At 68.9% G+C, this 53,362-nt stretch carries 47 protein-coding genes and 2 pseudogenes (1 of these 49 running past the window's edge); 23 read left to right on the top strand and 26 right to left on the bottom strand.

The window, feature by feature from the left end:
* The 3 genes and pseudogenes from BM013_RS16610 to BM013_RS16600 form a co-directional block, all read right to left on the bottom strand.
* A partial coding sequence (locus BM013_RS16610; RefSeq protein ID WP_143098281.1) for an ESPR-type extended signal peptide-containing protein occupies positions 1–359 on the bottom strand: 359 nt, incomplete at its 3' end.
* A 252-nt stretch (positions 360–611) separates the two neighbouring features.
* Positions 612–758, bottom strand: a pseudogene (locus tag BM013_RS40510) (ShlB/FhaC/HecB family hemolysin secretion/activation protein); the annotation flags it as partial.
* Positions 759–765: 7 nt separating this feature from the next.
* Entirely contained in the window at positions 766–1,038 is a 273-nt protein-coding gene (locus BM013_RS16600; RefSeq protein ID WP_093128705.1) for a hypothetical protein, read from the bottom strand.
* Between the two features lie 147 nt (positions 1,039–1,185).
* Here BM013_RS16600 and BM013_RS16595 point away from each other — a divergent pair, with 147 nt between their 5' ends.
* Positions 1,186–1,431 carry a hypothetical protein gene (locus BM013_RS16595; protein WP_093128704.1) on the top strand — a complete coding sequence of 82 codons (246 nt, stop codon included), beginning with the start codon at positions 1,186–1,188 and terminating at the stop codon, positions 1,429–1,431.
* Positions 1,432–1,448: 17 nt separating this feature from the next.
* Here the strand turns inward: BM013_RS16595 and BM013_RS16590 are convergent, their stop codons facing one another.
* Positions 1,449–1,700 carry a hypothetical protein gene (locus BM013_RS16590; protein ID WP_093128703.1) on the bottom strand — a complete coding sequence of 84 codons (252 nt, stop codon included), beginning with the start codon at positions 1,698–1,700 and terminating at the stop codon, positions 1,449–1,451.
* 194 nt (positions 1,701–1,894) lie between these two features.
* On the opposite strand from BM013_RS16590, the gene BM013_RS16585 reads away from it, so the two are divergent.
* Positions 1,895–2,101 (top strand): hypothetical protein, encoded by a 207-nt coding sequence (locus BM013_RS16585; RefSeq protein WP_093128702.1) that lies wholly within the window; start codon positions 1,895–1,897, stop codon positions 2,099–2,101.
* A 16-nt stretch (positions 2,102–2,117) separates the two neighbouring features.
* Here BM013_RS16585 and BM013_RS16580 read toward each other — a convergent pair whose 3' ends face one another.
* The 11 genes from BM013_RS16580 to BM013_RS16530 form a co-directional block, all read right to left on the bottom strand.
* On the bottom strand, positions 2,118–2,909 hold the full coding sequence (locus tag BM013_RS16580; RefSeq protein ID WP_093128701.1) for an alpha/beta hydrolase family protein: 792 nt from the start codon (positions 2,907–2,909) through the stop codon (positions 2,118–2,120).
* Positions 2,893–4,107, bottom strand: coding sequence for a DUF3182 family protein (locus BM013_RS16575; RefSeq protein WP_093128700.1), 1,215 nt, complete (start codon positions 4,105–4,107; stop codon positions 2,893–2,895). Before BM013_RS16575 ends, BM013_RS16580 begins: the two co-directional genes overlap by 17 nt.
* A 162-nt stretch (positions 4,108–4,269) precedes the next feature.
* Positions 4,270–4,593 (bottom strand): hypothetical protein, encoded by a 324-nt coding sequence (locus BM013_RS16570; RefSeq protein WP_093128699.1) that lies wholly within the window; start codon positions 4,591–4,593, stop codon positions 4,270–4,272.
* Positions 4,594–4,713: 120 nt separating this feature from the next.
* A complete protein-coding gene (locus BM013_RS16565; protein ID WP_256221530.1) occupies positions 4,714–9,924 on the bottom strand; it encodes a malto-oligosyltrehalose synthase in 5,211 nt (1,736 codons plus the stop codon).
* On the bottom strand, positions 9,917–11,833 hold the full coding sequence (treZ, locus tag BM013_RS16560; RefSeq protein ID WP_256221529.1) for a malto-oligosyltrehalose trehalohydrolase: 1,917 nt from the start codon (positions 11,831–11,833) through the stop codon (positions 9,917–9,919). The genes BM013_RS16565 and treZ overlap by 8 nt, the downstream gene beginning before the upstream one ends.
* Before the next feature lie 5 nt (positions 11,834–11,838).
* The gene (gene glgX, locus BM013_RS16555; protein ID WP_093128698.1) at positions 11,839–14,001 is read right to left on the bottom strand and encodes a glycogen debranching protein GlgX; all 2,163 of its coding nucleotides are present in this window, start codon (positions 13,999–14,001) and stop codon (positions 11,839–11,841) included.
* A 60-nt stretch (positions 14,002–14,061) separates the two neighbouring features.
* Positions 14,062–14,826, bottom strand: a complete 765-nt coding sequence (locus BM013_RS16550; protein WP_093128697.1) for a mechanosensitive ion channel family protein — start codon at positions 14,824–14,826, stop codon at positions 14,062–14,064.
* 50 nt (positions 14,827–14,876) lie between these two features.
* Positions 14,877–18,218: a maltose alpha-D-glucosyltransferase gene (gene treS / locus BM013_RS16545; protein WP_093128696.1), complete on the bottom strand. Its 3,342-nt coding sequence runs from the start codon at positions 18,216–18,218 to the stop codon at positions 14,877–14,879.
* 12 nt (positions 18,219–18,230) lie between these two features.
* Entirely contained in the window at positions 18,231–20,297 is a 2,067-nt protein-coding gene (locus BM013_RS16540; RefSeq protein WP_093128742.1) for an alpha-1,4-glucan--maltose-1-phosphate maltosyltransferase, read from the bottom strand.
* Positions 20,297–22,186 (bottom strand): 1,4-alpha-glucan branching protein GlgB, encoded by a 1,890-nt coding sequence (gene glgB, locus BM013_RS16535; protein ID WP_093128695.1) that lies wholly within the window; start codon positions 22,184–22,186, stop codon positions 20,297–20,299. Before glgB ends, BM013_RS16540 begins: the two co-directional genes overlap by 1 nt.
* A gap of 186 nt (positions 22,187–22,372) precedes the next feature.
* Positions 22,373–22,639 (bottom strand): hypothetical protein, encoded by a 267-nt coding sequence (locus BM013_RS16530; protein WP_093128694.1) that lies wholly within the window; start codon positions 22,637–22,639, stop codon positions 22,373–22,375.
* A gap of 198 nt (positions 22,640–22,837) precedes the next feature.
* Here BM013_RS16530 and BM013_RS16525 point away from each other — a divergent pair, with 198 nt between their 5' ends.
* On the top strand, positions 22,838–24,562 hold the full coding sequence (locus BM013_RS16525; protein ID WP_256221528.1) for a lysophospholipase: 1,725 nt from the start codon (positions 22,838–22,840) through the stop codon (positions 24,560–24,562).
* Positions 24,563–24,593: 31 nt separating this feature from the next.
* Here the strand turns inward: BM013_RS16525 and BM013_RS16520 are convergent, their stop codons facing one another.
* On the bottom strand, positions 24,594–24,788 hold the full coding sequence (locus tag BM013_RS16520; RefSeq protein WP_256219816.1) for a hypothetical protein: 195 nt from the start codon (positions 24,786–24,788) through the stop codon (positions 24,594–24,596).
* Between the two features lie 468 nt (positions 24,789–25,256).
* Here BM013_RS16520 and BM013_RS16515 point away from each other — a divergent pair, with 468 nt between their 5' ends.
* From BM013_RS16515 to kdsA, 3 genes are all read left to right on the top strand, one after another.
* Positions 25,257–25,757 (top strand): pyridoxamine 5'-phosphate oxidase family protein, encoded by a 501-nt coding sequence (locus BM013_RS16515; protein WP_093128692.1) that lies wholly within the window; start codon positions 25,257–25,259, stop codon positions 25,755–25,757.
* Between the two features lie 17 nt (positions 25,758–25,774).
* Positions 25,775–28,072: a hypothetical protein gene (locus BM013_RS16510; protein WP_256221527.1), complete on the top strand. Its 2,298-nt coding sequence runs from the start codon at positions 25,775–25,777 to the stop codon at positions 28,070–28,072.
* A 147-nt stretch (positions 28,073–28,219) separates the two neighbouring features.
* The gene (gene kdsA, locus BM013_RS16505) at positions 28,220–29,065 is read left to right on the top strand and encodes a 3-deoxy-8-phosphooctulonate synthase (protein WP_093128691.1); all 846 of its coding nucleotides are present in this window, start codon (positions 28,220–28,222) and stop codon (positions 29,063–29,065) included.
* 25 nt (positions 29,066–29,090) lie between these two features.
* On the opposite strand, the gene BM013_RS16500 is transcribed toward kdsA, so the two are convergent.
* Positions 29,091–29,402, bottom strand: a complete 312-nt coding sequence (locus BM013_RS16500; protein WP_093128690.1) for a hypothetical protein — start codon at positions 29,400–29,402, stop codon at positions 29,091–29,093.
* A gap of 295 nt (positions 29,403–29,697) precedes the next feature.
* Between BM013_RS16500 and BM013_RS16495 the strand changes: the two genes are divergently transcribed.
* The 3 genes from BM013_RS16495 (at position 29,698) to BM013_RS16485 (ending at position 31,784) form a co-directional block, all read left to right on the top strand.
* The gene (locus BM013_RS16495; RefSeq protein ID WP_093128689.1) at positions 29,698–30,048 is read left to right on the top strand and encodes a hypothetical protein; all 351 of its coding nucleotides are present in this window, start codon (positions 29,698–29,700) and stop codon (positions 30,046–30,048) included.
* A gap of 54 nt (positions 30,049–30,102) precedes the next feature.
* On the top strand, positions 30,103–31,059 hold the full coding sequence (locus BM013_RS16490; protein WP_093128688.1) for a S1C family serine protease: 957 nt from the start codon (positions 30,103–30,105) through the stop codon (positions 31,057–31,059).
* 107 nt (positions 31,060–31,166) lie between these two features.
* Positions 31,167–31,784 (top strand): DUF4337 domain-containing protein, encoded by a 618-nt coding sequence (locus BM013_RS16485; protein ID WP_093128687.1) that lies wholly within the window; start codon positions 31,167–31,169, stop codon positions 31,782–31,784.
* 27 nt (positions 31,785–31,811) lie between these two features.
* Here the strand turns inward: BM013_RS16485 and BM013_RS16480 are convergent, their stop codons facing one another.
* Positions 31,812–32,399 carry a lipocalin family protein gene (locus BM013_RS16480; RefSeq protein WP_093128686.1) on the bottom strand — a complete coding sequence of 196 codons (588 nt, stop codon included), beginning with the start codon at positions 32,397–32,399 and terminating at the stop codon, positions 31,812–31,814.
* A 167-nt stretch (positions 32,400–32,566) separates the two neighbouring features.
* On the opposite strand from BM013_RS16480, the gene BM013_RS16475 reads away from it, so the two are divergent.
* From BM013_RS16475 to BM013_RS40505, 3 genes are all read left to right on the top strand, one after another.
* A complete protein-coding gene (locus BM013_RS16475; protein ID WP_143098280.1) occupies positions 32,567–33,178 on the top strand; it encodes a cupin domain-containing protein in 612 nt (203 codons plus the stop codon).
* 712 nt (positions 33,179–33,890) lie between these two features.
* Positions 33,891–34,565 carry an HAD family hydrolase gene (locus BM013_RS16465; protein ID WP_093128684.1) on the top strand — a complete coding sequence of 225 codons (675 nt, stop codon included), beginning with the start codon at positions 33,891–33,893 and terminating at the stop codon, positions 34,563–34,565.
* Between the two features lie 256 nt (positions 34,566–34,821).
* A complete protein-coding gene (locus BM013_RS40505) occupies positions 34,822–35,469 on the top strand; it encodes a hypothetical protein (protein ID WP_143098279.1) in 648 nt (215 codons plus the stop codon).
* Between the two features lie 27 nt (positions 35,470–35,496).
* On the opposite strand, the gene BM013_RS16460 is transcribed toward BM013_RS40505, so the two are convergent.
* The 3 genes from BM013_RS16460 to BM013_RS16450 form a co-directional block, all read right to left on the bottom strand.
* Complete coding sequence (locus tag BM013_RS16460) at positions 35,497–36,732, bottom strand: arabinose transporter (RefSeq protein WP_093128683.1); 1,236 nt, start codon at positions 36,730–36,732, stop codon at positions 35,497–35,499.
* Between the two features lie 166 nt (positions 36,733–36,898).
* Positions 36,899–37,771, bottom strand: a complete 873-nt coding sequence (locus BM013_RS16455) for an SDR family oxidoreductase (protein ID WP_093128682.1) — start codon at positions 37,769–37,771, stop codon at positions 36,899–36,901.
* A gap of 59 nt (positions 37,772–37,830) precedes the next feature.
* On the bottom strand, positions 37,831–38,496 hold the full coding sequence (locus tag BM013_RS16450; protein WP_093128681.1) for an O-methyltransferase: 666 nt from the start codon (positions 38,494–38,496) through the stop codon (positions 37,831–37,833).
* A 130-nt stretch (positions 38,497–38,626) separates the two neighbouring features.
* Here BM013_RS16450 and BM013_RS16445 point away from each other — a divergent pair, with 130 nt between their 5' ends.
* Both BM013_RS16445 and BM013_RS16440 read left to right on the top strand, forming a co-directional pair.
* Positions 38,627–39,310 (top strand): TetR/AcrR family transcriptional regulator, encoded by a 684-nt coding sequence (locus tag BM013_RS16445; RefSeq protein WP_093128680.1) that lies wholly within the window; start codon positions 38,627–38,629, stop codon positions 39,308–39,310.
* Positions 39,311–39,321: 11 nt separating this feature from the next.
* Entirely contained in the window at positions 39,322–39,663 is a 342-nt protein-coding gene (locus BM013_RS16440) for a hypothetical protein (RefSeq protein WP_093128679.1), read from the top strand.
* A gap of 40 nt (positions 39,664–39,703) precedes the next feature.
* On the opposite strand, the gene BM013_RS16435 is transcribed toward BM013_RS16440, so the two are convergent.
* Positions 39,704–39,973: a hypothetical protein gene (locus BM013_RS16435; RefSeq protein WP_093128678.1), complete on the bottom strand. Its 270-nt coding sequence runs from the start codon at positions 39,971–39,973 to the stop codon at positions 39,704–39,706.
* A 444-nt stretch (positions 39,974–40,417) separates the two neighbouring features.
* Between BM013_RS16435 and BM013_RS16430 the strand changes: the two genes are divergently transcribed.
* Positions 40,418–41,047 (top strand): thioredoxin family protein, encoded by a 630-nt coding sequence (locus tag BM013_RS16430; protein WP_371280217.1) that lies wholly within the window; start codon positions 40,418–40,420, stop codon positions 41,045–41,047.
* A gap of 1 nt (position 41,048) precedes the next feature.
* On the top strand, positions 41,049–41,192 hold the full coding sequence (locus BM013_RS41235) for a hypothetical protein (protein WP_177206401.1): 144 nt from the start codon (positions 41,049–41,051) through the stop codon (positions 41,190–41,192).
* Between the two features lie 36 nt (positions 41,193–41,228).
* On the opposite strand, the gene BM013_RS16425 is transcribed toward BM013_RS41235, so the two are convergent.
* Entirely contained in the window at positions 41,229–41,969 is a 741-nt protein-coding gene (locus tag BM013_RS16425) for a response regulator (protein WP_093128676.1), read from the bottom strand.
* Between the two features lie 211 nt (positions 41,970–42,180).
* Here BM013_RS16425 and BM013_RS16420 point away from each other — a divergent pair, with 211 nt between their 5' ends.
* The 4 genes from BM013_RS16420 (at position 42,181) to BM013_RS16405 (ending at position 47,005) form a co-directional block, all read left to right on the top strand.
* A complete protein-coding gene (locus BM013_RS16420) occupies positions 42,181–42,516 on the top strand; it encodes a hypothetical protein (RefSeq protein ID WP_093212116.1) in 336 nt (111 codons plus the stop codon).
* Between the two features lie 207 nt (positions 42,517–42,723).
* Complete coding sequence (locus BM013_RS16415; protein ID WP_256221526.1) at positions 42,724–44,091, top strand: ATP-binding protein; 1,368 nt, start codon at positions 42,724–42,726, stop codon at positions 44,089–44,091.
* Positions 44,092–44,213: 122 nt separating this feature from the next.
* Positions 44,214–46,064 carry a cytochrome c biogenesis protein DipZ gene (locus BM013_RS16410; protein ID WP_093128673.1) on the top strand — a complete coding sequence of 617 codons (1,851 nt, stop codon included), beginning with the start codon at positions 44,214–44,216 and terminating at the stop codon, positions 46,062–46,064.
* A 68-nt stretch (positions 46,065–46,132) separates the two neighbouring features.
* Positions 46,133–47,005 carry a LysR family transcriptional regulator gene (locus BM013_RS16405; RefSeq protein WP_093128672.1) on the top strand — a complete coding sequence of 291 codons (873 nt, stop codon included), beginning with the start codon at positions 46,133–46,135 and terminating at the stop codon, positions 47,003–47,005.
* Positions 47,006–47,084: 79 nt separating this feature from the next.
* Here BM013_RS16405 and BM013_RS16400 read toward each other — a convergent pair whose 3' ends face one another.
* Positions 47,085–48,032: a DUF2971 domain-containing protein gene (locus tag BM013_RS16400; RefSeq protein WP_093128671.1), complete on the bottom strand. Its 948-nt coding sequence runs from the start codon at positions 48,030–48,032 to the stop codon at positions 47,085–47,087.
* Between the two features lie 277 nt (positions 48,033–48,309).
* On the opposite strand from BM013_RS16400, the gene BM013_RS16395 reads away from it, so the two are divergent.
* The 3 genes and pseudogenes from BM013_RS16395 (at position 48,310) to BM013_RS16385 (ending at position 51,107) form a co-directional block, all read left to right on the top strand.
* Positions 48,310–49,089 (top strand): aldolase, encoded by a 780-nt coding sequence (locus BM013_RS16395; RefSeq protein ID WP_093128670.1) that lies wholly within the window; start codon positions 48,310–48,312, stop codon positions 49,087–49,089.
* Positions 49,090–49,113: 24 nt separating this feature from the next.
* A pseudogene (locus BM013_RS16390) lies at positions 49,114–50,466 on the top strand (MFS transporter).
* Positions 50,463–51,107 carry a 2-hydroxychromene-2-carboxylate isomerase gene (locus BM013_RS16385; RefSeq protein ID WP_093128669.1) on the top strand — a complete coding sequence of 215 codons (645 nt, stop codon included), beginning with the start codon at positions 50,463–50,465 and terminating at the stop codon, positions 51,105–51,107. The pseudogene BM013_RS16390 and the gene BM013_RS16385 overlap by 4 nt, the downstream one beginning before the upstream one ends.
* A gap of 24 nt (positions 51,108–51,131) precedes the next feature.
* On the opposite strand, the gene BM013_RS16380 is transcribed toward BM013_RS16385, so the two are convergent.
* On the bottom strand, positions 51,132–52,577 hold the full coding sequence (locus BM013_RS16380; protein ID WP_093128668.1) for an HD domain-containing phosphohydrolase: 1,446 nt from the start codon (positions 52,575–52,577) through the stop codon (positions 51,132–51,134).
* 67 nt (positions 52,578–52,644) lie between these two features.
* Positions 52,645–53,362, bottom strand: the 3' portion of a protein-coding gene (locus BM013_RS16375) for an alpha/beta fold hydrolase (protein WP_093128667.1). The gene runs 80 nt beyond the window's last position; 718 of the gene's 798 nt are visible here — the last part of the coding sequence; its start codon lies beyond the right edge, outside the window; its stop codon occupies positions 52,645–52,647.

Here is a 53,362-nt window from a genome sequence, read left to right as displayed (position 1 = left end):
CCACCCAACTGCGTCTGCACGTTGGCGCGGCTGTTGTTCAAGATGGCGCCGTTCGCGCCTACGTTGAACTGGTTGTAGACGTTGCGCGAGACGCCAGCCGCCGATGGCGTCTGGATGTTGACCATCGGCACGCCGTTGGGCGCCATCAGCACGGTCGGGCGAAGGTTGCCCGGCACGTTGGGCGCGCCGACGATCTGCGCATGCGCCGATGCCGCCATCAGCATCCCGGCGAAGGCCACCGCACCCGCTGCGGCAGTGGCCCTGCTCGCGCCCTTGCCAGCGCTCGTCGCGGTCTCCTGGACCACCATGCGCATGCCTCTGGCCGCGTTGAAGACGACGCGGTGCAAATGCCGATTCATATTTTTCCAGCTCCCTCTTAGTTGTCACCTCGCGACTGCATTTGTGACAAAACGAAAGCCGCGGGAGCGGGATTATGAAAGAGCAGCATCAGCTTTCAAGGAACTTCTGCACGCTTTTTGATCGCGAAATAGCCAGCAATCAATAAAACTAACGCCTATGGATTAATTTCACTAGATTAAATCCAGTCATCAACATTTGTTAAGAATTCTGAAATTCGCTGAATCGGCTTAACCTGCCCACGCCCAAGGCGCGCCCTTAACGGCCACCTTGGTCTTGCGGTGCTGGTCGCGATAGGTCAGGCGCGAGAACTCGACCTCGGCGTTGTTGGTCTTGCCGGCGTAGACGTAGTCCTGTTTCAGGCCGTCCACGCTTTGGTGGTACTGGCTGTTGGAGGCGGTGGCGCGGTCAGGCCTGCGCCTGCCCGTCGCCGGTGCGGTCGTGCACCCAGCGCATGGCCTGCTGCTCGGCATGGCGCAAGGCTTCCGCTTCGGTGCCGTAGGAGGCGTTGTCGGTATCGGCGGGCAGTTCGGTGTCGGCCTGGTCCGCAGACTGTCCGCGGCAGATCACCACGGGTCTGTAGGTCTGGTCGTCGAGCCGCTCGGCACGGCACAAGAAGAGCCTGCCGCGGTAGCTGAAGGTGACGAGGCGTTCCTCGAAGGCGGGGGTACTGGCTTCCATGATGGCGTGGCTCCTTGATTGCTTGATGCCGGCTTTGTTGGCTCCAATCTGCGACCCGCTCTCGCCCGCCCTTGTGAGACCCGGCCCACGCCGAGCGTCGGCAAGAAAGCACCCGCCGGCGCGCGCGCACCGCTTAGGTTTGCATGCATGGAAGACATGCTCTCGCTCATTCAATGGCCGGCGTTTGCCGCATCGCTCGCAGCCGCCTGGTTCGTCGCGTCGACGACCAAGGGCCGGCGCAACGCCGGCTTCTGGATCTTCCTTCTGAGCAATGCGCTGTGGGTGGCGTGGGGCCTGCACACGAGCGCGTGGGCGCTCATTGCGCTGCAGGTCTGCCTGGCCGCGCTGAACGTCCGCGGCCTGTTCAAGACCGAGGACAAGCAACAAACCTAGACCGCTGGACCGTGGGCTCAGCCCGGGTGCGGCTGGTCCTGTTGCGCGACAGGCGCGACAGGCCGGCCCTGCTGGTCGAGCGCGTAGCGCAACGCCGCCTGCAGCGCCGGCCAGCCCGCGAAGGCCAGCGCCTGGTTGAATGAATCCCAGCGTGCGCCCAGCGCCTTCATGCGCTGCGACAGCACCGGGTCGCACCCCACCAGCGCAGGCCGCGCATGGCCGTGCCGGGGCACGGCCTCCACCAATGTGCAACCCAGCCGCGAAGCCATTTCCGCGGTTCCCTCATTGCCTTGCCGTGGTCGACGGATCATCTCTGCTGCTCCTTTCGTGCGCCATGACCAACGAGGGTACCCAGCCGCATCGCCGTTGCCGGTCAGTTCGCGACACGGCGCGCTGTAGGAAAAACGGGAGTCATCGCACATGGCCTACAGACAAGACGCGCCTGCAGGGCCAAGGTGGCGCCATGACCCATCCCATCGAACTCACCATCGAGGAGCCGCTGCCGGGTGCTTTTGTCTGGCAGCTGCTCGAAACCGACGACAAGGGCACGCACCCGCGCGTGCTGAGCAAGGCGTACGACGCCGCGGAGAGCTACGAGCTGGCGCTGTCCGCCGGCCAGCGCGCGCTGAAAAGCGCGATTCGCGACAAGGCGAATACCGCGCCGGGCTGACCGGTACCGCTCCGCGCTAGGCGGGGTTCACCGACACAGGCCTTGTAAGAGCGCCAGGTGACCGGGCGCCCTCCGAGCGCGCGCCCTGCGTCATCTCGGTCATCCACGACACCAGCAACTGGCCGTAGGCCTGCCGCCACATCTGCTTGGACAGCGCGTGGTCGGCATCCGAGATCACGCGGTACGTGACCGACCGCACGCGCTTGAACGCGGCCAGGTAGTTGGCCATCACCGGGTGCGGCACGATCTGGTCGTGTTCCGATTCGACGATGAGCACGTCGCCGCGAAAGGCGGCGCACGCCGCCAACGCGCGGTTGTCCTCCGGCCCCACCAGCGAGCGCCGGTACGCCAGCAGGTCGGAGCGGCTCAGTTGCCCCTTGGGCTTGTTCCATTCGCGGTCGCGGTACAGCGCCGGCGCGCGCAGCGCGAGCCAGCGCACGTGCCGCATCGCGCTCACCAGCGTGGCCAGGTAGCCGCCGTAGCTGCTGCCCACGATGGCAATCGATTCCGGGTCGACCGACGGGTGCCCGACCAGCGTGTCGTAGGCCGCGAGCACGTCGCGCAGGTTGTCCTCGCGTGTCACCTCCAGCCGTTGCGCCGCATGCCGCGCATGGCCGCGCAGGTCGAAAGTCAGGCACACGCAGCCCAGCGCCGCGATCTCGTGCGCCCGCGCAATGTATTGCTCCTGGCTGCCGTCCCAGCCGTGCACCAGCAGCACGCCGGGCACGACGTTGGAGGCGGCCACCAGCGTGCCGTCGATGTGCTGTCCGTCCACGGGAATGTCGATGGTGTTATGTCGGGTGGGCATGCGCGGTCAGCAAGGCGTATTTGGTCAGCGGGCCGACGCGGCTGTCGGTGCCCTGGTAGTGAACGATGGCGCCGGGCGGCGCGAGCACGCCCTCGCCGTATTCCTCGTGCGTGGAGGCTTGCACGCACCAGCAGGCGGGTTCGGCACCGAAGTGCTCCAGCGCCACCAGCTCGGCCCCGCTGGCACCGCCAAGCCGCCACGACTGCTCGAGCACGCCCGAGCGCCACGCGCAGCGCGCGCCCACGCCCTGCGCCACGTCGTAGTTGACGCGCGAGGCGAAGAAGCCGGGATAGCAGTCGATCACGGCCTGGTGATAGCGCATCGCCTGGTCGATGGCAAGCCGCAGGTCGGGTGGCAGCCCGGTGCTGGCCAGCAGCATGTCGAAGCCGCCGCGCACCAGCGTGAGGTCGGAGCCGCCGTACACCTCGGCGCCGGCGTTGTCGCGCGTGAGGCGCTGGCGGCCGTGGTAGCTCAACGTTGAATGGCCGACGGTGACCTGCCCCACGCTGAAGGTGACCGGCCGGTCGAGGTTCTCCTCGAGCACGACGCCGTGCTCGCCGATCTCGGCTTCGTCCATCTCGGCCAGGCATTCGTCGAGCGCATCGGCGCTCACGGCCACGCGCTGGCCGCGGCCGCCGGTGGCGCGCACCGGTTTCACGCGCACGGGCCCGGCCTCGAGCAGCCTGCGCCCGGCCCAGCGCGCGTCTTCGTGCGAGAACGACGAAAAACCACGGAGCACCGACTGCGACACACGCCCCGCGAACGACGGCGACCAACCCTCCGGCCGCGCGGCCTCGCGCCCCGCAATGCCGTGCGTGATCGCCTTGGTTGCCACGAAGGCGTGCGGCACCACGCCGCCGAACAGGTCGTGCAGCGACGCGATGCCCAGCGACCGCGCAATGCCGGCGCTGGCGAGCGTGTCGCTCGGCACCACGTACAGCGGGCGCAGGTAGATGCCCGACGGCTCATGCTCGCCCGCGAAGTCGAGGCCCTTCAGGGCCGCGAGCCGCTCGGCGAAGTTGCGCCGCGTGGCGCGCTCGTGGTCGCTGCAGTAGGCCTGCGGGTCGGCGCTCCAGGTCACGGTGCTGCCGCGCGGACTGGTGACTTCGCGCGCGGTGGCTGCAAGCGGTAGTGCACCGGACGCGTCCGGCACGGCGCAGTGTCTGGCCTGCGCATCGATGCTGACAAGGGACTCCATGGGCATCTCCTGCATGCGTGGGTGGCACATGCGCCACGCCCGTACCAACCGGCAAGGGCGTGGCAGCGAACTCGCTGAATGCGTGGCTTTGTCTCGGCGCCTGTCTTGTGGCTTGTTCAGGTGCTTGCCTGGTGGCTTGTCGTGGTGGCTTGTTTCAGCGGGTCACTTCGGCGTGCCGCCGGGCACCGGCTTCGGCTTGCCGGGCCGGCGCGCATCGCGCGTCTCGGCGCGGCGCTCGCCGGCCGCCGCGGCGCGGTCGGCACCCACGGCACCGCCTTCGGGCGTCTTCGACTCGTCTCCGGCGGGGGCGCGCACCATGCCCGGCGCACGGCGGTCCTTGCGGGCTTCACCCGCCATCTCCGACTTGCCGGTCGCCACGCCCGGTGTGTTGGGCGGCACGGCCACGCCGGGCGGATTCGACTGGGCATGAGCGGCACCGGCGGCCATGAGGCTGGCGAACATCAGCGCGGGAACAAGTTTCTTCATCGAAAGCTCCTGGAAGGCAAAAGGGGAAGGGACGGGGAGAAAGCGGAAAAACCAAGGTGCAGGGTCACCGTCACCGCCCACGCACCGCGTAGGAAATCGGCCCGTCCGCGTAGGAGCAAATCACGCCGCAACACCCGCACCCACACCCACACCCACACCCACACTCATGCTCACTCGCCTGAGCGCTGCCCACGGCACATGCCGCAGCGCCTCGTGCAGCGGCAGCAACCCGCCGCGCAGCGTGACGCGCTCGCCGGTCAGCAGGTTCTCGAGCACGGTGCCCTCCTCCCACGCCGCCGGCAGCCGCACCGCGGTGCCGCGCCACGTATCGCCGCCCGGCAGTTCCGGCACGCTGCGCTGCCCCGGCGCAAGGCCGAGAAACAAGCGCCCCGCCACCACCAGCAGCGCCTCGTCGCCAAGCCGCCGTTCGAAGGCGACCACGTGCCGTGCCAACGCGCCTTCGGCCGCCAGCCCCTCGTAGCTGCCCTCGCCGAACAGCTCGGGCTGTGCGCGCCGCAGCGACAGCAGCCGCCAGATGAACCACAGCTTGGCGCGCCCGTCGTGCGGCGCGGCGGCCAGCGCCTGCACCCGCACCGCCAGCGCATCGCCGGCCGAGCCCTCGGCCATTGCGCGCAGCTCGTCGAGCCGGCGCTGCCGCACCGCGTAGTCCACCGGGCGCCGGTTGTCGGGGTCGACCAGGCTCAGCTCGATCAGCTCGCTGCCCTGGTACAGGTCGGGCACGCCGGGCGACGCGTACTTCAGCAGCGTGAGCGTGAGCCCGTTCCATGCGCCGAACCACGAGAGCCTGTCGGCCAGCTTCTGCACGTCCGACAGGCAGCCGCCGTCTTCCAGGTTGGCCAGCATGCTGCGCACGAAGCCCTCGAGCGCGGCCTCGTACTCGGCGTCGGGCTGGGTCCAGCGCGTGCGCGCCTTGGCCTCGCGCGCGGCCTTCTGCATGTACTGCCAGATGCGCTCGGTGAAGGCCGGCGCGCTGGCCGCGTCGAGCCCGCCCGGCGGCAGCGTGCCCAGCAGCGTCTGGTACAGCAGGTACTCGTCGGCGCGCGAGGGCGCGTCGTCGGCCTCCAGCTTGCGGCGCGTGTCGCGGCACAGGCCGTGCCAGCGGGTCAGTGCCAGCACCCATTCGTTGGGCATCTCGGAGAGCACGTCGATGCGGTTGCGCACGTCTTCCGAGCGCTTGTTGTCGTGCGTCGAGGTCGCCAGCATGGTGTGCGGCCAGCGCAGCGCGCGGTCGGCGCTCAGCGCATGGAACTCGTCCACCTCGATGCCGAAGCGGTCGGGCTCGCCACCCACCTCGTTGAGCGAGCTCAGCGGAAAGTAGCGGTAGAACGCCGTGTCCTCCACGCCCTTGGCCGTGACCGGCGCGCTGAACTGCTGGAAGCGCACCGCGAAGCGCCGCACGCGCTCGGCCAGCGCGGGCGGTGCGCCGTCCACCGCCTGGCCGCGCAGCGCGCGCCGCACGAAGCCGAACACCGAGCGGTCGGCGTCGCTGCTCTGGCGCTCGGCGGCGGCGGTGGCCTCGCGGATGAAGCGCTCGTCCTGCGCCGAGGGCGTGTCGACGATGTAGGTGCGGTACACCGGCATGCAGGCGGCCACGTCGGCCAGCGCGCGGCGCAGCGCATTGAGGGTGTAGTCGCGCGTGCCGCGGTCGGCCCGCGCAATGCGCAGCAGCTCGCTCGACAGCACGTTGAGCTCCGACGACAGCGCGTTGCGCATCACCTCGCGCCGCCCGGCCTGCGAGAGCGCATGAAAGCCCTGCGTCTCGCCGGTGAAGCGGCGCCACGCATGGCCGATGGTCTCGGCGGCCGTGGTGTCGACCAGCACGCCGTTGGCCACGTTGGCAAAGCGGTAGCCGGTGGTGCCGTGCACGTGCCAGCCCTCGGGCACCTCTTCGTCGTTGGCCGCGATCTTCTCGGCCACCACGTACAGCGGGCGCACCGGGCGGCCCTGCGCGTCGTGCGCGGGCAGCACCAGGCCCGCGCGCCGCGCGTAGCCCTGCTGCAGCTTCTCGAAGTAGCGCGCGGGGTCGTACAGGCCGTCGGGGTGGTCGATGCGCAAGCCGTCCACCGTGCCGGCCGCCGCCAGGTCGAGCGCGAAGGACTGCGTGGCCTCGAACACGTCGTCGCGCTCCATGCGCACGGCGGCAAGGTCGTTGATGTCGAAGAAGCGGCGGTAGTTGATCTCGTCCGCCGCCACGCGCCAGTAGGCCAGCCGGTAGGCCTGCGCCTCGATCAGCGCATGCAGCGCATCGCGCGCGGCGGGCGTGGCCAGGTTCAGCTCGGCCACCGCCGCCGCCAGCGCCTTGGCCACCGACGGATGCCGCTGCGCGAGCCGCGCCAGGCGGGCCTTCAGCAGCTCCTTGTCGCGCGCCCGCTCGGCGCGCTGCTCGGGCTCGGCCGTGTCGCGCCCGGGCAGGTGGCCGAAGGCGGTGGCAATGCTCGCGAGGCTGGCGGCATCGTCGGCCGAGGCGTCGAGCTGCGCCAGCGCGCGCGCCAGCACCGCCGGATAGCGCTCGGGCGCCAGCGGAAAGCGGTGGTCGAAGTACATCAGCGCAAAGCTGCCCTGCTCGGGCTCGAAGTGCACCGCCAGCTCGCCGCGGCCGAGCACCTCGCCGTAGTGGCCGCCGAGCACCGGCAGCAGCACCTTGCCGGTGAGCTCGACGTTCAGCGGCTGCCAGTCGATGTCGAAGTGCTGCGCGTAGAGCGAGGCCGGGCCGTTCTCCAGCACGTCCATCCACCACGCGTTGTCGGCACCGAACACGCCCATGTGGTTGGGCACCATGTCCAGCAGCTGGCCCATGCCGTGCGCCTGCAGCGCCTGCACGAAGCGCGCGAAACCTTCCTCACCGCCCAGCTCGGGGTTCACCTCGTCGTGCGCCACCACGTCGTAGCCGTGCATGCTGCCCGCGCGGGCCCGCTGGATCGGCGAGCAGTACACGTGGCTCACGCCCAGGCGGGCCAGGTACGGCAGCACGCGAATGGCGTCGTCGAAACCGAAGTCCTTGTGGAACTGCAGCCGGTAGGTGGCGCGCGGCACGCGGGCCTGCAGCGCCTGCGGCGTGCTCGGGTCGCGGCGCAGGCGCGGCGACGGCCGTGCCGCGCGCAGCTGCGCTGCCAGGCTCACCATGCGCTCGCTCTCGGCCAGCGCGCGCAGCGTCAGCGGCAGCTTGCGCCGCCAGTTGGGCTGCTCGCTCACCGTGCCGGGCATGTTGGCCTGCTCGACCACGCCCGCGGCGTCTTCGAGCTGCACCATCATCAGCGCCGACGGCGCGGCGGCCAGGTAGGCGTGCACCGCTTCCACGATGCGCGCGGACGGCAGCGCCTGCCCCGCGGCCTCGGCGATTTCCTCGCGGCTCAGCAGGCCGCCGCGCTCCGCCGCCAGCATCAGCTCGATGCGTTCCTGCGCGCGGTCGAGCAGTTGCTTGTCGAACACGCGCTCGTCGGGGAACAGGCCCAGCTCGAGCCGCACCCGCAGGTCGTGGCCGGCCCACCAGCCCGCGAAGGTGGCCAGGTCGTGCGTGCTCACGGCCACCAGCGCGGCCGGCGGGTACGCCTGCGGTGGCTTGAAGCCCGGGCCTTCGTGCGGCGACAGGCGCTCGAAGTACAGCAGCCGGTAGGAGAGCACGTCGGCGCGGGCCAGCGCCTCGCGCACCGCGTCTTCGACCGTGCCCAGGTCTTCGCCCACCACCATGCAGCGGTGGCGATGGCTCTCGATGGCGACGATGGCCAGCATCTCGTCCAGCGGGTAGTACACGTAGGCGCCGTCGTGCGCGCCGCGCCCCGGCGGAATCCAGAACAGGCGCATGAGCCCCATGACGTGGTCGATGCGCAGCGCGCCCGCGCCCTGCATGCCCGAGCGCAGCGTCTGGATGAAGAAGCGGTAGCCGTCGGCGCGCAGGCTGTCGGGCCGCAGCGGCGGCAGGCCCCAGTTCTGGCCGGCGGGGTTGAACTCGTCCGGCGGCGCGCCGATGCTCGCGCCCGCCGCGAGCACGCGCTGCGCGGTCCAGGCGTCGGAGCCGGCGCGGTCGACCGACACCGCCAGGTCCACGTACAGGCCCACGCCCATGCCCACCGCCTCGCAGCGCGCCGAGGCCTGCGCCAGCTGGCGCGCGGCCTGCCACTGCAGGAACTGGTGGAACTGCACGCGCTGCGCATGCTGCACGGCAAAGGCCGTCACCTCGGCGGAGTCGGGGTCGCGGCAGGCCTCGGGCCACACGGGCCAGCCCCACATGGCGGGGTCGGTGGCCAGGAAGTGGGCGTGCAGCGTCTCGAACAACGCGTGCTGCCGCAGCCCCTCGCCGCGCTCGGCCACGAAGGCGAGAAAGGCCAGGCCCGTCGCGTCGGCCGCAGCCAGCTCGGGCAGGTGGCACTCGCGGAAGTGCTCGAACAGCAGCTCGAGCACCTCGAACTTCACCGCCGCCACGCCGGGCAGGTCGACCAGCGGCTCGGCGCGCAGGGCCGCCAGCCGCGACTGGAACGCGGGCGAGCGCACCAGGTGGCGCGCCGGCTCGCAGTCGGCAAAGCCGTCGACCGCCTCGACGTCGATGTACAGCACGTTGAGCTGCTGGCGCGACGACGGGCTGTACGGGCTGGCATGCGCCGGGTTGGCCGCGAACAGCGCGTGCAGCGGGTTCAGGCCGACGATGTCGGCGCCCTGCGCGGCCATGCGCACCACCAGGTCGTCGAGATCGCCGAAGTCGCCGATGCCCCAGTTTCGCGGCGAGCGCAGGCTGTACAGCTGCACCGCCGGGCCCCACACGCGGCCGCCGTCGCGCACGGCGGCCGGCCGGTAGCAATGGCCGGGCGTGGCCAGCACCAGCGTCTCGCCGGGCAGGCCGTCGATGTGCAGCCGGTGGTAGCCGGGCGCCAGCGCCTGGGTCATGGGCAGGACGCGCTCGCACAGCTGCACGCCGTCGCGCTCGGCGCGCGCGCTTTCGTGCAGCGCGCCGGCATCGGCCTCGCCCTGCAGCGTGCGGCCGCTCTCGTCGGTCAGTTGCCAGCGCAGCGTGCGGGTCGACAGCGGCAGGCGCAGCGGCACATGCCACTCGCTGCTGCCCGCGGCCACCGCGCGCACGGGCGGCAGCGCCTCGGCCCAGCGTGTGTGGTGCACGGCCTGCAGCGCGCGGTGCGCGTCGGCCACGCTATTGATGGGCACGCCGAACTCGGCCAGCAGCGCCAGCAGGCTGCGTGGCGTGGCTTCGCGCCGAATGCCGAACGCGTCGTGGTACGCCGTGGCAATGCCGAAGTGCTCGCACAGCGATGCGAGCACGCCGGCGGCGTCGCGACGGAAAACTTCTTCGTCCGCTTCATGCACCGTGCGCGTCCTCCAGCGTGACGAGCACCGCGCCGCTGTCCAGCCGCAGCGCGCCGCCCTGCCCCTGCGGGCCTTGCGAGCCCTGCGTGCCTTGCGTGCCTTGCGGGTCTTGCATGTGCACACCCTGGCTGTACACCTGCACGCCCGGCGATGCGGCGACCGGCTCCGCCGCCTGCGCACCGAAATGCGCCAGCATGTGCAGCCGGCCCGCGCCCAGGTCCCAGTGCACGCGCAGCGTGTCGTTCTCGCACAGGAAGACGCCCGCGCCGGCCGAGCCCGCCAGGCGCGGCACGATCAGCCGGTGCCGCAACGCCAGCAGCTGTTGCACTTCGCTGAACTGCTCGAAGTGCTTTCTCGCGCCGCGTTCGCGCCAGTTGAGCTTGGAGGCGAGAAAGGTCGCCTCGGCATTCGGATCGGGAATGCGCGCGCGCGCCGCCTCGTCGGCAAAGGCCGCGAAGCCGCCGAACTCCGAGCGCCGGCCGTTCGACACCGCCTCGGCCAGCTCGGGCCCGAAGTCGCAGAAGTACAGGAACGGCGTGGACGCGGCGAACTCGTCGCCCATGAACAGCATCGGCACGTGCGGCGACAGCAGCAGGCAGGCCATGGCCGCGCGCACGCGCACCGGGTCGCCCAGCGCATGGATGCGCTCGCCGAAGGCGCGGTTGCCCACCTGGTCGTGCGTCTGCAAAAACGACACGAAGGCCTGCGGCGGCAGCCGCGTGCTGGGCTCGCCGCGCCGCTCGCCGTTGCGAAAGGCCGACGGCTGCCCCTGGTAGATGAAGCCTTCGGCCAGCGCGCAGGCGAAGCGGCACACCGGGTTGTCGGCGTAGTCGGCGTAGTAGCCGTCGCGCTCGCCGGTGGCCAGCACGTGCACCGCATGGTGCAGGTCGTCGTTCCATTGCGCGGTGCCCGCCACCGGCAACCCGTGACCGTCGCGCGCCAGCATCGAGGCCTGGTTGGTGTCGTTCTCCAGCACCAGGTGCACATGCCGCTCGCGGCCCGGGCCGGCCAGCACGGCCTCACGGATCTCCTGCACGATGTGCGGATGCGAGCCGTCGCGAATGGCGTGAATCGCGTCCATGCGCAGCCCGTCGAAGCGGAACTCCTCGATCCAGTAGAGCGCGTTGTGCACGAAGAAGTCGCGCACCGTGCGCGAGAGTGGCCCGTCGAAGTTGATGGCCGAGCCCCACGGCGTGCGGTGCGCGGGGTTGAAGAACTCGGGACAGTAACCGTGCAGGTAGTTGCCCTCGGGCCCGAAGTGGTTGTAGACCACGTCGAGCAGCACCATCAGCCCGAGCCCGTGCGCGGCATCGACCAGCGCCTTCAGCTCGTCGGGCGTGCCGTAGGACGCATCGGGCGCGAACTGCAGCACGCCGTCGTAGCCCCAGTTGCGCCGGCCCGGAAAGTCCGCGAGCGGCATGAGTTCCACGGCCGTCACGCCCAGTTCGGCCAGTTCGCCCAGCCGCTCGCGCGCGGCGTTGAAGGTGCCTTCGGCGGTGAACGCGCCCACGTGCAGCTCGTACACCACGGCTTCTTCCCACGGCCGGCCGCGCCATGCGGTGTCGCGCCAGGCGAAGCGGCGCGGGTCGATCACCACGCTCGGGCCATGCACGTCCTCGGGGTTGAAGCGCGAGGCCGGGTCGGGCACGGCCGTGCCGTCGGGCAGGTGAAAGCGGTAGCCGTCGCCAGCCACGGCGCCGGTGAGGTCGAGCCGGTGCCAGCCGTCGGCGTCGCGCGACATGGCATGCGTGGCGTTCTGTGCGCCCGGCGCTCGGTGCTCGAGCCGCACCTCGGCTTGCGACGGCGCCCAGAGCGCGAAGGCCACGCCGGTGTCGTGCGCGGTGGCGCCGAAGGGCATGCCGTGCGCGTGGTGTTGCGCGGTGGAGTTCATGTTGTTCATGTGGGTCATCGGGATCACGGCCTGACGTCGGGCCGGCTCAGCACCACGAGCGAGCGGCATTGCAGCGGGTACGCCGGCTCGGCCCAGGCCGGCGCGAGCGCGGCGGCGTCATCGGTGGTGGGCGGCGGCGTGGTGCTCGCGGTGTCCACCAGCAGGCGCCACGCGCCGTGCCGCATCACGGGCAGCGTGAAGTCGATCTGGTCGTGGTGCGCGTTCAGCAACAGCAGGAAGTCGTCGTCGTGCTGCGTCTCTCCGCGCGGCCCGCGGTCGGCAATGCCGCCGCCGGGGATGTACATGGCCATGCAGCGCGCATTGGCGTCGTTCCAGTCCTCGGTGCGCATCTCCTGCCCGTCGGGCTTGAGCCAGTGCACGTCGGTCACGGTCTCGCCCGCGGCCGGCTTGCCCGCGAAGAAGGTGCGCCGGCGAAACGACGGGTGCGCGCGGCGCAGCGCGACCATGCGCTCGACGAAGGTGGTCAGCGCCAGCCGCTCGGGCGTGGCCGACCAGTCGAGCCAGCCCAGCTCGTTGTCCTGGCAGTAGACGTTGTTGTTGCCCTGCTGCGTGTGGCCTCGCTCGTCGCCGGCCAGCAGCATGGGCACGCCCTGCGACAGCAGCAGCGTGGCCAGCAGGTTGCGCTTCTGCCGCTCGCGCAGGGTCACCACCTCGGGGTCGTCGGTGGGGCCTTCCACGCCGCAGTTCCACGACACGTTGTGGCTGTTGCCGTCGCGGTTGTCCTCGCCGTTGGCCTCGTTGTGCTTGTCGTTGTACGACACCAGGTCGTGCAGCGTGAAGCCGTCGTGCGCGGTCACGAAGTTGATGCTCGCGCCGGGCTGCTTGCCCGACCAGCCGTACAGGTCCTCAGACCCGGTGACGCGCTTGGCCACCTCGCCGATGAGCCCGCCGTCGCCCTTCCAGAAGCCGCGCATGCCGTCGCGGTACTGGTCGTTCCACTCGGCCCAGCCCAGCGGAAAGTTGCCGACCTGGTAGCCGCCATGGCCCAGGTCCCAGGGCTCGGCGATGAGCTTCACGCGGTTGAGCGTGGGGTCCTGGCGGATCGCGTCGAAGAAGCCGCCCAGGTTTTCCACCTTGCCGCTCTCGCGCGCCAGCGCCGAGGCCAGGTCGAAGCGGAAGCCGTCGACGTGCATCTCCTCGGCCCAGTAGCGCAGCGAGTCCATCACCAGCTGCAGCGCGTGCGGATGCTCCAGGTTCACGGTGTTGCCGCAGCCGGTGAAGTCGTCGTAGTAGCGCCGGTTGTCGGCGTTCACGATGTAGTACGAGGCGTTGTCCACCCCGCGCATCGACAGCGTGGGCCCGAGCTGGTTGCCCTCGCAGGTGTGGTTGTAGACCACGTCCAGGATCACTTCGATGCCCGCCGAATGCAGCGTCTTCACCATGGTCTTGAACTCCTTCACCTTGCCCGAGGCGCTGTAGCGCGTCTCGGGGGCGAAGAAGGCCAGCGTGTTGTAGCCCCAGTAGTTCTGCAGGCCCTTCTCGGCCAGGTGGCGGTCGTTCAGGAAGCTGTGCACCGGCAGCAGCTCCACGGTGGTCACGCCCAGGCGCTTCAGGTAGTCGACCACCGGCGCGCACCCCAGCCCGGCGTAGGTGCCGCGCAGCTCGGGCGGCACGTCGGGGTGGTTCATGGTGAAGCCGCGCACGTGCATCTCGTAGATCACCATGTCCTGCCGCGGCACCGAGGGGCGGCGGTCGTCGCCCCAGGTGAAGGCGGTTTCGAGCACGCGGCCCTTGGGCATCAGCGGCGCGCTGTCGCGGCGGTCGAACGACAGGTCTTCGCGCTTGCCGCCCACGGTGTAGCCGTACAGCGCGTCGCCCCAGCGCAACTGGCCCACCAGGTCCTTGGCGTAGGGGTCGACCAACAGCTTGTTCGGGTTGAAGCGGTGGCCCTCCTCGGGCTTGTAGGGGCCGTGCACGCGGTAGCCGTAGGCCTGGCCGGGGCGCGCCTCGGGCAGGTAGCAGTGCCACACGCCGTCGGTGCGCTCGCGCAGCACGATGCGCTGCAGCTCGTGGCGGCCGCGCTCGTCGAACAGGCACAGCTCCACTTTCTGGGCGTGCAGGGAGAACAGCGCGAAGTTGACGCCCTCCCCGTCCCAGGTGGCGCCGCGCGGGTAAGGCTTGCCGGGCCAGACGGCCGTGATCGTTGGATTGGTTTTTCGTGTCATTCAGTGGCCGGGGCTGACTCAAGCAAGCGGGCAAGCAGGCAATGCGGGGACAGGCAAGGTTCAGCGCGGCGGCCGGTCGTCGTAGCGTGGCGGCGGGTTGGTCGTGCCCACCGTGGTGACGGAGGGTGTGTCTTTCACGGTCTTCGCGTCCTTCACCACCGCCTGCCGCGGCCACCAGCGTTCGATCTGCGCCTTCGCCCAGTCCTTGCCAGCCAGGCCGAATGCCAGGGCCAACGCAAAAACCACGCCCGCCAGGATCACCAGGAAGCTTTCGCGCACGATGTCGCCGCCCACCTTGATCTGGTCGAGCGCGATGAGGATCACGAAGGCCATCACCGCGTACTGCGCCACCTTCGCGAAAAGCATGGCGTCGTGCACCTTGACGCTGCGAAAGTAGCTGCCTACCGCCTCGCCCACGAAGCGCGCGAAGTAGGAGCCGAAGGCCAGCACCAGCAGCGCCACGAACACGTTGGGCACGAACCACACGATGCGCCCCAGCAGGTCGGCGATGTAGCTCAGCCCCATGCCGTTGAAGGCGATGAGCAGCGACGCCAGTATCACCAGCCAGTACGCCAGCACGCCGAACAGGCTGCAGGTGTCACCCGCCCAGCCGCCCTGGCGCAGGAAGTTGTCCAGCCCGGCGCGCTCGGTCAGCACGTTGAAGTTGATGGCGCGCAGCGCCCGGGTCACCGCGAAGCGCACCGCCTTGGCGATGAGCCAGCCGACCACCACGACCACCACCGCGACCAGCAGGCGCGGAATGAACGCGCCCACCTGATACAGGATGGCGCGCAGCGGCTCCAGGTGAATGCCGAAGTTTTCCATGATGAGTGTCTTCCGGGGGTGAGAGGCTTCGGGTCTTCGGATCGGGCGCGTCAGCCCTGCGGCGTGCCGACGAGCGCAAGCACGCCATGCAGCGGCACCTGCACCCAGTCGGTGCGGTTGTTGAGTTCGTAGCGCAGCTCGTAGAGCGCCTTCTCCAGCTCGAACAGCGAAAGCAGCTCGGCGTCGATCGGCGCGCCGTCGGGCGCGGCCAGCGCTTCGGCGTAGCCCTTCAGGAAGGCCTCCCGCGTGGCGCGCTCCCAGGCGATGGCGGGCGGCGCGAGCTTCTCGGCCTCCTCGGGGCTTTGCGCCACGCGGCGCAGCGCCGACCAGCGCGCGTAGTTGAACGAGCGCAGCATGCCCGCCACGTCGCGCAGCGGCGAGCTCTTGGCGCGGCGCTCCTCGAAGCTGCGCGCGGGCTCGCCCTCGAAGTCGATGATGACGAAGTCGTTGTCCTTCACCAGCACCTGGCCCAGGTGGTAGTCGCCGTGGTAGCGGCTCTTCAGTGCCGCCCCGCCGCCGCCCTCGCCCACGAAACGGCGCTGTGCGATGTTGGCCTGCAGCGACTCGGCCGCGGCCAGCAGGGTGTTGGCATCGGCCTGCGCGCCGGGCGGCAGCACGTCGATGCGCTCGCGCAACAGCGCCATGGTGGCCGTGGCGTCCTGCGCGGCGTGCGTGCGGTAGCCCGCCACGTCGGCGGCCGCCAGCGGCTCGGGGTCGAAGGCGGCCGCGCCGGTGCGGGTGGCCAGCGCGCGGTGCAGCTCGGCGGTGCGCCGGCCCAGCGTGGCCATCAGCGCGAGGAAACCGCCGTGCACCGCGAGCACGTCGGGCGCGTCGGTGGCGCCGTCGGTGGTGGCCACGTCGCGCAGGAAGCGCTCGAGGTAGCCCATGGTGTAGTCCCAGCCGTCGCCCTGGTTGGCCACGTAGCTCTGCACCATGGCCAGCGTCATGGTGCGCCCGTCGTCGGCGATGTATTCGAGCGCGCCCAGCACCGGCACGCAGTTGGCATAGGCCACCTCGGTCAGGAAGCGGCCCATCTCCAGCTCGGGGTTGATGCCCTCGCGCACGTGGCGGTAGCCCTTGAGGAACAGCGTTTCGTCCAACGTCACGGCCGTGTTGCTGCTCACGCCGCTGGGCCGGCCCACGGGCAGCGCGTCGATGTCCACGGCCAGCGCCGCGAACGCGGCGGTGGGCTTGAAGACCAGCCTGCCCTTGCCCGTGGCCACCTCGACGCCCTGGCCGATGGCGCGCACCAGCTCGCGGCAGAAGGCCTCGTCGTAGAAAGCGTCGCCCATCAGGCCCACCTGCGCCTGCTGGCGCACCTTGGCGAGCGCGGCCTGCGCCACGCCGGCCATGCGTTCCTCGTCGCGCTCTTCCCAGGCCAGCGCCAGCGGCATGAAGTAGGTGGCGCCGCCGGGCGGGCCGTCGAGCTCGAGCAGCGGCAGCATCCAGCTCAGGCCGTTGGCCTCCCACACCGCGTGGTCGACCATGCGCGCGCGCTCGATCGGCGTGCCCTTGGAGGCGTACCAGCGCTGGATCTCGATGTGGCGCGGCAGCGTGTCCAGCTCGAACTGGTTGCGCATGCGCTCGGCCATGCCCATGCGCCACGGCATCACGCGGTCGCGGAAGAAGCTGGTCCAGCCGTCGAACAGCACCAGCGTGGGCCACTCCTGCAGCGCCACGCCCTGGTCGTGCCAGCTCGGCGCGTCGGCCTCGGCCGTGAGCTTGAACCAGTAGAAGCCGTACGAGGCCAGCGTGAGCAGGTACGGCAGCTCGCCGATGGGCGGGAACGCCGAGCGTCCCAGCATCTCGATGGGCACGCGCCCCTTGAACTCCGACAGGTCGAGCTCCACCGGCTGCGCCGCGCGCGAGAGGTTGAACACGGTCAGGATCACGTCGCCGTCGTGCTCGCTCAGGTACGCCAGGATCTTGCGGTTGCCCGGCTTCAGGAAGCGCCGCTTGCCGCGCCCGAAGGCGTGGCTGGTCTTGCGCACGGCCAGCATGCGCTTGGTCCAGTTCAGCAGCGAGCTCGCGTCGCGCGCCTGCGTCTCCACGTTCAGCGCCTCGTAGCCGTACATCGCGTCCATGATGGGCTGCAGGTACAGGCGCTGCGGGTCGCTGCGCGAGAAGCCGGCATTGCGGTCGGGGCTCCACTGCATGGGCGTGCGCACGCCGTTGCGGTCGCCCACGAACACGTTGTCGCCCATGCCGATCTCGTCGCCGTAGTAGATGATGGGCGAGCCCGGCATCGACAGCAGCATGCCGTTCATGAGCTTCACGCGGTCGAGGTCGTTCTCCATCAGCGGCGCCAGCCGGCGGCGGATGCCCAGGTTGATGCGCGCACGCGTGTCGGCCGCGTACATGGCGTACATGTAGTCGCGCTCCTTGCTGGTCACCATCTCGAGCGTGAGCTCGTCGTGGTTGCGCAGGAAGATGGCCCACTGGCAGCCCTCGGGAATGTCGGGCGTCTGCGCCATGATCTCCACGATCGGGTGCCGGTCTTCCTGCGCGATGGCCATGTACATGCGCGGCATCAGCGGGAAGTGGTACGCCATGTGGCACTCGTCGCCGTCGCCGAAGTACTCGCGCACGTCCTCGGGCCACATGTTGGCCTCGGCCAGCAGGAAGCGGTTCTTGTACTGCGCGTCGATGGCCGCGCGCAGCCGCTTGATCACCGCGTGCGTCTCGGGCAGGTTCTCGTTGCTGGTGCCGTCGCGCTCCACCAGGTAGGGAATGGCGTCCAGCCGGAAGCCGTCCACGCCCATGTCCAGCCAGAAGCGCATGGTCTTCAGGATGGCTTCCATCACCGCCGGGTTGTCGAAGTTCAGGTCGGGCTGGTGGCTGAAGAAGCGGTGCCAGAAATACTGCTTGGCCACCGGGTCCCAGGTCCAGTTCGACGTCTCGGTGTCGGTGAAGATGATCCGCGTGCCCTGGTAGATCTGGTCGGTGTCGCTCCACACGTAGAAGTTGCGCTCGGGCGAGCCGGGCGGCGCGAGCCGCGCGGCCTTGAACCACGGGTGCTCGCTGGAGGTGTGGTTGATGACCAGCTCGGTGATCACGCGCAGGCCCCGCTTGTGCGCCTCGGACAGCATCTCGCGGAAGTCGTCCAGCGTGCCGTACTGCGGATGCACGTCCTCGTACTCGGAGATGTCGTAGCCGTCGTCGCGCAGCGGCGAGGGGTAGAACGGCATCAGCCAGATGGTGTTGACCCCCAGCTCCTTCACGTAGTCGAGCTTGGCCGTGACGCCCTGGAAGTCGCCCATGCCGTCGTTGTTGGAGTCGAAGAAGGCCTTGACGTTGAGCTGGTAGATCACCGCGTCGCGGTACCACAGCGGATCGTCGCTGTTGTCGATCTCGACGGTTTCTAGCGCGATGTGTGAAACGGGTGCATTCATGGGCGGGCGACCTCAGAGGAAGTAGTCGAAGTCGCGCTCGTCGCCATGGCGCCGCCGGACCACGAAGATGTGCGCGGGCGCGCTGTGCGGGTCGAGCCGCACGTAGTGCCAGTCGCCCTGCCAGATGAAGCGCTGCCCGCTGAGCAGGTCGTGCACCTGGAAGCCGCGCGACGGCGGGCTCACGCCCACGCTGGCGGGCTCCAGGCCCACCCAGCCCGACTGCACGTTGTGCGGGTCGAGGTTGACCACCGTCACCACCACGTTGCTGCCGTCGGCCGAACTCTTGGCGTAGGCCAGCAGCTGCGGGTTGTCGATGTGCAGGAAGCGCAGCGTGCGGTCCCACTGCAGCGCCGGGTTCTCGCGGCGGATGCGGTTCACCCGCGCGATGAAGGGCGCGAGGCTCTCGGGGTCGTCGTGGTTCCAGTGGCGAAGCTGGTACTTCTCGGAGTCGAGGTATTCCTCGCTGCCGTGCTCGCGCGGCAGGTGCTCGCGCAGCTCGTAGGTCGGCCCGTAGATGCCGTAGCTGGCCGACAGCGTGGCCGCCAGCACCAGCCGCGACATGTACACCGAGGCCTCGCCGCCCTGCAGCTGCTCGTGCAGGATGTCGGGCGTGTTGGGCCACACGTTGGGGCGGAAGTAGTCGATGCCCGGCGCCGTGGAAAGCTCGGTGAAGTATTCGACCAGCTCTTCCTTGGTGTTGCGCCAGGTGAAGTAGGTGTAGCTCTGCGAGAAGCCCAGCTTGGCCAGGCGGTGCATCACCTTCGGCCGCGTGAAGGCCTCGGCCAGGAAGATCACCTCGGGGTGCTCGCGCTTCACCTCGCCGATGGCCCACTCCCAGAAAGGAAAGGCCTTGGTGTGCGGGTTGTCCACGCGGAAGATGCGCACGCCCTCGCCCACCCAATGGTCGAGCACGCTCTTCAGCTCGGCCCACAGGCCGCGCCAGTCTTCGCTCTCGAAGTTGAAGGGGTAGATGTCCTGGTACTTCTTGGGCGGGTTCTCGGCGTACTGCACGGTGCCGTCGGGCCGCCACCGGAACCAGTCGGGGTGCGCCTTCACGTAGGGGTGGTCGGGCGCGCACTGGAAGGCGATGTCCAGCGCGATCTCCAGGCCGTGCTCGGCCGCGCGCGCCAGCAGGTGGCGAAAGTCCTCGGGCGTGCCCAGCGCGGGCAATATGTCCTTGTGGCCGCCTTCGGCCGCGCCGATGGCCCACGGGCTGCCTACGTCTTCGGGTCCGCTCACCAGCTTGTTGTTGGGCCCCTTGCGCTGGATGCGCCCGACCGGGTGGATCGGCGGAAAGTACAGCACGTCGAAGCCCATCGCGGCAATGGCCGGCAGGCGCGCCTCCACGTCCTTGAAGGTGCCGTGCACGCCGGGCTCGGTGCCGGCCGAGCGCGGGAACAGCTCGTACCAGCTGCTGAAGCGCGCGCGCTCGCGGTCGGCGAACAGCGGCAGCTCGACCGGGTGGCGCGCGGCATGGCGGCGGTCGGGGTGGCGCCGCGCGGTGTCGGCCAGTTCCTCGTCGAGCGCCAGCGCCTTCAGCGCCACCGCGTCGGCGCCGGGCGTGGCGGCCACGGCGTCGAGCTCGGTGGCCCAGCGCTGCAGCGCGGTGCGGTCGGCACCGTCGGCGCGCCCGGCGGCCGCGGCGATTTCCAGCGCGCCCACCTGCGAGGCGATGCGCACGTCGTCGGGGTCGACGCGGCGCGTCATCTCGCTGCGCCACGACTCGAAGGGATCGACCCAGGCCACGGCGGTGTACACGTAGCGCCCGAGCGCGGGCGGCGAGAACGAAGCCTCCCACACGTCGTTGCCCAGCAGCTTCATCGGCACCTCGCGGAACTCGGCCTGGTCGATCGCGCGCCAGCACAGCATGACGCGCAGCACGTCGTGGCCGTCGGTGAAGCAGTGCGCGCGGATGCGCACGCGCTCGCCGGCCACGCATTTCACGGGGAAGCGGCCGTTGTCGACCGCGGGCAGCACGGCGTCGATCACCGCGCGCACATTGCCGTTCGGGTTGTCGACCAGGGTGTCGGAAGGAGACGCCGCCGCGTCTGCGTGGCGGGATGCAAAGATGTTCTTCATCATGTCGGGCGTTGTTCCAGGATGAGCGTCGAAAGCGGCGGCAGCGTGAGGCTCACCGACTGCATGCGGCCATGCGAACGCACGGGGGCGGCCTCCACGCCGCCAAGATTTCCCCAGCCCGCGCCGCCGAACTCGGCCGCGTCGGTGTTGATGACTTCGCGCCAGAGCCCGCCCTTGGGCACGCCCAGCACGTAGTTGGTGCGCGGCACCGGCGTCATGTTGCTCACCACCAGCACCGGCGGGCTGCCGTCGGCCGACTTGCGCAGGAAGGCGAACACGCTCTTCTCCTCGTCGTCCGCGGTGATCCATTCGAAGCCCGCGGCCGAGAAGTCGAGCTGGTGCAGCGCGGGCGCCTCGCGGTACACGCGGTTGAGCTGCGCCACCAGCTTCTGCAGGCCGCCGTGGTGGTGCTGCGCGGTCACCCACCACTCGAGCTCGCCGTCGTGCGTCCACTCGCGGCGCTGGCCGAACTCGCCGCCCATGAACAGCAGCTTCTTGCCCGGGTGCGCCCACATGAAGCCGAACAGCGCGCGCAGGTTGGCGAACTGCTGCCAGTTGTCGCCGGGCATCTTGTTGATGAGCGAGCCCTTGCCGTGCACCACTTCGTCGTGCGAGAGCGGCAGCACGAAGTTCTCGTGGAAGGCGTACACCAGCGAGAAGGTCAGCTTGTGGTGGTGGTACTTGCGATTGACCGGGTCTTCCTTCATGTAGGCCAGCGTGTCGTGCATCCAGCCCATGTTCCATTTCTCGCCGAAGCCCAGGCCGTCCATGTCGGTGGGCCGGGACACGCGCGGCCAGGCGGTCGACTCCTCGGCCACGGTGACCGTGTCGGGAAACTCGCGGTACACGGCGCGGTTGAGCGTGCGCAGGAAGTCGATGGCCTCGAGGTTCTCGCGCCCGCCGTGGCGGTTGGGAATCCACTCGCCGTGCTTGCGCGCGTAGTCCAGGTAGAGCATGGAGGCCACCGCGTCCACGCGCAGGCCGTCCAGGTGGTACAGGTCGAGCCAGAACAGGCCCGACGACACCAGGAAGCTGCGCACCTCCGAGCGGCCGTAGTTGAAGATGCTCGAACTCCACTCGGGGTGAAAGCCCTGGCGCGGGTCGGCATGCTCGTAGAGGTGCGTGCCGTCGAAGAAGCCCAGGCCGTGCTCGTCGGTCGGAAAGTGCGAAGGCACCCAGTCGAGCAGCACGCCGATGCCCTGCTGGTGCAGGTGGTCCACCAGGTACATGAAGTCCTGCGGCGAGCCGAAGCGCGAGGTGGGCGCGAAGTAGCCGGTGGTCTGGTAGCCCCAGGAGCCGTAGAACGGATGCTCCGTGACCGGCATGAGCTCCACGTGCGTGAAGCCCATCTTGTTCACGTACGCGGCCAGCTCGTGCGCCATTTCGCGGTAGCCCAGAAACTGCCCGTCATGCCGGCGCCAGGAGCCCAGGTGCACCTCGTAGACCGACATGGGCGCGTCCAGCGCGTTGCGCATGCCGCGCGTGGCCATCCACTCGTCGTCTTTCCATTCGTAGGAGAGCTCGCAGATGCGCGAGCCGGTGGCCGGCGGCAGCTCGGCGCTGAAGGCCACGGGGTCGGCCTTGTCGACGGTGTAGCCGCGCAAGCGCGAGCGGATGCGGTACTTGTAGGTCTGGCCGATGGCGGCGTGGGGCACATGGCCCTGCCAGATGCCGGTGTCGGGGTCGGGCACCAGCGGGTCGGCGTCGCCGGACCAGTGGTTCCAGTCGCCCACCACCGAGACCGACTCGGCGTTCGGCGCCCACACCGCGAAGCGGGCGCCGCCCCCAGGTTGCGGGTGGCAGCCCAGCAGGTCGTACAGGCGGGCGTGGGTGCCCTCGTGAAAAAGATAGGCGTCTCGCTCGCCCGGGAGTGAATGGTTCAGAGGCACCGGCGTTCCTTGATTGAAGCCAGATGCACGGCTCGCACGGGCGGTTCGGCAAGGAACGCCTGCGATGTTCGTCTGGCTCCGCCCAATTTGCGGGGGCGCCGGCTGTCGCGGATACGGTCTGGGCCTACTCGCCTTGTCGGAGAGTTGCCCGTGTCTTTTTCGTGACCTTTTCAGGCCCCGTCGCGCTCAGGCGTGCAGCGCGAAATCGTCGATGGTCAGCGTGATCGGCTGGCGCTGCGCGGTGCGGTAGCGCGCCACGGCGGCAGGTTCGATCGCATAGAAGTGCAGGCGGCACGTCTCCAGCAGCTGGTCGCCGGTCTCGCGCGCGCCGAACTCGTCGTGCAGGGTTTCTTCGGAAATCTGCGCGAGGACGCGCGGGCCCGCCGGTCCTTCGGGGTAGAACGCAAAGCGCACGCAGGCCGTGTCGAAGCAGTAGATGCCTTCGAAGTTCATCTGTCTTGTCTCCTTGTCGGGTCGGCGGCGATTCAGCGCGCCGCAAGCCGCGTTGGAGAGGAGAAATACGCGCATGCGCGTGCAGGACGAGTCCTACAACCGGCGAGCCGCCCGCTTGCAGCCGGACACGGCTTCGGCCTCGATGGCGGAGAGCGGAAACGGCGAAGATCGGGGCCTCCAGATCTACAGCTTCCGCCGATGACGCCCACCCATTCGCGCCTTTCGCGCCCGTTGCGCCCTTCGTGCCCTTCGCGCCCCGCCCTGCTGCGCTGCTGCGCCGCCGCATCCCTGGCTGCCGCGTTCGTGCTCACCGCCTGCAGCGGCGCCAGCGAAGCCCAGCGGCAGGCCGCGGCCAGCGTGGTGCCGCCCACCGACTGCAGCGCCTGGGTCGGCACCGACCGCAATGCGACCATGGGCGGCTACCTGCTGCCGCAAAAGGCACGGGGAACGGGAAGCACGGGGAGCGCGGGCGCCAAGGTGTGCGTGCCCGTGCTCATGACGGCCAACCGCGCGCCCACGGGCTACGCGGGCGGCGACTACCACGTGGCCGAATTCACCGACGAGAAGCTCAAGGCCCGCTGGAGCGCCTGCAAGGAAGACCCGGCCTGCTTCAAGCGCATCGACGCGCAGATGCAGCGCTGGCTGCCGCCCAACAAGGAGCGCGCCACGCGCTCGACCGGCGTGGTCGACCCCTCCGGCAGGATCGACCCCGACGGCCAGGTCGACCTGAAGCAGATCCGCCGGCCCGCCTTCTTCGCCAAGGCGCCCTACCGCGAAGGCATTGCCGAGGCCGATGCGCGCACCTACGTGGTGGAGTTCACCGCGCCGCGCGACACCTTCGAGCGCATCGACCTGAAGATGACCGGCGACATCAAGCTGCGCGGCTGGTACATCGAAGGCGCGGGCGTGGACAACGGCAAGGGCAAGAAGGTGCGCGCGCTGGCCATCATGGCGCCGGGCGGCGGCGGGCAGCTCACGGCCATCCAGCACCCCGAGGAGGCCTCCTACCGCGTCGACGAGAAGACCGGCAAGACCGTGCCCATCAGCTTCCCCAACGCCACCACCGAGACCATGGGCCAGCGCTGGTGGCGCGAGAACCTCTATGCGCTGAACCGGGCCGGCTTCGACGTGCTGGCCTACGACCGGCGCGGCGAAGGCCTCTCGGGCGGCTTCAGCGACACCAACACGCTGGAGCAAGGCGAGGACGTGTTCCGCGCGCTCAACGCGCTGGACAGCGGGCGCGGCCTGCGCATCCTCACGCCCAAGGGCGAACTGCTCGAGGGCGAGGCCACGCGCGGGCGGCTGCTCGCGGGCATGCCGGCCGGCGAGATTCCGCTGGTGCTGGGCGGCTACTCGCGCGGCTCGATGTCCACCGCCTGGGCCATGACGAAGAACTACGTGGCGCAGTGCAGCTTCGACATGCCGCAGCCCAGCTGCACGCCGCCGAAGAACATGCGCAACATCCGCGGCGCGATCCTGCTGTCTTCGTTCGCGAGCGGTGCGGGCTACGTGGGCGACTCGCCCGACCTGGCCGACCGCAACCTGTTCCTGGGCGGCATGGCGGCCGACCACCACATCGTGTTCTACCCGAACTCGTCCACGCTCGCGGGCATGGACCGCTGGCCCGCGGCCTTCTTCGGCAAGGGCCTGTGGGACCGCGCCGAGACGCTCGAAGGCACCGTGGCGGCCTACAACCGCATCCGCGGCGTGAAGGAGATCGTGCTGGCGCGCGGGCCGCATTCCATCGAGACCTGGCCCGCGTCCGACCGCGACTACCTGCGCGAGCGCATGGTGGTGTTCGCCAAGGCCGTCATCGTCGGCGGGCGCAGCATTTCGGGTGCGCGGCCGTGGAAGGACTTCAAGTCGCTGGTGGCGACCACGCCGGACTCGTGGGAGCCGTCGTCGAAGCCCAAGGCGCCTTGAGGGTGCGGGCTCCTCGGTCTCCTGGAGCTCTTCAGTATTTGCGCGGGTTGTCCGGCCGGCGGTCGTAGCGGTCGGGCACGCCGTCGCCGTCGCTGTCGCGGTTGCGTTCGTAGCGGTCCGGAATGCCGTTGTGGTCGCGGTCCCGGTTGCGGTGATGGTGGTCGTGGCCGCAGCCGGCGAGGATGGCTGCTGCGGCCAGCAGGAGGGAGAGTTTCAGGCGATTCAATTGGCGTGGCCCGTTCTGTGCGGGCATGTCTTCTTCGGGAGACCCAGTGTCGGCAGCGCGACTGAAGAATCGCTGAGCGCCTGCTGAAGGTTGTATGAAGAGACGGGCCAGACAGGGCATCCGCGTTCGCGACCCCAGGCCACAAAGACCGGCCACAAAAAAGAACCCAGCGCCGGGCCGGGTTCAAGCCTCGTTGCCATCACGCAGCGAAGCCCTCGCAAGGGAGGAGATACGAGGGACGGCATCACCGTCGATCTCCGACGTTGCCATGGTGCCGGCACATGACGCAAGGGCAATGCCGCCTCCGGTGGACGGACAGCACCTACGCGCTTCGGACGGCAACGCATGCCGTGTCGGTGTGGGACGACACGGCTGTGCGCCGTGTGTCCTCAAGACAGTGCAAGGCGGGCGCTTACGGTGAAGGCTCCACTGCTCATCCAACCGACCTTCTTTTTCTGGAGTCCCCACATGACGACCACCACCACCGACCACAGCAAGCTCTGGGACCTCATCAAGGACACCCGCTTCGGCATGCTCACCCACCGACACGGCGACGGCCAGCTGCACAGCCACCCGCTGACCACGCAGAACAAGAACGGCGACGACGTGGGCACGCTCTACTTCTTCATGCCGAAGGACGGCGACGTCGCGCGCCACACCGCCACCGACCCGGCGGTCAACATCGCCTACGCCAACACCGGCGACGACAGCTACGTGTCGGTGTCGGGCCGCGCCGCGCTGCTCGAGGACCAGGCGAAGAAGGAAGCGCTCTTCACCAAGATGGCGCAGGCCTGGTTCCCCAACGGCCCCACCGACCCCAACCTCGGCCTGTTGGCCGTGACCGTGCTCGAAGCCGAGTACTGGGACGTGGACGACAGCAAGATGGTGCAGCTCTACAAGATGGCCAAGGCCGCCATCACGGGCGAGCCGCCAAAGAACCTGGGGGAGCACAAGAAGGTCGCGGTCTGAGCGCAGGGCCGCGGACGATGACGCAAGCGACCCCGCTGACACCCCACCCGCAGGCCACCACGAGCACCCAGGGCGCCACGAGCCCACCCGGTCGCCAGGCCGGCACCGCCCACCGCTGGCAGTTCATTCGCGCGGGCGGCACCGACCAGGTCGTGTTCCGCTCGGGCGAGGACATCGCGCGCATCGGCGAGCTGGACCAGAAGCTCTGGGTGGCGCTGGCCTGCCCCACGCGCGGCATCGACTTCGATCCGCGCACGCTCGACCTGATCGACGCCGACCACGACGGCCGCGTGCGCCCGCCCGAAGTGGTGGCCGCCTGCGAGTGGGTGTGCGCGCGCCTGCGCAACCCCGACGTGCTGCTGCAAGGCAGCGACGTGCTCACGCTGGGCGACCTCGACGGCGACACGCCCGCGGGTGCGCGGCTGCATGAGGAGGCGCGCCGCCTGCTGCAGATCCAGGGCAAGCCCGAGGCCGACACCCTCACGCTCGCCGACATTGCCGACCGCGGCGAGCTGCTGGCCGCCATGCGCTTCAACGGCGACGGCATCGTCACGCCCGACACCGCGCAGGACGACGCGGTGCGCGCCGCCATCGCCGAAGTCATGCGTGTCCACGGCAGCGTGCCCGACCGCCACAAGGCGACGCCGGGCATCGACCGCGCGCGCACTGAGGCCTTCTTCGGTGAAGTGCAGGTGGCGCGCGACTGGCACGTGCAGGCCGATGCGGGCGACCGCACGCTGATGCCGCTGGGCGACGCCACGCTGGCCGCGGCCGATGCGGCCAACAAGGTGCAGGCCAAGCTCGACGACTTCTTCGCGCGCTGCCGCGTCGCCGCGTTCGACGCGCAGGCCGTGACCGCGCTCAACCCTTCGCCCAAGGCCTACGACGAGCTCGGCGCCAACACGCTCGACCTGCAGGCCGAGCCCATTGCCGACTTGCCGCTGGCCCCCGTCACGCCGCGCTGCGTGCTGCCGCTGCAGGGCACCAGCCTCAACCCCGCGTGGGCCGATGCCATCGCGGTCTTTGCCGCGCGCACCGTGGTGCCGCTGCTGGGCGCGCGCGACGAGTTTCCGGAAGCCTTTTCGGAAACCGACTGGCTCGCCATCAAGCAGCAACTGGCACCGCTGCAGGCGCTGATGGCCAAGCGCCCCGGCAACTGGGCCGCCGAGCTGCCGCTGGACAAGCTCGACGCCTTGCTGGCCGCGCGCGAGCCCCTGCTCGCGCTCATCAAGGACGACGAAGCCGCGGAAGAACACAACGCGCTGCTGGTCGATCTGGAGAAGCTCATTCGCCTGCAGCGCGACCTGGTCGTGCTGCTGAACAACTTCGTGTCGTTCAAGGCCTTCTACCGGCGCGAAGGCGCGATCTTCCAGGCCGGCACGCTGTACCTGGACGGCCGCAGCTGCGAGCTCACGGTGCAGGTGCAGGACACGGCCAAGCACGCCGTGCTCGCGGGCCTGGCCAAGACCTGCCTGGCGTACTGCGACTGCACGCGCCAGGGGCAGAAGATGAGCATCGTCGCGGCCTTCACCGCGGGCGACGTCGACTTTCTCTTCGTCGGGCGCAACGGCGTCTTCTACGACCGTCAGGGCCGCGACTGGGACGCCACCATCACCAAGCTGATCGAGAACCCGACCAGCGTGGCGCAGGCCTTCTTCGCGCCGTACAAGAAGTTCGTGCGCGTGATCGAGGAGCAGGTGGCCAAGCGCGCCGCCGCGCAGGAGGCCGCCGGCCAGACCGGCCTGACCGGCTTTGCGACAAGGCTCACCACGGCCGACCAGGCCCACGCCGCCGACGCGGCGAAGGTGCCGACCGCCGTGCCCCGCCCCACGGGCCGCGTCGACGTGGGCACCGTTGCCGCCATCGGCGTGGCGCTGGGGAGCATCAGCGCCGTGCTGGTGGCCATCTTCGGCAAGTTCGTCGACCTGGGGCAGTGGATTCCGGTGGCCTTGCTGGGCATCGTGCTGGCCATCTCGGGCCCGAGCATGCTGATCGCGTGGCTCAAGCTGCGCCAGCGCAGCCTGGGGCCGATCCTGGACGCGAGCGGCTGGGCCATCAATGGGCGCATGAAGGTCAACGTGCGGCTCGGCGGCATGCTGTCGCAGACCGCGCGCGTGCCGCCGGGCGCGCGGCGCATCGCGCGCGACCCGTACCGCGACCGGCATGGGGCCACGGGCGTTGCCGCGGCGGCCGTGCTGGTGCTCGCGATGGTGGTGCTGGCCTGGCGCATGGACTGGCTGGACAACCGGCTGCCGGCGGCCTTGCAGCACGGGCCGACGGCGGCTGCGGCGCCGGTGCAGCTGCACAACGGCTGAGGGGTGCAGGGCGTGCGGGGCGTGTGAGGCCCCGCCGCTCGCGCTCAGGCGAACGGCCGGCGGTCAGGGCGGGCCTCTCGTATCAACGCGCCGGCCGGGGCCAATCGAAGCGGAAGGACAATAGCGGCAAACAGCCTGGAGAAAACCTTGTCCATCGTCACCATCACCCCCCAAGTCAGCACCGGCAACGGCCTTCCCTTCGTCCTGTTCGGCGGCGTCAACGTGCTGGAGTCGCGCGACCTCGCGCTGCGCAGCGCCGAGGAGTACGTGCGCGTCACGCAGAAGCTGGGCATTCCCTATGTGTTCAAGGGCAGCTTCGACAAGGCCAACCGCTCGTCCATCCACTCGTACCGCGGCCCCGGCCTCGACGAGGGCCTGAAGATCCTGCAGGCCGTGAAGGACGCCTTCGGCGTGCCCGTGCTCACCGACGTGCACGAGATCGCCCAGGCCGCGCCGGTGGCCGAGGTGGTCGACGTGCTGCAGCTGCCCGCCTTCCTGGCGCGGCAGACCGACCTGGTGGTGGCGCTGGCCAAAACCGGCCGCGTCATCAACATCAAGAAGCCGCAGTTCCTGAGCCCCTCGCAGATGCTCAACATCGTCGAGAAGTTCAAGGAAGCCGGCAACGACAAGCTCATCCTGTGCGACCGCGGCACCTGCTTCGGCTACGACAACCTCGTGGTCGACATGCTGGGCTTCGGCGTGATGAAGAAGATCACGCAAGACCTGCCGGTGATCTTCGACGTGACCCACGCGCTGCAGCAGCGCGAGGCGGGCGCAGCCGCTTCCGGTGGCCGCCGCGAGCAGGTGGCCGACCTGGCGCGTGCCGGCATGGCCGTCGGCCTGGCCGGCCTGTTCCTCGAGGCGCACCCCGATCCGGCGCAGGCCAAGTGCGACGGCCCGAGCGCGCTGCCGCTGGACAAGCTGGAGCCGTTCCTCACGCAGCTGAAGGCGCTCGACGACCTGGTCAAGTCGTTCGCACCGCTGAAGATCTGAACGCCGGCGCGGGCGGGCCGCCTCGTCAGATGGGAATCTCGTAGGCCTGGTTGCTGCGAACCCACGAGGCCAGCCCCGCCTGCACGTTCCTGGCCCGCCACGCGACGAAGGCCGCGTCGGCGTTGAGGGCGTCGAGCGTGGCCCCGAGCTTGGCCGCGGACTCGCAGCGCACGACGAAGGTCATGTTGCCGATCTCGCCGACCTGCACGCTCCACAGGCTCACATCGGCCCCGTGCTTGCGCCACATTTCGGCGGCCTCCTTGATCATTCCGACCAGGTCCTGCATGTTGGTGCCGGGGTTGGGCTTGAACACGTACTGAACGACCGTTGCTGACATGGGTGTCTCCTTGGCGGTTCCGTGGCCGGCCGAAATGAGCGGCCGGCGCCATTACGCGGCGGGCCTCCGGGGCAGTCAATTGGTATTACATTTCGATTTTTGCGAGGGGTAGGCCCGTACCCTTTGCACCGGCCCCGCCAGGGCCCGCGCCACCACCCTCAGAAAAAATAAGGGCTTCGTACTAAACATCCGGCCACACCTTCCGATAAGTCATCAAGCGCCCGAATCCGGCAGGAACGGCACGGCGCACAGGCCGCCCCCGGGGCGCGGATGATCAAAAAAGGAAAGGTCCAGGATGAACAGCGAAGCTTCGGCATTCGGACATGACTTCTCGAAGTGGGCGCGCCTGACCGAGCGGTATGCGGAAGAAGTGGAGGCGCTGCGGCGCCGGGAACCGGGCGCGTCGATGCGGCTCATGCAGATTGGCCATGCCCTGAAACACCACCAGGACCCGTTCGGCTCGGGCCTGCTGGGCTCGCAGTACGCGGCGCTGGCCGCCACCATGCCGCCCCGGTTCGCGCCGCCGAAGGTCCGCGGGCCGGCCTGGCGGGTGCGGGTGCGCGACACCCTGCGCAAGCTGCGCCAGCCGTTCCGCGGCGAGAGCGCCCACCCTGCGCCGGAGGATCCCCAGCCGCCAGCGGCTTGAAAATCCCGCGCGCCGCCGCCATTTCGAAGGAATCCGGCGACTGAAAGGTGCTCCATGGGCGCGCGCGACGACTTCCTTCTCGACTCTTACTCTGCCACCGTCACCCAGGTGGCCCACACGGCCAGCGCGGCTGTCGCGCACATCAAGGTGCGAAAGCCCGCGCAGCGCGGCACGGCCGCCGCGCATGGCAGCGGCTCGGGCTTTCTGTTCACGCCCGACGGCTTCACCATCACCAACGCCCACGTGGTCGAAGGCGCCGGCGAACTGCGCGCGGCCTTTGCCGACGGCACCGAAAGCGTCGCCCGCCTCGTGGGGCAGGACGCCTCGACCGACATCGCCGTGCTGCGCATCGAGTCGCACCCCGCCGCCTTCCTGCCGCTGGGCAGCTCGGCCGCGCTGCAGCCGGGCCAGGTGGCCGTGGCGGTGGGCAACCCGCTGGGCTTCGACTTCACCGTGACCGCCGGCATCGTGAGCGCGCTGGGCCGCAGCCTGCCCTCGCGCGGCGGCCGGATGATCGAGGACGTGATCCAGACCGACGTGGCGCTGAACCCCGGCAACTCCGGCGGCCCGCTGCTGGACAGCGCGGCCAACGTCATCGGCGTGAACACGGCCGTGATTCCTTCCGCGCAGGGCCTGAGCTTCGCGGTGGCCATCGACACCGCGCGCTGGGTGGCCGGCGAACTGATGCGCCACGGCGCGGTGCGCCGCGGCAAGCTCGGCGTGCAGTGCGCGGCGGTCGCCCTGCCCCGGCGCTGGGTGCGCGAGAACGACTGGCCCGTGGCCACCGGCGTGCGCGTGGTCGAGGTGGTGGCCGGCTCGGCCGCCGCGCGCGACGGGCTGCGCAGCGGCGACATCCTGGTCGGCTGCGACGGCACGCCGCTGGCGCAGCTGTCCGACCTGCTGAAGCGGCTCGCGGGCGAAGGCTACGGCCGGGCGCTGCTGCTGAAGCTGCTGCGGCCCGTGGCGGGCACGCTGACGCCGTTCTACCTGACGGTGCAGCCGGCGGGCTGAGCCAGGCCAGGCCGGCCTGGCCGGGGCGGGAATGCCCGCGGAAGAGCGGTCATGAAGACCGTGCATACTCGCGCGCCCCCGAAATTTAAGCGAATGCAAAGGACCTCATGTCAGGACACGGTTTTCACGTGCACGGCCCGCACGACCACGAGCTCGAACACGCCGCTTCCGGCGACCATGGCCACGGTGCCGACGACGCGGCCGCGAAAGGCGGCGGCATGAGCATGACCAGCAAGATCGCCGTGTGCACCGCCGCCATTGCCACGGTGGGCGCGATCTTCTCGTACATGGGCGGGGCCACGCAGGCCAACGCCGGCCTCTACAAGAACAACGCCGCCATCAAGAAGACCGAGGCGTCGAACCAGTGGAATTACTTCCAGTCGAAGAGCACCAAGCAGGCGCTCGCCGAGTTCGCGCGCGACACCGCCACCGACGACGCCCGCCGCCAGGGCTGGCAGGCGAAGGTGACGCGCTACGAGCAGGAAAAGACCGAGATCCAGGCCGCCGCGAAAAAGCTCGAGGACGACTCGGCCCGCTGGGACGCGCAGTCCGACGAGCAGATGCACCAGCACCACCGCTGGGCGCAGGCCACCACGGTGCTGCAGGTGTCGATCGCGCTGGCCGCCATCGCGCTGCTGACCAAGAAGAAGTGGCTGGAGCGCGGCATGTACGGCGTGGCCGTCGCGGGCCTGGCCATCGGCGTGCTGGCCGCGATGCACCTCTGAGGCGGGCCGCGCCTTTCGCGGCCGCGGCTACTTCTTCGGTGCCGCGTCCGCGTCTTCGGGCCACTGCTGCGGCACGCGGCGCAGCTTGTCGACCGCGTAGCCCAGCGTCTTGAGCTGCGTCACGGCCGCCTGGTACACGGGCTCGGGAATGTCCGGCGTGCGCGCCATGATCCACGCGTAGTCGCGGTCGCTGCGGCCGACGATGGTGAGCTGGTAGTCGCGGTCGATGTCCACGATCACGTACTCCGCCTTGATCGGCCAGATGAACTGCATGCCCCACACCGCGTTGCTGGTGCCCGGCACCACGGTGCCCGTGGGGTTCATCGTTTTCAGCGGACCGTCGAAGCCGCCCTCGCGGTAGCGAAAGCGCGTGTCGATGCTGCCGTCGGGCTTCAGGCTGTACGACTCCACCGCATTGAACGCATTGCGCTCCGGCCGCGTGGGGATGTTGCCGATGACGTACCAGTCGCCCATGAAGCGCTGCAGGTCGACCTGCTTCACGGGCGTGATGGTCGGCGGCGACACGGCGCAGCCGGCCATCATGAAGGCAGCCACAACACCCAGGGCCATGTGCAGCGGCGGGCTGGCAAGAAGAGTTCGCGGGGTTCTGGGCATGGCAGGGCTCCGGTGTTTGAAACTTCACCCTAGCCTGCGACCACGCCCTGCCGCGTCGGACGGGGCCGCCTTCAGGCCTTCGCCGCGGTGGTATTCCGCCGGAAAAGGACTACTGTGAGACCAGCCGTGGGCGGTCGCCGCGGCATGTGTCCCAAAGAGGTGTCGTCATGAGACCGTTTCTCGTGGGTTTCTTACTGGCTTGCCTTCAATGCCTCTCGCCCACGGCGGCGACCGCGCAAACGCCGCTGGCCATCAACACGCTGGTGGAGAAGAAGGTGGCCGAGCTGCCGCCCGGCCCGCTCTTCTGGCGGATAGCCAGCTTCGCCACGCGGGAACAGGCCGAACGCGCCGAGCAAGCGCAAGGCGCCGCGAGCAAATGGGCGCTGGTCGCCGAATCGGCGGGCAAGGTGTGGCTCTTCACGCTGGGGCCAGCGGGCGGCGTTTCGGCTGACGGCCGCACGGTGGCTGAGGTCGGCCCCATTGCGCGGGTCGACGCGCCGCAGTACCTGCTGCGCATCAACGAGGCCAGCGGCCCGCCCGGCAGCACGACGCCCGTGCACATGCACCCGGGCTCGGAGGCGTTCTTCGTGCTCTCGGGAGAACAGAGCATCCGCAGCGCGCACGGCACGATGCGTGTCGGCCCCGGCCAGCCCGAAGCCGGTCACGGCGCCGGAATGGCGATGCAGGTGTCCAGCAGCGGCACGATGGACCTGCGCGCGCTGGTGATGTTCGTGGTGGACGCCACCCAGCCGTTTTCGTCGCCCGCGAGCATTCCGTAGGCCGCCCGTCAAGGCGTCGAACGCCAGAGACATCGCCTTCTGCGAGGAGTTGGGTGCCGTGCGGGTTGTCGAGCGGCTCGGCTACAGGCTGTGCGAGCCACAGGCAAGCCAACTGGCCGCACGCAGCGGCGACGCCTGAGAAGCAAACGATACAAGCCCGAACGAACATGCGCCACACGCCAAAGTAGCGCTTCGGACCATGGCGTTGCGCGGCGCCGATCGCGGCCCTGCCGCTCATCGCCGAGGCCTTCGCATCGTTCCAGAAGCCGGGCAAGTTCAGCGTCGCGCTGGGCACGAAACTCCGCTGCGAGTCTCCCGAGACAGTGGATCTCTTCACCGTCGTTGCACACCCTTGGGACGAGCTTTTCACCTTCGGTCCGTACGCCGACGGAGACCTCAACGGCAGCAAGCTGCAACTGGGCTGGTTCGGCTGCCGCCGCACTTGCGTGGTCACGCGGGCCGGGGGCATACCCGAAGGCAAGCCTTGGACCGACCGAAGATCGGCGTGCGAAGATGCCGGCAACGTAGCCGTCGGCCGATGACGGATTCATCTTCCGATACCTGGTCGTCGGAGATCAATCGATCGACGATATCTCTGGAGGGCTATCCGCGGGCATGCCTGTAACCTGGCCTCAGGGGTGTCCTCCATGACCCGCCGAGCTAGAAATCAAGGCGCCTTCAGCCGCCTACCTTCGGCAAGCAGGCGGCGTCATTGAAGCGCTGCACAAACGAAAAAATCGCTGGCGATGTCTTTGCAGGAGATCGAGTGCCCATTGAAGTGATCCTCATCGATGCTGACGGCGTCATTCAGTACGCGCCAGAAGATTGGTCTTGCGCGTTCGCTCGTTGCCTGAGCTCTGAAGACCCGGCCCAGGCGCGGAAATTCACGGCAGACATTTACGCCGCCGAAACCGCATGCCTGTCCCAAGTCGGCGGTTTCGATGAAGCCCTTCATGATGTCCTGAGGACATGGGACCGCATGGCGCAGAAGCCGCTCGTGCTCGAGGCCATGATGTCGATTCGCAAGCACCACGAGGTGCTGCAGCTGATCAGCGCCATCAGGGCGGGCGGTACCAGGTGCTATGTCGCCAGCAACCAGCAGACGCAGCGCGCGGAATTCATGTCCGCCGAGCTGGGATATGCCTCGATGTTCGATGGCGAGTTCTACTCGTGCAACCTCGGTGCCGCGAAGCCCAGCGAGCGCTACTTCGAGCTGGCGTTGAAGGCGGCGGGCGCCGATGCCGGTTCAACGTTGTTCATCGATGACCGGCCTGAAAACGTGGCAGGTGCTCGGCGTGCCGGGCTTCACTCTTTTGTCTACGACGGGCGCAGTGGTGTTGCTGTGCTGGAGTCGCGCCTGCGCGATTTCGGCATCACGGCCGCATAGATCGCGTTCATGGCAGCGCGCCTGTACCTGTTGTCCGCGGCGCTGCCGTTGTGCTGCGTGCCCAATATGGAAGCTGCGCAGCCGCATCCCGAAGCGGTTGCAGCGCCCTTGCGCAAAACTGGATAGCGAAATGCATTACATCCCTCGCAGCTGTTGCATCGCATTCGTCGTCAGTTGCGCGGTTTCAGGCAGCGCTTGCGGCGCTACTGAAACGAAAAAGGCTCGTGTGACGAAGTCACCGTGCGAAGGTCTTTCCATGCGGAAGAACCCGGTCGTTCGCTATCACCAGACCGATACTTCGACCCATCTCATCGCGCAATTTCCGGTGTCGGTTGCCGATGCGGAGCGGGGACTGCGTGCTTCGGCCACGCAGCGAATTTATGGCGGCCCGAATGTTGTCGGAAATGTCCTCATCCCCGCACGCGGTCGATTCTCACTGGAAGACCCGACCTTGTTGAGAGAACACGCCACCACACGACGTCATGGTGGCGACCTCGGGGCAGCTGGCACAGCGTACCGAGACCTGATGGAGCGCTCCCCCGAACCGGGGGAGCGCCAATTCGGGTTGGACCCCTGGAGTGCAGCAACATTGGAAGTAGCTCCGACGGCACTGGCCTACTGGCAAACTGACTCATACACCGTGAACGGCAAGCCGGCGACGATTTCCTCGAACTTTGTCCTGTCTTTGCGACCCATGGGTCCACGTAAAACAGAACTCGGCGTGTATCAAGTTCGCGTGCGGCTTTTCACCGGCCGGCAGTTCATGATGAATATTCATACCTTCAGTCCCTATGTCGGCTGCCGCGAACAGCCTGGTGACCATGTGGTTGAAGGCGATCTCGAGGCAGTGATGCAGTGGGCACGCGATGCGATCTACGGGGCACCGCCTGCCGGAGAAAAGTGACAGTCGCTCGCTGACAATGCCGCTGCGTCAGGCAGACAACGCCGCACCTTGCGAGCGCCGAAGCCCCAACGCAATCACCAACCCCACCGCCGCCGCACCCGCGCCGATGAGGAACACATTGCCGTACCCGGCCCTGTCGGCCAGCAAGCCGGCCAGCGGCCCCGTGAGCCCATAGGCGACGTCCTGGAACGCGGAGAACCCGCCCAACGCGGCGCCGCGCAAATGCGGCTGCACCAGACGCACGACCTCGCGGCCCATTGCCGGAAAGATCATCGAGCAGCCGAGCCCCGTGAGGAACGCGCCAGCCAGCGCCAGCAGGGGGTCGGTCGCGCGCCAGATCAGCACTTGCCCCACTGTCTCGACCGCGAGCGAGGCGATGGCCACGGGCAGGCCGCCCACGCGGTCCGGCAGGTGGCCGAAGAGCACGCGCACCAGCACGAAGCCGCTGCCGAAGGCCGTCAGGCCCAGCCCCGCATGGCCCCAGCCGCGGTCCATGAAATGGAGCGTGAAGAACGCGCCGATGGCGGCGAAGCCGATGCCCTGCAGGCAGACCACCGCGCCGTGCCACCCGATGCTGCCGACCACGCGCCAGAACGACGGCCGCTGCGCGCCGGGGTGCGCGGCCACGCCGGCAAGGCGCCAGATGGCCAGCAACCCGAGGCCGGGCAACACCGCGCCGATGCCCATCGCGCCGGCGAAGCCGAAGCGCTCGAACAGCGCGAGGCCGATGGGCCCGCCCACGGCCAGCGCACCGTAGATCGCGGCGCCCACCAGCGCCAGCACCTGCCCCGAACGCGCGGGACCGACGAGGCCGATGCCCCAGCCGATGACGCCGACCGCGACCAGGCTTTCGCCCAGCCCGATCAGCAGGCGGCCCACGATGAGCACCGCAAAGGCCGTCCACGGTGAAAGGCCCGGCAGGCCCGCGACCAGCGAGATCAGCGCGCCGGCCATGTAGAAGGCCAGCCCGCGGCCCGCCGCCACCTTGGCGCCGCGGCTGTCCGACAGCGTGCCGGCATGCGCGCGCGTGAGCACGGTGGAAAGAAAGGCGATGCCCACGCCAAGCCCGGCCCAGACGTTGCCCAGGCCGAGTTGCCCGGTCACGAAGATCGGCACCACGGGCAGGGACATGCCGACGCAGAGGTACGAGATGAAGAGAACGGCCGCGAGCAACAGCAGGCGGCCCTGCGCCGGATGGCGCGCGGAAGATGCATCCGGCGCGGGTTGCGTGGATGGAGTGGATGGGTTGGATGGGAGAGACATGGTTCCTGCAGTCCAGGCTGTCCTCACCGGCGGGCGTGCATGAAAAGAAAAGCACGCACCCCGATCGATGAAGACCGTTGAGTGCGTTGCTTGACGTCAAACGCTTACGGCCAGTGCGACTGGCACGGAGAAAGCCGCATGCGCCTGCATGGCGCACGCATCAGGGCTACACGGCGTAGTACCCCGGCTGGTCGATGTCCGCCAGCAGGCCGGGCTCGCTCGGCGTCCAGCCCAGCGCGGCGCGCGTGCGCTCGCTCGATGCGGACATGTCCGCACCCGTGAAGTCGGCGAACCAGCCGAAGTGCTCGCGCCCGCGCGATTCGACCGGCAGGCCGAGCCGGCGGCCGATGACCTCGGCGATGTGCCTGAACGGCACGCCCTCTTCCGCCACGGCATGGAAGACGGCCTCGGTGGCGCCCTGCTCCATCGCGAGCCGGAAGACACGCGCGGCGTCCAGCCGGTGCACGCCGGCCCAGCGGTTCAGGCCTTCGCCGAGGTAGGCCGACACACCCGTCTCGCGCGCCATGCGGATCAGCATCGGCACGAAGCCGTGGTCGCCCAGGCCGTGCACCGACGGCGCGAGCCGCACCGTGGCAACACGCACGCCGCGCGCGGCCAGTGCCTGCGCGGCCGCGTCCGACTGGCGGGGCGACGAGGCGCCGGGCATGTCCGCCTCGGTGGCGGCGCGGCCGGTGGCGAGCTTCGCGAGGCCCGATGTCACGAGCAGCGGGCGCTGCGAGTGCTCAAGCGCGGCCCCCAGCGTCTCGATGGCGCGGCGGTCCTGCTCGGCGTTCTGCGCGAACTTCGAGAAGTCGTGGTTGAAGGCGGTGTGGATCACTGCGTCGGCCGCGCGGGCCGCGCTGCGCAGGGTGTCGAGGTCGTCGAGCGTGCCGTGCACGACCTGCGCACCCGCCGCGGCGAGCGCGCCGGCCTTGTCGTCGGAACGCGCGAGGCCGGTCACGCGATGGCCCGCGCGGGTCAGCTCCTGCACCACGGCCGAGCCGACCCAGCCGGTGGCGCCGGTGACGAAGACGTTCATTGGTTTTTTCATGGGCTCTTTCATTGGCGTTTCATTCCTCTTTTCAAGGTGACGTGTTTTCAGCCGAGCCGCATCGACAGCTCGACGTCTTCCGCGAACGGCGTCGACAGGTAGCCCGCGGCCGTCGAGCGCACGCGCGCCAGGTAGTCGGGGCTGTGGTCGGCGTTGTCCGCGACGATCAGCGCGCCGGGCCGCAGGCGGCTTTCCACCAGGCTCAGGATTTCCGGGTAGAGCGCCTTGGCGCCGTCGAGCAGCAGCAGGTCGATGGTGTCGGGCAGGTCGGCGGCGAGCGTCTGCAGCGCGTCGCCCACGCGGATTTCCACCAGGTCGTCGAGGCCGCCGGCCTTCAGGTTCTCGCGAGCACGCGCCACCTTCGAGGGTTCGAACTCGGTGGTGACGAGGCGGCCGCCGCCGTTGTCGCGAAGGGCCGCGGCGAGGTACAACGTCGAGATGCCGAACGAGGTACCGAACTCGACGACGGTGCGTGCGCCGCTGTTGCGCGCCAGCATGTAGAGCAAGGTGCCGGTTTCGCGCGACACGGGCAGCGGCAGGTCTTTCAGGCGTGCGTAGAGGTCGATGTATTCGGTCTTGCTGCGCATGAGCCGCGTGCGCTCTTCGCTGGAGAGATCGGCGATGGCCGCGCTGGTGCGCGGCGACAGGGTGGCGACTTCTTCGAACAGGCGCTCCAGCAGGGGCGCGAGCGGTGCAGTGGTGAGTGTGGTCACAGGGTGTTCCTTGCGGATGAAAGATGGATGAGGGAATGAATGAGGGAGTGCTTGCTTGGCAGCAGCGGCGAGTGAAGGCAATAATATGAATAATCCTTCACGTTTTCCATTCGCATTGCGAGCCCCCCAGATGACCGAACGCAAAAGCGCCCCGATCTCCTCTAGAAGACAGCCCAAGCAGGCCCGCTCGAACGACCTGGTCGCGGCAATTCTTCAAGCCGCTGTTCAGGTTTTGGCCAAGGAAGGCGCGCACCGTTTCACCACCACGCGCGTGGCCGAGCGCGCCGGCGTGAGCGTGGGGTCGGTCTACCAGTACTTTCCGAACAAGGCGTCGATCCTGTTCCGGCTGCAGAGCGACGAGTGGCGCGACACCACCGAGATGCTGGGCGGCATCCTGCAGGACACGACGAAGCCGCCGCTCGCGCGGCTGCGCCTGCTGGTGCACGCCTTCATACGCTCCGAGTGCGACGAGGCCGAAGTGCGCGGCGCGCTCGATGCCGCCGCGCCCTTCTACCGCGCCGCGCCCGAGGCGCAGCAAGCCCGCGCCGCCGGCGACCGCACCATGGAGGCCTTCATGCGCGAGGCGCTGCCCAAGGCCTCCAAAGCCAGGCGCGCGCTGGCCGGCGACCTGATCACGTCGACCTTCGGCGCGGTGGGCAAGAGCTTTTCGGAAACGCCGCGGACCGATGCGCAGGTCAAGGCGTATTCGGATGCGATGGCGGACATGTTCTGTGCGTACCTCGTGAGCCTGGGGCATGGCGCGACAGAGCCGACGGCCCGCGCGCGGCTGCCTCGCCGGGCCAGCGAGAAATGAAGGAACCCGCTGTGACAAGCCCTTCGACGCGCCGCGAATCCGGATGGATCACCCGGTACATCGCGCCCCTGCTCCCGGTCGGCCTGGCGGCGTACGGGCTCTGGATACTGTTGACTGGTCGCGCGACCTATCGGCCCGGTCGCGGAAGTTCGACGGTGACATTGCTTGCGCCGGACGCTTGCCTTGCAGGCCTCTTCTTCGTCTTTCTCGCGTTGCTCGTGACGGCGCTTGGCACGTCGGGTCGCATGGAGAAATGGCTGTTTCGCGTCGGGCTGTGCGGTGCCTTGTTCTGCCTTCTCGTTGAAGGCGCCCGGCAACTGATGGGGTTGGCGGTGTACGCGCCGCCGCACTGAGCTGCAAAAAAGGCCCGCCATGCTTGGCGGGCCTGCCTCCTTATGCCTCGTTACCGGCAGCGGCAGCCACCTCCTGGTACAGCTCGCCCGCTTCGCGCGACAGGTCGGCGGCCAGCCAGAGCACGTTGCTCAGGAGATCGAAGGACGAGCAGTGGGCCAGCAGCCCGTCTTCACCGTGGCAGCAGGTCAAGAGCGAAGTGAGCTGCGTCTGCTTGTTTTCGAGGAGGTCCGACGCGCTGGGCTTGCTTGCGCAGGCGGAGGCGGTGGAGGCGTTCGGCTTGGAGGGCCGGGCTATAGTTCGTTCAGCCATTTGGGGTGCGCTTTCTATCTAGTGGTTGCACTTCACTTGGTCAGACGGTCGGGGTGTTTCAGCACGCCGGCCGTCGCCTTTTGTGCCTCGCATTCGTACCGGTGCCGGTGCACTCGGTGGTCCGCCGCGAGGCATGCGGGTCGGTTGCTTTTGCTGGTGGTTTGCTCCTTGATGGCTTGGTGGGTGTCTGTGTGACAGGGGCATCCACTGTAGGCATGACGGGGGTGGCGAGGGGCGATGAGTTCGCCCACTAAGTCTCGAAATGCGAGGGCGGATGCGCGGGGCAACAAAAGCCTGGGAGTGTTTCGTGAAACGTAGTGTTTGTGTCTTGTCCTGCAGATACAGAGACATACGCAAACTGATCGCGCAGCGGGTCGCGCGAAGAAGAATCGGCCACGTTCGAAGCAAACGAACAACCGCCCCTCTTCTTTCGAAGGACCCGCCATGCCCATTCGCTCACCCGCCCGCTCCCCCACCCGTTCCCCCGCCATGTTCTTCGCCGTGACCCTTGCGGCTTCGGCAGCGGCACTGACGCTGACCTTTGCCTCGCCCTCGTTCGGCGGCGGCGACATTCCGGCCACCGAGGCACAGGCCGCGCCGGAGTTCCAGAACATCGACACCTGGCTCAACTCGCAGCCGCTGAAGCTCGAAGAGCTGCGCGGCAAGGTGGTGCTGGTCGACTTCTGGACCTACACCTGCATCAACTGCCTGAACCACCTGCCCTACGTGAAGGACTGGAACGACAAGTACAAGGACAAGGGCCTGGTGGTGGTGGGCGTGCACACGCCGGAGTTCGCGTACGAGAAGTCGACGAAGAACGTGAAGGACGCGATTCAGCGCCTGCAGATCAAGCACGCGGTGGCGCAGGACAACAGCTACGGCACCTGGAAGGCGTTCAAGAACCAGTACTGGCCTGCGGTGTACCTGATCGACAAGCAGGGAAAGATCGTCTACTCGCACTTTGGCGAGGGCAGCTACGGCACGACGGAGAAGAAGATCCAGGCGCTGCTGGCGGAGCCTTCGCCGGTATCCGCAGTGTCTTCGGCTGCGGCTTCACCGGCCAAGGGCTCGTGAGATGAAGAAGCTCTGGCTCGCCCTGCTGTTCCTGGCGGGCGGCATCGCGCATGAAGTGCGCAACCCGGTGAGCTGCCAGTGCATCACGGCGCGGCAGCTCACGGGGCCTGGCACGCGCCGCAAGCGGCGCGATGCATCAGGCTGAAGCGGACTGCGGTGGACCGAGGTGCCTCGTGCCGCTTCAGTCCAATGCCTCGACCGTCGAAGCGAACACGTAGCCCTCGCTTCGCACGGTCTTGATGTAGCGCGGCTCGCGCGCGTCGTCGTTCAGGCGCTGGCGCAGCCGGCTCACCAGCAGGTCGATGGAGCGCTCGAAGAGTTCGGCCTCGCGGCCCTGCGTGAGGCTGAGCAGCTGGTCGCGGCTCAGCACCTTCTGCGGATGGTCGAGGAACACGCGCAGCAGCCGGTACTCCGCGCCGCTGAGCGCGATCATGGTGCCGCTTTCGTCGAGCAGGTGGCGCGCGGTGGTGTCGACCTGCCACTCGCCGAAGGCCAGCTTCGAGGCCGACTCGGTCGAGCGCATGTTGGGCGGCAGCATGCGCGTGCGGCGCAGCACGGCGCGCATGCGCGCGAGCAGCTCGCGCGCCGAGAAGGGCTTGGCCAGGTAGTCGTCGGCGCCCATCTCCAGGCCCAGGATGCGGTCGGCCTCCTCGCTGCGCGCGGTGAGCATGAGGATGGGCGTGGCCTTCCACTTGCCGGTGCGCAGGTCGCGGCACAGGGTGAGGCCGTCTTCGCCGGGCAGCATCAGGTCGAGGATGATGAGATCGAACGGCCCCGACTCTTCCAGCGCCGCGCGCATGTGCCGCCCCGTGGGCACGGCCACCACGCGCAGACCGTTCTTGACCAGGTAGGTGGTGAGCAACTCGCGGATTTCCCGGTCGTCGTCGACGATGAGGATGTGGTCGGAGGTCTTGGGAATCATGGCCTTGCCGCGCGCCGGCGCGGGTATGGGAGAGCTGGATGGAAAGCGGAAGCCCGCAATGTAGCCCGGCTGGCGCGCGGAACAAGGGGCTTTGTATGCCTGTGTATCCGGCGCGCCGGGCGGCCACACTACGTTGCGTGGCGTTGCGCGGCGTTGCGTTGCGTTGCGCTGTGCTGTGCTGTGCCGGGCGGCGCCTATCATGGCGGCCGAAATGAATTACCGCCTCCTGCTTCCCCTCCTCGCATTGCTTCCCGGCGCCGCGCTCGCCGCCACCCTGTCCGGCACCTTGCGCGGCGGCGGCGGCACCGACGACATGCACATCGTCGTGCAGTCGGCCACCGGCGAGCGCGTCACCGCCTACTGCGACGGCCACTGCGGCGACTGGTTCGACGAGGACGCCGCCTCGGGCGGCTCGACCCTCAAGAAGAAGCTGGTGGGCCGGCAGGTGCTGCTCGACCACCGGCGCGAGCCCAACCGCGACCGCATCGCCGGGCCGGGACCGGAGGAACAGCTCGACTTCGCCCGGAAGATCGAGCTGCTCAAGTAGGCCGAACGGCCCGGCGCCGCGCGAGCAGTGCCGGGCAGCGTCCCGTTCGGCCCGCCGGATGCGGCATACCTGGGCATGTCTGGGCTTGCCGGCAGGTAATGTTGTATGTCCCGTTCCACGGGCCAACACACTGGCATACAAAAGGCGGGCCGCCGGGGCACACCCAGGGCTATAAACCTGACCATGCCCACCCCAGCGAGCCTCCCCATGCCGATTGCACCCACCGCCACGGCAGCGCCTGCGCCCCAGGACGGCTGGCGCAGGCTGCTTCCGCGCACGCTGTTCTCGCGGGTCACGCTGATCATCGTGGTCGGCCTGGCCATTGCGCAGCTGCTGACCTTCACCGCCATCCGCTACGAGCGCGGCATTGCGATGCGCGAGCTGATGATGACGGGCATCGAGCGCGACATTGCGAGCTCCGTGGCCGTGCTCGACCGCCTGCCCGCCGACGAGCGCGCCGGCTGGCTGGCGCGGCTGGAGCGGCGCAACTACCACTTCACGCTGGGCGGCGCCGCCGAGGGCGTGCCGCCCGAGGCGCCGGCGCTGCAGCAGTTCGCGGGTGCCATTGCCGATGCGATGCGCCCGTTCGAGATCGTCAAGATCGCCCAGGTGGCCAGCCCCACGCAGGAGCTGCAGATCCAGGTGCGGCTGAGCGACGGCGCCGCGTTGATCGTGCATGCGCGCCGGGTCGACATGCCGGTGTCGGGCTGGGTCATGTGGGTGTTGTGGCTGCAGCTGCTGGTGCTGGCCGTGTGTGCCTGGTACGCGGTGCGGCTGGTGACGCGCCCGCTGGCGCAGCTGGCCGACGCGGCCGACGAGCTGGGCCCCGATCTGAAGGGCGCCGAGCTGGCCGAGGAAGGCCCGACCGAGGTGCGGCACGCGGCACGCGCCTTCAACGCCATGCAGAAGCGCATTGCGGGCTACATGTCGGAGCGCGTCGAGATTCTCGCGGCCATCTCGCACGACCTGCAGACGCCCATCACCCGCATGCGCCTGCGCACCGACCTGATGGACAGCGACCACGACCGCGACAAGTTCCGCCAGGACCTGGACGCCATGCATGCGCTGGTGCGCGAGGGCGTGACCTATGCGCGCACGCTGCACGGCGCCACCGAGCCGCCTTGCCGCATCGACGCCGACGCGCTGTTCGAGAGCATGGTGGCCGACTATGAAGACGCGGGCCAGCAGGTGCTGCTGGAGGGCCGCACGGGCGCGCCGATCGTCACGCGGCCCAACGCGCTGCGCCGCATCCTGATGAATCTGATCGACAACGCGCTGAAGTTCGGCGACGACGTGCGCCTGCAGGTACACGCCGACGCGCAGGCCGGCCGGCTGGTGGTGGCGGTGGTCGACAACGGCCCCGGCATTCCGCCCGACCAGCTGGACAACGTGCTCAAGCCCTTCTACCGCGTGGAAGGCTCGCGCAACCGCAGCACGGGCGGCACCGGCCTGGGCCTGGCCATTGCGCACCAGCTGGCGGTGGCCATGGGCGCTGAACTGGCGCTGCGCAACCGCGGCGAGGGAGGGCTGGAGGCGCGGCTCACCCTGGACACCACAGCGCCGCTGCCGGACTGAGCCGCGGCCCAGGCCCGGCCCGCCCCACAACCCCCTGCTGCCCACGCGGCTCGCACAGCGCGAGACCGTGAGGACCCCGTTCGCCCTTTTTCAGTCATCAACCCTTCGCCGAGACCGACGCCATGCTGCTCCTCATCGTTGCCTACCTGGGTGGTGTGCTCACCATCCTGAGCCCGTGCATTCTGCCGGTGCTGCCCTTCGTGTTCGCCCGGGCCGACCGCCCGTTCCGCTCGCACGGGCTGCCGATGCTGCTGGGCATGGCGCTGGCGTTCGCCGCCATTGCCACGCTGGCGGCCGTGGGCGGCAACTGGGTGGTCACGCTGAACCAGTACGGGCGCTACGCGGCCATCGCGATGCTGGCGCTGTTCGGCGTGACGCTGCTCTTTCCGTCGGTGGCCGACCGTCTGGCGCGCCCGCTGGTGGCGCTGGGCATGCGGCTGTCGGGGCAGGAGCAGAACCAGGGGCAGGCCCATGCTTCGGTGTTCTCCGCGCTGCTGCTGGGCGTGGGCACGGGGCTGCTGTGGGCGCCGTGCGCGGGCCCGATCCTCGGGCTGATCCTGACCGGCGCGGCGCTCAACGGCGCGAGCATCGGCACCTCGCTGCTGCTGCTGGCCTATGCGGCGGGCGCGTGCACCTCGCTGGCGGCGGCGCTGCTGTTCGGCGGGCGGCTGTTCTCGGCGATGAAGGGCTCGCTGCATGCCGGCGAATGGCTGCGGCGCGCGGCCGGCGTGGCGGTGCTGGCCGGCGTGGGCGCGATCGCGCTGGGGCTGGACACGGGCCTGCTGAGCCAGATTTCGTTCGGCACCACTTCCGCGCTGGAGAAGGCGCTTGTAGAGAAGATCGATGCTGGGCTGCCGCGGCACCAGGCGCCGCCTGAGCCGCAAGCCGGCGTCGACCGCGGCGGCCTGATGCTGGCCGCCGCGCAACCCGAGGCGGTGGCCTCAGCACCAGCCGCGTCACCGGCATCACCCACATCAACCGTGCCGGGCAAGCCCGCGCTGAACCTGCGCGATGAAGGCGCCATCGCACCGCTCACCGGCGCCACCGAGTGGATCAACAGCACGCCGCTCACGGCCGAGAGCCTGCGCGGCAAGGTGGTGCTGATCGACTTCTGGACCTACTCGTGCATCAACTGCCTGCGCACGCTGCCGTACATCAACGCATGGGCCGAGAAGTACAAGGACGCGGGCCTGGTGGTGCTGGGCGTGCACACGCCTGAGTTCGCCTTCGAGAGGCTGCCGGCCAACGTGCGCCGCGCCACCAGGGACCTGGGCGTGGGCTTCCCGGTGGCGGTGGACAGCAACTACGCCATCTGGCGCGCGTTCGGCAACCAGTACTGGCCGGCGCTGTACTTCGTCGACGCGCAGGGGCGCGTTCGCCACCACCAGTTCGGCGAAGGCATGTACGACAAATCTGAGCAGGTCATTCAGCAGCTGCTGGCCGAAGCCGGCCGCGGCGCGGTGGCGGGGCCGTTGGTGAAGCCCGAGGGCCGTGGCACGCAGGCCGCTGCGGCCGACACGCTGCCCGAGTCGGGCGAGACCTACCTGGGCTACGAACGCGCGAACCGCTTCGCCTCGCCCGGCGGCATTGCGAACGACCGCGCCCGCGCGTACCAGGCGCCGGCCTCGCTGCGCACCAACCAGTGGTCGCTCGACGGCGAATGGAAGATCGACGCCGAGCGCGCCATGCTCGAGCGCGCGAACGGCCGCCTCGCCTACCGCTTTCATGCGCGCGACCTGCACCTGGTGCTCGGGCCGGCGCCCGGCGGCAAGCCGGTGCGTTTCCGCGTGACGCTCGACGGCCAGCCGCCGCTCGCCGACCACGGCGCCGACACCGACGCGCAGGGCAACGGCGTGATCGACGGGCAGCGGCTGTACCAGCTGGTGCGGCAGAAGGCGAACGAGAAAGACCGGGTGTTCGAGATCGAGTTTCTCGACGCGGGCGCGCAGGCCTATGTGTTCACCTTCGGGTAGCGCGGTGCCGCGGTGCGGGGTGGCCGGCGCAGCGTGGTGTTAACTTCGGGTTTCGCCACGGAACCCGCATGGACAGCTTCGACCGCCAACTCCGCTACTTCCTGAGGATCGCCGAACTGGGGTCGTTGTCGCGCGCGGCGGACGACCTCGACCAGACGCAGTCGGGCCTGAGCCGGCAGCTGGCCGCGCTCGAGGCGCACCTGGGCAAGCCGCTGTTCCTGCGCACCGGGCGCGGCGTGGAACTCACCGAGGCCGGCCGCAAGCTGCGCGAGCTGACGCAGGGCAGCTACCGCACGATCGACGCCGCGCTGGACGCGGTGCGCACGCGCGAAGGCATCACGCACGGCACGGTGCGACTGGCCACGGTGCACACGCTGAGCTACTACTTCATGGGCGACGTGGTGGCGCGCTTCGTGAGCCGGCACGACGGCGCGAACCTCTCGCTGATGGGCCGCAGCTCGCCCGAGGTGGTGGAGCTGGTCGAGAGCGGCAAGGCCGACGCGGGCTTTGTCTACGACTCGGCCGTGGCCTCGCAGGCGTTGGCCTCCACGCCGCTGTTCGACGACGACATGTGCCTGGTGGTGCAGGAGGCCAGCAACATCGGCGAGGCCATCGACCTCACGGCCGAGCTGCCCCGGCTGGTGGGCTTTCCGTCGCACTACGTGCTGCGCCGCATGATCCACAGCAGCGGGCTGAACCCCTCGTTCGTGGCGGAGGCCGAGACGGTCGACGCGCTGCTGGAGCTGGTGGCCTCGGGCGTGGGCGCCTGCATTCTTCCGCAGCGCATTCCAGACAAGCTGCTGGGCGACCACCGGCTGCGCAAGGTGGCGATCGTGCAGCCGGCGCTGCGCCGCCGGGTGGTGGCAATCGTGCGCTGCGACCGGCCGGTGCCGCCGCTGGTGCGGGAGCTGATCGCCATGGCGGTGGACATTGCCGGGTAGCGCCCAATAAACAAGCAGCAATAGTACGGCGTGGTGACGGCCGCTGCCTTTTTCGAGGACAGCTTAGAAGTCCAGCGACCTAGTTTGGTGGGACACCAAAGTTCAGCCGGAAATGTTTGGGGTCAACCTGTGCCTGTTCTACGACGATATGTTCAGTCGAAGGATCAGTCTTCAAGCGCTTGAGCGTGTTGATCACCGCTGGCGTGGCTCGCGCGCCGGCGACTACTCTGCGAATAGCCGATTTTGGCAAGGGCCACAACCACACTGGATGCGGCACAACGAGTGGGCCGTGATGAGTAGCAGGGCTATAGCTAAGCGGCATGAACATTCGCCACTCCTGCTCGTAAGTCCAGCATGTTCCCTTGGTAAGAAATACATCGAAGCTCATCTCAGTCAGCACGATTTCGGGTCGCTCATCTGCGTAGATCACCTGCCGAAGACGGCCGTACTCCGCCGCAAAGTCAGCAAATTCTGCTGCATCGGCCTTGACATGCGCGGGAGGCGCGATCGCCGTGAAAAATGGATCGCTCGTGTCGAGTTCAATCAAAAAGCCAGTGTGACTCTCTGAATAGTGCGACCACATCAAGAGGTTGTCGGCGTTTTCTGTCAAGCACAAGGCACCGACGCCCGCGTTCGCCATTTCAGTGATCCCAGCTGCCATCTCTGGATATGCCGTGCTGCGGACGCGCGCCAATTCCTCAAGAACTTCGGCAGCTTTGAACCTACGGCGAGCGACAAGAAACGCGTCGAATGGCACGCTCCGCTGAAACTCGGGTTTCTGCAGACCGTAAGCGTCCTCCATGCGCCGCTCCCAAACCTCGCCTGCTTGAACCGCTTCTTCATCAGGCGTACCCCAGGAACGCACGTGAGGACTGAATTCGAATGGATCGTTTAACGCTGCAGGCTGGCTGAATCGAACCAGCCAATTCGCGAAAAAACGAGTCCCACCTGGGCCAAAGTACTTGAACAGAGACGCCGGAGGTACCGTCATCGTTTGCGGCTTTGCAGGGGCCGTGGTGTCAGTCATGGGAGTCCTTGGCCTAAGGTCGTTTGGGCGAGACTAGTTTTTCAAAGCTTGACTTCGAAACAGCCGGGGCGCATCGGCTTGACGGCAGCAACTGTAGATGATCAATTCGTAGCGCTCATCCGGATATGCGACACCGCTGTCCGGCCTTGCGCCGCATAGCTGCTATGCACCTTGCTGCATGGCTCGCGCGGCACCCCCTCTCCATACTCGCCCGCAGCAGCCGCGGCGCGGGCAAACGTGCCCTCTTCGCCGGCCGCCAGACCACGAGGACAGACACATGAGAGACGATCTCCGGACGAAGGAGTACTTCGACGCGCGGGCCACCCGCGAGATGGCGCAGCACCTGAAGGACGCGCCGCGCAGCATGAAGGAGACGCTGGCACTTGCCTGCCGCATCCTCGCCATGACCGGGCAGGAAGCCGGGCTCGCTGGGCAGATCAGCGCCCGCTCGGAGCGGCCCGACGCCTACTGGACGCTGCGCTTCGGCCTGGGCTTCGACGAGGCCACGCCCGACGACTTCATCGAGGTCGACCAGGACCTGAACACGCTCACTGGCGAAGGCATGGCCAACCCCGCCACGCGCTTTCACCTGTGGGTGTACCGCGCACGCCAGGACGTGCATTCCATCGTGCACACGCACTCGCCCTGGGCCTCCGCGCTGGCCGCGGCGCGCCAGCCGCTGGTGATTGCGCAGATGGACATGACGCCGCTGCACGACGACTGCGCGTTTCTCGCCGACTGGCCTGGCGTGCCGATTGCCGACCAGGAAGGCGTGCTGATCTCCGAGGCGCTGGGCGCGAAGCGGGCCATCATCCTCGCGCACCACGGCTACCTGACGGCCGGCCACACGATCGAGGAAGCGACCTACCTGTCGGTCTACCTGGAACGTGCGGCGCGCCTGCAGCTGCGCGCGCAAGCCGCCTACGGCGCGCTCACGCCGGTGGACGACGCACTGGCGCGCGAGGCGCACGACTACCTGCTGAAGCCGTCGATCGTGAACGGCGCCTTCAACTACTGGTGCCGCCAGACGAAGGCGCTGCCTTCGGCGGCGCGCTGATCGTTTGCATTCGAGGTCAAGGCGATGAACACACAAGAAAATCCCCCGGGCAACGAGACAACGGGCACGGCGCGCAAGGGCTACGTGACCGCCGGGCTGGCCAGCATGATGGGCACCACCATCGAGTGGTACGACTTCTTTCTGTACGGCACGGCGGCGGCGCTGATCTTCAACAAGATCTTCTTTCCCTCGTTCGACCCGATCACCGGCACCATGGCCGCGTTTGCGACCTACTCGGTCGGCTTCTTCGCGCGGCCGCTGGGCGGCATCGTGTTCGGGCACTTCGGCGACAAGGTGGGGCGCAAGTCGATGCTGCTCATCACGCTGCTGATGATGGGCATTCCGACCATCCTGATCGGGCTGATTCCCTCGTACGACCAGATCGGCTACTGGGCCGCGGTGCTGCTGGTGCTCATGCGTTTCCTGCAGGGCATTGCCGTGGGCGGCGAATGGGGCGGCGCGGTGCTGATGGCGGTGGAGCACGCGCCGACCGGCAGGAAGGGCTTCTTCGGCAGCCTGCCGCAGGCCGGCGTGGCGCCGGGGCTCATCCTGTCGTCACTGGCCATGGGCGCGGTCGCCAAGCTGCCCGAAGCCGACATGCTCTCTTGGGGCTGGCGCATTCCGTTCGTGGCCAGCGTGCTCCTGCTGCTGGTGGGCTGGTTCATTCGCGTGAAGGTGGCCGAGTCGCCGGACTTCGAGCGCATGAAAGACCGCGGCAAGAAGGTCGCGCTTCCGGTGATGGAAGTGCTGCGCAAGTACCCGCGCGAAACGCTGGTGGTGGTGGGCGCGCGGCTGGCCGAGGTGACGTGATTCTACACCACGGTGACCTTTGCGCTGGCCTACGCCACCGGCACGCTGGGCATTGCGCGCACGGTGATGCTGGACGCCACCATATGGGGCGCGGTGGCGGCGCTGGTGATGATGCCGCTGTGCGGCATCCTGGGCGACCGCATCGGGCACAAGTGGGTGTTCATGCTGGGCACGGTCGGCATCGTGGTGTGTGCGCCGCTGTTCTTCGACTTCCTGCACAGCCGCGAGGCGTTCTGGATCAACGTGGCGGCGGTGATGGCCATCGGGCTGGTGTACGCCTGCCTGTACGGGCCCGAAGGCAGCCTGTTCGCGAGCCAGTTCCCGCCGGAGGTGCGCTACACGGGCATCTCGCTGGCGGTGCAGGTCTCGGGCGCCATCGGCGGCGGGCTCGCGCCGATCATGGCGACGTGGCTGCTGGGCAAGGGCAATGGCAACCCGGCGTACGTGACGTGGTACCTGAGCGCGCTGGGCGTGGTGGCCTGCATCAGCGCTTTCAAGATGCACGGCAGCGACCGGTTTGCAGGGTTCGCGAAACCGGCGAAGCCGCTGGCCAAGGCCGCGCCATGACCGCCAGGCAGATCGACTGCTACCTCTGGATGAACTCCGACTGGGCCTACCTGGGCGCCGACCGGCTGGACGCACTGGCGCGCCGGCACGGCGCCACGGTGCGCTACATGCCGGTGGACCTGCCGGCGGTGTATGCGCGCACCGGCGGCATCCTGCTGCCGCTGCGTGCGCCCGAGCGGCAGCAGTACCGCGTGACGGAACTGCGGCGCTGGTGCACGCGCCTGGGCATTCATGTCAACGCGAGCCCGAAGTTCATGTGCCCCGATGCGGCGCTGGCTTCGCGCATCGTCATAGCGGCCAGTGCCAGTGCCAATGCCAATGCCAATGCCAATGCCAGCGTCGAAGCGCATGACGTGGTGGCGCTGTACAAGGCCATCCTGCGGGCCGAGTGGTGCGAGGAGAAGGACATCTCGGACGCTGCGACGCTCACCGGCATCGTGGCCGCCTGCGGCCTGGACGCACAGGCCTTGATGCGCGACGCGGGCACCGACGAGGTGGCGCGCACCTATGCCGGCTTCACCGAACGCGCGGTGGCGGCCGGCGTGTTCGGCTCGCCGTCTTGCGTGTACCGCGGCGAGCTCTTCTGGGGACAGGACCGGCTCGACTTCCTCGAAGAGGCTGTCTCGGCGACGCTGGACTGAAACGGCAGGCTACGCGGCTCGGCTTCAGAGCAGGCCGAGCGTCAGCGCCTTCAGCGTGGCGGCCGCGCGCGTGGTGCAGCCGAGCTTGCGGAAGATGTTCTCCAGGTGGGCGCGCACGGTGCTCGGGCTGATGCCGAGCGAACGCGCCGCCTCCTTGTTGCTTTCGCCGAGGCTGATGCGCCCGAGCACTTCGACCTCTCGGCCGGAGAGCAGTGCCGATGCGTCGGCAGGCGACGCTGCAGCGGCGCTCGCCGGATGACCGGTGAGCGCCGCGATGGCCTGCGCGTCGAGCCTGCCGGCATCGCCTTCGGCACGCAGCGCGGCCACGGCCTCGGCCTGCGCCAGCGCAGGCTTGCCGGGCCTTGCGGTGTTCAGCGACACCCAGTGCGCGGCGGCGGCCAGCACGCGGCCTTCGGCGTCGATGGCCGCGCCCTTCACGCCACGGAAGAAGCCCGAGCCGTCGAGCCGCTCGTCGACGAAGGAGGCGATCTCGGCCTCGGCGCGCAGCGTGTCGATGCGGCGCGCGGCGCGCTCCGTCCAGTAGGGCACGAGGCGCAGGCGCTCGGCGTCGGCCTCGCTGCGCACGCCGGGCGAGTCCCACACGCCGTTGGGCACCGACGCGCGGCCGATGCCGTGGATAAGCCCCGCGCGGTAGATGCGCTGCTGCTGCGCCGGCTCCAGCCCCATGGCGGCGGCGCCGCGCTGCGCGGCCTCGGCCACGCGGCGCGAGTAGCCGGTCATCCACGGCAGCTTGAGGTCGATGACGTCGGCGATGAGCTCCAGCGGCGCGGTGATGTCTTGCAGCGCGGTGGGCACCGGCATCGGCTCGGTGGAAGCGCCCTGCTCCAGCATGTGCAGCCAGTCGACCGCGTGGCGGTGCGCCGCGTCGACCAGGAAGCCCGGGTAGCGCGCATCGGCGCGTTCGGCGATGTAGCGCAGCGCGTTGTTCAGGCCGTGCACGCGCGAGAAGATCTCGAGGTCGCCCGCCACGGTGACGATGAACACCTCGAGCGGAATGCGCGCGGCCTCCAGGCCCAGCGGCTTGCCCTGCCCGTCGAAGGTTTCGAACATGTGGCGCAGCGGCAGCTCCACCGCCGCGGGCATGCCCAGCGTGCGCGCGATGTCGCCCGATACCTCGCAATGGATTTCGGCCAGCGGGCTGATGGAGCCCGCGAAGTCCGCTGCCGCGCGCGCCGACGCGGTCGCCAGCATGGTGCGCCGGCCGCCCACGTCGTCGCCCAGCAGATCGGAGAACTCGGGTGCGTTGGCGGTGCAGCCCGACCAGCGCAACAGCGACGCGCAGGCCGCGTGGCCCTGCACCGCCTCGTCGCAACCGGCCGCGGCGGCCAGGCGCGACGCGAGCCACGCCGTGCGCGCCGAGTGGTCGATGGGCTGGCCCATGCTGAGGTCGCCGACGAATGCGAGCGCGCGGATGGCGTCGAAGACCTGGATGGGGGAAGAAGGCTGCACGGGAAATGGGAGAGAGAAGTAGGAAACGTGCCGGCCGCGGGGAGCCCCGCGGCCGGCACGCGGCACCTTACTTGGATTGGCGCACAGCGTCCAGGATGACCTCGGCCACCTTCGCGGGCTGCGACTGCTGCGGCACGTGGCTGCTGTTCACGCGCGTGAGGTGCGCGCCGATCTTCTTCGCCATGTCGAGCTGCAGCGCCGGCGGGATCATGTGGTCGGCGGTGGCGGCCAGGTACCACGAGGGCTTGGTCTTCCACGCGGCGACGGGCAGCTTCTGCTCGAACGACTTGCCGAGGATCGGGCCCTGCGTGGCCGTCATCACGGCCGTTGCCGAGGCCGGCAGGTCTTGCGCGAAGTGCTTGCTCATGCCCTCCTTGGTGAGCGACAGGAAGCCCGAAGCGTCGGCCACGATGTGCGCGAAACCGGGCGCCGGGGGGTAGTCCTTGCCGAGCTCGGCGGAGGTCTGGCCGGCGTCGGGCGCGAAGGCCGCCACGTAGACGAGCGAGGCGACCTTGTCGTTCGCACCCGCCTCGGTGATGACCGAGCCGCCCCACGAGTGGCCCACCAGCACCACCTTGCCCGGCTGCGCGTCGATGGCGCGCTTGGCGGCGGCCACGTCGTCCTCGAGCGAAGTCAGCGGGTTCTGCACCGCCACCACGTGCAGGCCCTTGGCCTGCAGCAGCGGGATCACCTTGGCCCAGTCGGAACCGTCCGCGAAGGCGCCATGGACGATGACGACGCTGGGCTTGGAGGTGTCGGGTGTAGCTGGCGCGGCGGGTGCCGCA

The sequence above is a fragment of the Variovorax sp. OK605 genome, from assembly GCF_900115445.1.
Taxonomy (GTDB): domain Bacteria; phylum Pseudomonadota; class Gammaproteobacteria; order Burkholderiales; family Burkholderiaceae_C; genus Variovorax.
This window is presented reverse-complemented; position numbering and strand designations above follow the sequence as displayed.

Bases quoted from the DNA above. Each gene is read 5' to 3' on its own strand.
- BM013_RS16600 (WP_093128705.1), bottom strand. From the start codon at position 1,038: ATGGAAGCCAGTACCCCCGCCTTCGAGGAACGCCTCGTCACCTTCAGC.
- BM013_RS16595 (WP_093128704.1), top strand. From the start codon at position 1,186: ATGGAAGACATGCTCTCGCTCATTCAATGGCCGGCGTTTGCCGCATCG.
- BM013_RS16590 (WP_093128703.1), bottom strand. From the start codon at position 1,700: ATGGCTTCGCGGCTGGGTTGCACATTGGTGGAGGCCGTGCCCCGGCAC.
- BM013_RS16585 (WP_093128702.1), top strand. From the start codon at position 1,895: ATGACCCATCCCATCGAACTCACCATCGAGGAGCCGCTGCCGGGTGCT.
- BM013_RS16580 (WP_093128701.1), bottom strand. From the start codon at position 2,909: ATGCCCACCCGACATAACACCATCGACATTCCCGTGGACGGACAGCAC.
- BM013_RS16575 (WP_093128700.1), bottom strand. From the start codon at position 4,107: ATGGAGTCCCTTGTCAGCATCGATGCGCAGGCCAGACACTGCGCCGTG.
- BM013_RS16570 (WP_093128699.1), bottom strand. From the start codon at position 4,593: ATGAAGAAACTTGTTCCCGCGCTGATGTTCGCCAGCCTCATGGCCGCC.
- treZ (WP_256221529.1), bottom strand. From the start codon at position 11,833: ATGACCCACATGAACAACATGAACTCCACCGCGCAACACCACGCGCAC.
- glgX (WP_093128698.1), bottom strand. From the start codon at position 14,001: ATGACACGAAAAACCAATCCAACGATCACGGCCGTCTGGCCCGGCAAG.
- BM013_RS16550 (WP_093128697.1), bottom strand. From the start codon at position 14,826: ATGGAAAACTTCGGCATTCACCTGGAGCCGCTGCGCGCCATCCTGTAT.
- treS (WP_093128696.1), bottom strand. From the start codon at position 18,218: ATGAATGCACCCGTTTCACACATCGCGCTAGAAACCGTCGAGATCGAC.
- BM013_RS16540 (WP_093128742.1), bottom strand. From the start codon at position 20,297: ATGAAGAACATCTTTGCATCCCGCCACGCAGACGCGGCGGCGTCTCCT.
- BM013_RS16530 (WP_093128694.1), bottom strand. From the start codon at position 22,639: ATGAACTTCGAAGGCATCTACTGCTTCGACACGGCCTGCGTGCGCTTT.
- BM013_RS16525 (WP_256221528.1), top strand. From the start codon at position 22,838: ATGACGCCCACCCATTCGCGCCTTTCGCGCCCGTTGCGCCCTTCGTGC.
- BM013_RS16515 (WP_093128692.1), top strand. From the start codon at position 25,257: ATGACGACCACCACCACCGACCACAGCAAGCTCTGGGACCTCATCAAG.
- BM013_RS16510 (WP_256221527.1), top strand. From the start codon at position 25,775: ATGACGCAAGCGACCCCGCTGACACCCCACCCGCAGGCCACCACGAGC.
- BM013_RS16500 (WP_093128690.1), bottom strand. From the start codon at position 29,402: ATGTCAGCAACGGTCGTTCAGTACGTGTTCAAGCCCAACCCCGGCACC.
- BM013_RS16495 (WP_093128689.1), top strand. From the start codon at position 29,698: ATGAACAGCGAAGCTTCGGCATTCGGACATGACTTCTCGAAGTGGGCG.
- BM013_RS16490 (WP_093128688.1), top strand. From the start codon at position 30,103: ATGGGCGCGCGCGACGACTTCCTTCTCGACTCTTACTCTGCCACCGTC.
- BM013_RS16485 (WP_093128687.1), top strand. From the start codon at position 31,167: ATGTCAGGACACGGTTTTCACGTGCACGGCCCGCACGACCACGAGCTC.
- BM013_RS16480 (WP_093128686.1), bottom strand. From the start codon at position 32,399: ATGCCCAGAACCCCGCGAACTCTTCTTGCCAGCCCGCCGCTGCACATG.
- BM013_RS16475 (WP_143098280.1), top strand. From the start codon at position 32,567: ATGAGACCGTTTCTCGTGGGTTTCTTACTGGCTTGCCTTCAATGCCTC.
- BM013_RS40505 (WP_143098279.1), top strand. From the start codon at position 34,822: ATGCGGAAGAACCCGGTCGTTCGCTATCACCAGACCGATACTTCGACC.
- BM013_RS16460 (WP_093128683.1), bottom strand. From the start codon at position 36,732: ATGTCTCTCCCATCCAACCCATCCACTCCATCCACGCAACCCGCGCCG.
- BM013_RS16455 (WP_093128682.1), bottom strand. From the start codon at position 37,771: ATGAACGTCTTCGTCACCGGCGCCACCGGCTGGGTCGGCTCGGCCGTG.
- BM013_RS16445 (WP_093128680.1), top strand. From the start codon at position 38,627: ATGACCGAACGCAAAAGCGCCCCGATCTCCTCTAGAAGACAGCCCAAG.
- BM013_RS16435 (WP_093128678.1), bottom strand. From the start codon at position 39,973: ATGGCTGAACGAACTATAGCCCGGCCCTCCAAGCCGAACGCCTCCACC.
- BM013_RS16430 (WP_371280217.1), top strand. From the start codon at position 40,418: ATGCCCATTCGCTCACCCGCCCGCTCCCCCACCCGTTCCCCCGCCATG.
- BM013_RS41235 (WP_177206401.1), top strand. From the start codon at position 41,049: ATGAAGAAGCTCTGGCTCGCCCTGCTGTTCCTGGCGGGCGGCATCGCG.
- BM013_RS16425 (WP_093128676.1), bottom strand. From the start codon at position 41,969: ATGATTCCCAAGACCTCCGACCACATCCTCATCGTCGACGACGACCGG.
- BM013_RS16420 (WP_093212116.1), top strand. From the start codon at position 42,181: ATGAATTACCGCCTCCTGCTTCCCCTCCTCGCATTGCTTCCCGGCGCC.
- BM013_RS16415 (WP_256221526.1), top strand. From the start codon at position 42,724: ATGCCGATTGCACCCACCGCCACGGCAGCGCCTGCGCCCCAGGACGGC.
- BM013_RS16410 (WP_093128673.1), top strand. From the start codon at position 44,214: ATGCTGCTCCTCATCGTTGCCTACCTGGGTGGTGTGCTCACCATCCTG.
- BM013_RS16405 (WP_093128672.1), top strand. From the start codon at position 46,133: ATGGACAGCTTCGACCGCCAACTCCGCTACTTCCTGAGGATCGCCGAA.
- BM013_RS16400 (WP_093128671.1), bottom strand. From the start codon at position 48,032: ATGACTGACACCACGGCCCCTGCAAAGCCGCAAACGATGACGGTACCT.
- BM013_RS16395 (WP_093128670.1), top strand. From the start codon at position 48,310: ATGAGAGACGATCTCCGGACGAAGGAGTACTTCGACGCGCGGGCCACC.
- BM013_RS16385 (WP_093128669.1), top strand. From the start codon at position 50,463: ATGACCGCCAGGCAGATCGACTGCTACCTCTGGATGAACTCCGACTGG.